The 56773-nt window shown below is 62.7% G+C and carries 54 protein-coding genes and 2 tRNA genes (2 of these 56 running past the window's edge); 37 read left to right on the forward strand and 19 right to left on the reverse strand.

The window, feature by feature from the left end:
- Together KP003_RS06555 and KP003_RS06560 are read right to left on the reverse strand one after the other, a co-directional pair.
- Positions 1-654 carry the start of a TldD/PmbA family protein gene (locus tag KP003_RS06555; RefSeq protein ID WP_217300494.1) on the reverse strand. It extends 729 nt beyond the left edge of the window, so the window shows 654 of its 1383 coding nt (coding positions 1-654); it begins with the start codon at positions 652-654; the stop codon falls past the left edge of the window.
- Complete coding sequence (locus tag KP003_RS06560; protein WP_216498716.1) at positions 639-878, reverse strand: DUF4911 domain-containing protein; 240 nt, start codon at positions 876-878, stop codon at positions 639-641. Before KP003_RS06560 ends, KP003_RS06555 begins: the two co-directional genes overlap by 16 nt.
- Before the next feature lie 250 nt (positions 879-1128).
- Here KP003_RS06560 and KP003_RS06565 point away from each other — a divergent pair, with 250 nt between their 5' ends.
- The 5 genes from KP003_RS06565 (at position 1129) to KP003_RS06585 (ending at position 12096) form a co-directional block, all read left to right on the forward strand.
- The gene (locus KP003_RS06565; protein WP_239027626.1) at positions 1129-2301 is read left to right on the forward strand and encodes a COG1470 family protein; all 1173 of its coding nucleotides are present in this window, start codon (positions 1129-1131) and stop codon (positions 2299-2301) included.
- Between the two features lie 217 nt (positions 2302-2518).
- Positions 2519-8098, forward strand: coding sequence for an OmpA family protein (locus KP003_RS06570; RefSeq protein WP_217300496.1), 5580 nt, complete (start codon positions 2519-2521; stop codon positions 8096-8098).
- The gene (locus tag KP003_RS06575) at positions 8095-9315 is read left to right on the forward strand and encodes a hypothetical protein (RefSeq protein ID WP_217300497.1); all 1221 of its coding nucleotides are present in this window, start codon (positions 8095-8097) and stop codon (positions 9313-9315) included. The genes KP003_RS06570 and KP003_RS06575 overlap by 4 nt, the downstream gene beginning before the upstream one ends.
- A gap of 12 nt (positions 9316-9327) precedes the next feature.
- Complete coding sequence (locus KP003_RS06580; RefSeq protein WP_217300498.1) at positions 9328-11115, forward strand: sensor histidine kinase; 1788 nt, start codon at positions 9328-9330, stop codon at positions 11113-11115.
- 12 nt (positions 11116-11127) lie between these two features.
- Positions 11128-12096 carry a GGDEF domain-containing response regulator gene (locus KP003_RS06585; protein ID WP_216791184.1) on the forward strand — a complete coding sequence of 323 codons (969 nt, stop codon included), beginning with the start codon at positions 11128-11130 and terminating at the stop codon, positions 12094-12096.
- Here the strand turns inward: KP003_RS06585 and KP003_RS06590 are convergent.
- Positions 12074-13321 carry a peptidase U32 family protein gene (locus tag KP003_RS06590; RefSeq protein ID WP_216791186.1) on the reverse strand — a complete coding sequence of 416 codons (1248 nt, stop codon included), beginning with the start codon at positions 13319-13321 and terminating at the stop codon, positions 12074-12076. The genes KP003_RS06585 and KP003_RS06590 overlap by 23 nt on opposite strands.
- 429 nt (positions 13322-13750) lie before the next feature.
- On the opposite strand from KP003_RS06590, the gene KP003_RS06595 reads away from it, so the two are divergent.
- The 8 genes from KP003_RS06595 to KP003_RS06630 all read left to right on the forward strand — a co-directional run bounded on the left by KP003_RS06595 (position 13751) and on the right by KP003_RS06630 (position 21953).
- A complete protein-coding gene (locus tag KP003_RS06595; protein WP_217300499.1) occupies positions 13751-14752 on the forward strand; it encodes a LysM peptidoglycan-binding domain-containing protein in 1002 nt (333 codons plus the stop codon).
- A gap of 19 nt (positions 14753-14771) precedes the next feature.
- Positions 14772-15851: a DNA-processing protein DprA gene (dprA, locus tag KP003_RS06600; RefSeq protein WP_217300500.1), complete on the forward strand. Its 1080-nt coding sequence runs from the start codon at positions 14772-14774 to the stop codon at positions 15849-15851.
- 25 nt (positions 15852-15876) lie between these two features.
- Positions 15877-18219, forward strand: a complete 2343-nt coding sequence (gene topA, locus KP003_RS06605) for a type I DNA topoisomerase (protein ID WP_216498723.1) — start codon at positions 15877-15879, stop codon at positions 18217-18219.
- Between the two features lie 371 nt (positions 18220-18590).
- Positions 18591-19901, forward strand: a complete 1311-nt coding sequence (gene trmFO / locus KP003_RS06610; protein WP_217300501.1) for a methylenetetrahydrofolate--tRNA-(uracil(54)-C(5))-methyltransferase (FADH(2)-oxidizing) TrmFO — start codon at positions 18591-18593, stop codon at positions 19899-19901.
- Positions 19902-19940: 39 nt separating this feature from the next.
- On the forward strand, positions 19941-20141 hold the full coding sequence (locus KP003_RS06615) for a hypothetical protein (protein WP_216498725.1): 201 nt from the start codon (positions 19941-19943) through the stop codon (positions 20139-20141).
- A gap of 279 nt (positions 20142-20420) precedes the next feature.
- Entirely contained in the window at positions 20421-20996 is a 576-nt protein-coding gene (locus tag KP003_RS06620) for a Maf family nucleotide pyrophosphatase (RefSeq protein WP_216498726.1), read from the forward strand.
- Positions 20997-21012: 16 nt separating this feature from the next.
- A complete protein-coding gene (locus tag KP003_RS06625) occupies positions 21013-21708 on the forward strand; it encodes a YggS family pyridoxal phosphate-dependent enzyme (protein ID WP_216498727.1) in 696 nt (231 codons plus the stop codon).
- A gap of 14 nt (positions 21709-21722) precedes the next feature.
- Positions 21723-21953 carry a hypothetical protein gene (locus KP003_RS06630; protein ID WP_236026860.1) on the forward strand — a complete coding sequence of 77 codons (231 nt, stop codon included), beginning with the start codon at positions 21723-21725 and terminating at the stop codon, positions 21951-21953.
- On the opposite strand, the gene KP003_RS06635 is transcribed toward KP003_RS06630, so the two are convergent.
- Positions 21950-22327, reverse strand: a complete 378-nt coding sequence (locus KP003_RS06635) for a hypothetical protein (RefSeq protein ID WP_217300502.1) — start codon at positions 22325-22327, stop codon at positions 21950-21952. The two genes, KP003_RS06630 and KP003_RS06635, sit on opposite strands and share 4 nt — an antisense overlap.
- A 349-nt stretch (positions 22328-22676) precedes the next feature.
- On the opposite strand from KP003_RS06635, the gene KP003_RS06640 reads away from it, so the two are divergent.
- From KP003_RS06640 to KP003_RS06650, 3 genes are all read left to right on the forward strand, one after another.
- The gene (locus KP003_RS06640) at positions 22677-24299 is read left to right on the forward strand and encodes an ABC-F family ATP-binding cassette domain-containing protein (RefSeq protein ID WP_216791196.1); all 1623 of its coding nucleotides are present in this window, start codon (positions 22677-22679) and stop codon (positions 24297-24299) included.
- A gap of 114 nt (positions 24300-24413) precedes the next feature.
- The gene (locus KP003_RS06645; protein WP_216498731.1) at positions 24414-24791 is read left to right on the forward strand and encodes a hypothetical protein; all 378 of its coding nucleotides are present in this window, start codon (positions 24414-24416) and stop codon (positions 24789-24791) included.
- Positions 24792-25018: 227 nt separating this feature from the next.
- Complete coding sequence (locus tag KP003_RS06650) at positions 25019-26218, forward strand: class I SAM-dependent rRNA methyltransferase (protein ID WP_216498732.1); 1200 nt, start codon at positions 25019-25021, stop codon at positions 26216-26218.
- A gap of 10 nt (positions 26219-26228) precedes the next feature.
- On the opposite strand, the gene KP003_RS06655 is transcribed toward KP003_RS06650, so the two are convergent.
- Positions 26229-26636, reverse strand: a complete 408-nt coding sequence (locus KP003_RS06655) for a bacteriohemerythrin (RefSeq protein WP_216498733.1) — start codon at positions 26634-26636, stop codon at positions 26229-26231.
- Positions 26637-26755: 119 nt separating this feature from the next.
- Between KP003_RS06655 and KP003_RS06660 the strand changes: the two genes are divergently transcribed.
- Positions 26756-27352, forward strand: a complete 597-nt coding sequence (locus KP003_RS06660) for a hypothetical protein (RefSeq protein ID WP_216791198.1) — start codon at positions 26756-26758, stop codon at positions 27350-27352.
- A 73-nt stretch (positions 27353-27425) separates the two neighbouring features.
- On the opposite strand, the gene KP003_RS06665 is transcribed toward KP003_RS06660, so the two are convergent.
- Both KP003_RS06665 and KP003_RS06670 read right to left on the reverse strand, forming a co-directional pair.
- Complete coding sequence (locus KP003_RS06665; protein ID WP_216498735.1) at positions 27426-27608, reverse strand: hypothetical protein; 183 nt, start codon at positions 27606-27608, stop codon at positions 27426-27428.
- 76 nt (positions 27609-27684) lie between these two features.
- Positions 27685-28506 (reverse strand): polysaccharide deacetylase family protein, encoded by an 822-nt coding sequence (locus KP003_RS06670; RefSeq protein WP_217300503.1) that lies wholly within the window; start codon positions 28504-28506, stop codon positions 27685-27687.
- 158 nt (positions 28507-28664) lie between these two features.
- On the opposite strand from KP003_RS06670, the gene KP003_RS06675 reads away from it, so the two are divergent.
- From KP003_RS06675 to KP003_RS06710, 8 genes are all read left to right on the forward strand, one after another.
- Positions 28665-29111, forward strand: a complete 447-nt coding sequence (locus KP003_RS06675; RefSeq protein WP_216498737.1) for a thioredoxin family protein — start codon at positions 28665-28667, stop codon at positions 29109-29111.
- A 99-nt stretch (positions 29112-29210) separates the two neighbouring features.
- A complete protein-coding gene (locus tag KP003_RS06680; RefSeq protein WP_216498738.1) occupies positions 29211-29357 on the forward strand; it encodes a hypothetical protein in 147 nt (48 codons plus the stop codon).
- Between the two features lie 50 nt (positions 29358-29407).
- The gene (locus KP003_RS06685; RefSeq protein WP_239027659.1) at positions 29408-31255 is read left to right on the forward strand and encodes a sensor histidine kinase; all 1848 of its coding nucleotides are present in this window, start codon (positions 29408-29410) and stop codon (positions 31253-31255) included.
- A 1-nt stretch (position 31256) separates the two neighbouring features.
- A complete protein-coding gene (locus KP003_RS06690; protein ID WP_216791201.1) occupies positions 31257-31667 on the forward strand; it encodes a response regulator in 411 nt (136 codons plus the stop codon).
- 145 nt (positions 31668-31812) lie between these two features.
- On the forward strand, positions 31813-32460 hold the full coding sequence (locus KP003_RS06695; RefSeq protein WP_216498741.1) for an outer membrane protein: 648 nt from the start codon (positions 31813-31815) through the stop codon (positions 32458-32460).
- A gap of 23 nt (positions 32461-32483) precedes the next feature.
- Entirely contained in the window at positions 32484-33296 is an 813-nt protein-coding gene (locus KP003_RS06700) for a PAS domain-containing protein (RefSeq protein ID WP_217300505.1), read from the forward strand.
- A 310-nt stretch (positions 33297-33606) separates the two neighbouring features.
- Entirely contained in the window at positions 33607-36810 is a 3204-nt protein-coding gene (locus KP003_RS06705) for a PAS domain-containing sensor histidine kinase (protein ID WP_217300506.1), read from the forward strand.
- A gap of 117 nt (positions 36811-36927) precedes the next feature.
- The gene (locus tag KP003_RS06710) at positions 36928-37419 is read left to right on the forward strand and encodes a WbuC family cupin fold metalloprotein (RefSeq protein WP_216791207.1); all 492 of its coding nucleotides are present in this window, start codon (positions 36928-36930) and stop codon (positions 37417-37419) included.
- Here the strand turns inward: KP003_RS06710 and KP003_RS06715 are convergent.
- From KP003_RS06715 to KP003_RS06740, 6 genes are read right to left on the reverse strand one after another with little or no spacing between them, the layout of a single operon-like run.
- Positions 37416-38324: a polysaccharide deacetylase family protein gene (locus KP003_RS06715; protein ID WP_216791209.1), complete on the reverse strand. Its 909-nt coding sequence runs from the start codon at positions 38322-38324 to the stop codon at positions 37416-37418. The genes KP003_RS06710 and KP003_RS06715 overlap by 4 nt on opposite strands.
- Before the next feature lie 19 nt (positions 38325-38343).
- Entirely contained in the window at positions 38344-39255 is a 912-nt protein-coding gene (locus KP003_RS06720; RefSeq protein WP_217300507.1) for a formyltransferase, read from the reverse strand.
- The gene (locus KP003_RS06725) at positions 39245-40183 is read right to left on the reverse strand and encodes a glycosyltransferase (RefSeq protein ID WP_216791211.1); all 939 of its coding nucleotides are present in this window, start codon (positions 40181-40183) and stop codon (positions 39245-39247) included. Before KP003_RS06725 ends, KP003_RS06720 begins: the two co-directional genes overlap by 11 nt.
- Positions 40180-41343 (reverse strand): DegT/DnrJ/EryC1/StrS family aminotransferase, encoded by a 1164-nt coding sequence (locus tag KP003_RS06730; RefSeq protein ID WP_216791213.1) that lies wholly within the window; start codon positions 41341-41343, stop codon positions 40180-40182. The genes KP003_RS06725 and KP003_RS06730 overlap by 4 nt, the downstream gene beginning before the upstream one ends.
- A gap of 14 nt (positions 41344-41357) precedes the next feature.
- Positions 41358-42398, reverse strand: coding sequence for a bifunctional UDP-4-keto-pentose/UDP-xylose synthase (locus tag KP003_RS06735; RefSeq protein ID WP_217300508.1), 1041 nt, complete (start codon positions 42396-42398; stop codon positions 41358-41360).
- Between the two features lie 60 nt (positions 42399-42458).
- Positions 42459-44120, reverse strand: a complete 1662-nt coding sequence (locus KP003_RS06740) for a glycosyltransferase family 39 protein (protein ID WP_217300509.1) — start codon at positions 44118-44120, stop codon at positions 42459-42461.
- A 341-nt stretch (positions 44121-44461) separates the two neighbouring features.
- Between KP003_RS06740 and KP003_RS06745 the strand changes: the two genes are divergently transcribed.
- The 12 genes from KP003_RS06745 to KP003_RS06800 all read left to right on the forward strand — a co-directional run bounded on the left by KP003_RS06745 (position 44462) and on the right by KP003_RS06800 (position 52660).
- Positions 44462-44536 (forward strand) — tRNA-Val (locus KP003_RS06745).
- Between the two features lie 260 nt (positions 44537-44796).
- Positions 44797-45327, forward strand: a complete 531-nt coding sequence (gene cobO, locus KP003_RS06750; RefSeq protein ID WP_216498751.1) for a cob(I)yrinic acid a,c-diamide adenosyltransferase — start codon at positions 44797-44799, stop codon at positions 45325-45327.
- A 34-nt stretch (positions 45328-45361) separates the two neighbouring features.
- Positions 45362-45766 (forward strand): cobalamin B12-binding domain-containing protein, encoded by a 405-nt coding sequence (locus tag KP003_RS06755; protein WP_216498752.1) that lies wholly within the window; start codon positions 45362-45364, stop codon positions 45764-45766.
- A 172-nt stretch (positions 45767-45938) separates the two neighbouring features.
- Complete coding sequence (gene meaB / locus KP003_RS06760) at positions 45939-46883, forward strand: methylmalonyl Co-A mutase-associated GTPase MeaB (RefSeq protein WP_216498753.1); 945 nt, start codon at positions 45939-45941, stop codon at positions 46881-46883.
- An 81-nt stretch (positions 46884-46964) separates the two neighbouring features.
- Entirely contained in the window at positions 46965-47801 is an 837-nt protein-coding gene (locus KP003_RS06765) for a L,D-transpeptidase (RefSeq protein ID WP_216498754.1), read from the forward strand.
- Between the two features lie 72 nt (positions 47802-47873).
- Positions 47874-48512 (forward strand): DedA family protein, encoded by a 639-nt coding sequence (locus tag KP003_RS06770; RefSeq protein ID WP_217300510.1) that lies wholly within the window; start codon positions 47874-47876, stop codon positions 48510-48512.
- Between the two features lie 139 nt (positions 48513-48651).
- Complete coding sequence (locus tag KP003_RS06775) at positions 48652-49389, forward strand: RNA methyltransferase (RefSeq protein WP_217300511.1); 738 nt, start codon at positions 48652-48654, stop codon at positions 49387-49389.
- A gap of 116 nt (positions 49390-49505) precedes the next feature.
- Complete coding sequence (gene surE / locus KP003_RS06780) at positions 49506-50252, forward strand: 5'/3'-nucleotidase SurE (protein ID WP_216791215.1); 747 nt, start codon at positions 49506-49508, stop codon at positions 50250-50252.
- A gap of 59 nt (positions 50253-50311) precedes the next feature.
- Positions 50312-50959 carry a protein-L-isoaspartate(D-aspartate) O-methyltransferase gene (locus KP003_RS06785; protein ID WP_216498758.1) on the forward strand — a complete coding sequence of 216 codons (648 nt, stop codon included), beginning with the start codon at positions 50312-50314 and terminating at the stop codon, positions 50957-50959.
- A gap of 42 nt (positions 50960-51001) precedes the next feature.
- Positions 51002-52000 (forward strand): sigma-70 family RNA polymerase sigma factor, encoded by a 999-nt coding sequence (locus tag KP003_RS06790; RefSeq protein ID WP_216498759.1) that lies wholly within the window; start codon positions 51002-51004, stop codon positions 51998-52000.
- Between the two features lie 16 nt (positions 52001-52016).
- A complete protein-coding gene (locus tag KP003_RS06795) occupies positions 52017-52532 on the forward strand; it encodes an adenine phosphoribosyltransferase (protein ID WP_216498760.1) in 516 nt (171 codons plus the stop codon).
- A gap of 51 nt (positions 52533-52583) precedes the next feature.
- Positions 52584-52660 (forward strand) — tRNA-Arg (locus tag KP003_RS06800).
- 181 nt (positions 52661-52841) lie between these two features.
- On the opposite strand, the gene KP003_RS06805 is transcribed toward KP003_RS06800, so the two are convergent.
- The 6 genes from KP003_RS06805 to KP003_RS06830 all read right to left on the reverse strand — a co-directional run.
- Positions 52842-53147, reverse strand: a complete 306-nt coding sequence (locus tag KP003_RS06805; protein ID WP_217300512.1) for a hypothetical protein — start codon at positions 53145-53147, stop codon at positions 52842-52844.
- Complete coding sequence (locus KP003_RS06810) at positions 53140-53529, reverse strand: hypothetical protein (protein ID WP_216800303.1); 390 nt, start codon at positions 53527-53529, stop codon at positions 53140-53142. The genes KP003_RS06805 and KP003_RS06810 overlap by 8 nt, the downstream gene beginning before the upstream one ends.
- 143 nt (positions 53530-53672) lie before the next feature.
- Positions 53673-54797 carry a carbon-nitrogen hydrolase family protein gene (locus KP003_RS06815; protein ID WP_216791219.1) on the reverse strand — a complete coding sequence of 375 codons (1125 nt, stop codon included), beginning with the start codon at positions 54795-54797 and terminating at the stop codon, positions 53673-53675.
- Between the two features lie 107 nt (positions 54798-54904).
- Positions 54905-55816: a restriction endonuclease gene (locus KP003_RS06820; RefSeq protein ID WP_216791221.1), complete on the reverse strand. Its 912-nt coding sequence runs from the start codon at positions 55814-55816 to the stop codon at positions 54905-54907.
- Between the two features lie 106 nt (positions 55817-55922).
- Positions 55923-56375 carry a hypothetical protein gene (locus tag KP003_RS06825; RefSeq protein ID WP_216791222.1) on the reverse strand — a complete coding sequence of 151 codons (453 nt, stop codon included), beginning with the start codon at positions 56373-56375 and terminating at the stop codon, positions 55923-55925.
- A gap of 198 nt (positions 56376-56573) precedes the next feature.
- Positions 56574-56773, reverse strand: partial view of an HNH endonuclease gene (locus tag KP003_RS06830; protein ID WP_216791224.1) — the 3' portion only. Its footprint extends 283 nt past the window's final position; only the last 200 of its 483 coding nucleotides appear in the window; its start codon lies beyond the right edge, outside the window; it ends in the stop codon at positions 56574-56576.

Below are 56773 nucleotides of genomic sequence, written 5' to 3' on the forward strand. Positions count from 1 at the left end.
CATCATCACCCCCCGCGCCGCGGCCTTGAGCGCCAACTCCTCAGGCGATGAGGTGTCGAAGAGCTCGAAGCCGCGGGCCGCCCCCACCGGCTCGTACCCGGTCTGGGTCACCTTGCCGTCCTGGGCCACCACCTGGACCAGGAACACGGTGGAGCAGGAACTCTCCTCGTGGAACTCCCCCAGCGAGTTGACGCTCTGGGTCTTCACCCGGGCGTCGCGGTAGACCGCCATCACCTGCCGGACCCGCGCGTCGAAGCCGCGTGCGGCTCGGTCGGCCCGGTTTACCAGCGCGACCTTCTGCGCCAGCTCCACCTGGTCGGGAGGTACCGCTACCGCGTACCCCAGCGCCGACTTAGGGACGCAGAGGTTGAAATCGGGGTGGGGGACGCCGCCGCGCACGCCGCGGCTCACCGTGTCGGCCAGTTGCAGCAGGGACTCCTGGTTCAGCTGGTTGGTGTAGGCGTAGGCGGTCGAGAACCCGGAAACGACCCTGATCCCGATGCCGCGGTCCGCAGCCGACAGCACCCGCTCCACCTTGCCGTCCTCGCACAGCACGGAGGTGTAGGCGCCGTCCTCGTAGTAGATGTCGGCGAACTCCCCCCCCGCGGCGAGGGCACGCTTGAGGATTGCCCTGGCGTCTACGCTTTCGAGCACGGCTCACCTGCCTCGGTCACCTCGGTGACCACTATCTCCTGTCCCACTGCCCGCATCATGGAGTCCACCTCAGCCGCGAAACATACCGGGTAGTTGACCCGCACGATGCCCCGCTTGCCGTCGACGGTGCTCATGGTGGTGAGCCCCTCGTGGGCCTCCAGGATGTATTTCATGTAGACGATGTCGCGATTGGCCAGCTGGTAGTAGCGGTTGGCGGTTTCCATCATTCCTCCCTCGGGACCCTTCGGCCCGGTTTTCGTTCATACCATTTGAAGGGGGAAAAGACAAATTTTCTTTCCCCCGGTTGCCTATGCGCCGACGTCTGATATTTTCTAAGACATGATATTAGATGGTTCTAATAAGTCAACCGCATCCTCTAAGGTCCCGTTCCGACGGCACGCGCAGCTTTGCTGCGTTTTGTTTTTCCTGTTCTTCATGGGAAATGGGGCCCTGGCCGCGTGCCAGCCAGACCTCATGGTTCGCCTTGCCAGCGAAACCGATGCCGCTTATCTCGGGGGGGGAGTCTACGAGAGCACGGCGGTCCTCCAATCCCGCTCGCAGCCAGCCTATCCCGGGCTCCCGGCCCAGTTCCGGGTCCTGTTGAAGAACGCGGGAGACCAGCCGGACCGCTCCCTGCTCACCGGTCCCGGGAGCGGGGGTGCTGTTGCGGTCAGCTACCTCGACGCCGCCGGCGTCGACCGGGAAGCGGCCTTGTCCGGTGCAGGGTATCTAAGCGCCCTGCTCGCGCCGGGGGAGTCGCAGGTCTTGCTGGTCCGGGTGAGCCCGACGGCCTTCACCCCGGGGGCAAGCTACCGCGTGGCGGTGACCGCGGTCTCTGTCGGGGATCCGCTGGCGGTGGACCAGGCGAAGACGGAGACCGTCGCCTGCCTCGGGACCGCCGCCGTCGTCGTTTCAGCCCCCCCCGACGGTTCGGGGGCTCCCGGCACCGTGGTCAACTACCCCTACACGGTAACCAACGTGGGGAACGGCGACAACGCCTTCGCCCTCTCGGTGACTCTGCCGGGGGGGTGGAGGGGAGAGCTCTTCGCCGACGACGGCGCCGGGGGGGGGACGGCCGGCGACGGGATACGCCAGGGGGGGGAGAGCCGCGGCTCCACGGGAACAGGCAACCTGGCGCCGGGAGCGTCCTACCGGTTTTTCCTCGCGGTGACCGTCCCGGAATCGGGCAGCGACGGGGCGCGCGGTGAATCGCTCCTTTCCGTATCGGGGGATGGGGCGAGCGGGACCGACCGGGTCAACACCACGGCTGTCGCCCCCGTCGTGCTGGTGAGCGAGGGGGTGCGCAACCTGACCAGGGGGGGGATCTTCGCTGCCAACGCCGATGCGGTGCCTGGGGACCTGCTGCAGTACCGGATGGCCGTCACCAACGGCGGATCGGCCCCGGCCACCTCCGTTGCCATCGACAGCCCCATCCCCCCCGGGCTCTCCGTCGCGCCCGACTCGCTCTTGCTATCCCTGGCCCCTACCGGGGAAGGGGCCCCCTGTCCGGCGACGGAATGCGGCCTGGCGCGGATAGCGGACGGGACCCTGACCGCGCAGCTCGGAGAGGGGGCCACCGTTGGCACCGGCGGCAGCCTGTCACCCGGCAAGACCATCTATCTGTTCTTCAAGGCACAAATTCAATAATGCATCGTCATGCATGTCTTCCGCCACATGCGCCGCGCCCCTCTCCCCCGGGAGAGGGGGAAGGTGGGGGCGTTGCCGAGGGGAATGACCGCGGCGGCAGAGCCCCTCACCCCCTTCGGGCACCCTCTCCCGGTGGGAGAGGGGTAGCGGAAGGATCGTCGCCAATAAGGTAATGCATTGATCGGGGAAACTGATGATGGTCCCGGGATGGCGTAAGATGGGAGGGAGACTTATCCGGGCAGGCCTCCTCGGGGTGGCACTTGCGCTCGCCCTCCCCGGCGCTGCGCCCTGCCTCACCCCGTCGGGAACCGTGATCAGCCACGATTTCGCCGCGCGGTTCGCGACGCCGGCCCCGCGGCAGGCCCGCTCCAACCAGACCCAGATCACCGTGAGGGACCTGGCGGACCCGGAACTGGTCCCGCCGCGAACCGCGACCGCCAAGGCGGGGGTCCCGGTTGATTTCCAGCACGTTCTCACCAACAGGGGGAACTTCCCCGACAGTTTCCAGTTGAAGGCGGTGCTGCAGTCCGGGGTAACGGAATCCGGTCCGGCACCCGCCCTGCGCTTCTACTTGGCCGACGGCGTCACGCCGGTACCTGCGAACTCCGAGGGGGTCCAGGTCGTGGGGCCCGTGCCGGCGGGGGGGACGGTGAACCTGGTGCTGCGGGCCATTCCCGCCGCGGGAAGCGAGGGGAGGGTGGCGACCATCGTCCTTTCGGCGACCTCGCAGCTTATTCCGGCTCGAAGCAGCAGCGTCAATGACCAGCTGCAGGTTCCCGTCCCGGGCAGCGTCGCCGTGTTGAAGACGGTGAGCCCAGCGGGGGCGGTGCTGCCCGGTACCGTCCTCTCGTACCGTCTCACGCTGAATAACGGGGAGGCCTCGCCGGTGACCGGCGTGTTGGTGGTGGACCCCCTGGACGAGCTCCTCGAGTACCAGCAGGGGAGCGCAGCCCTCCCCGAAGGAGTGGCTGGAACCGTGAACTACGACGCCGGCAGCAGGTCGCTGCGTTTCGACTTCCCCCTGCTCCCCGCCGGTTTCAGCGGCTCGGTCGCATTTCGCGCCGCGGTGCGCAGCGACGCCCCCGGCAACGCCCCCATCGTCAACACCGCCGGCGTCACCAGCAGCCTGAGCGGGACGCCGACCCTCAGCAACAGCACCTTCAACACGGTGCTGGCGCGCGCCCTTTTGGTCAGCAAGGAGGCCGGCAGTGCGGTTGCCGAGGCGGGGGACATCGTGCCCTATACCGTGCGGGTGGAGAACGTAGGTGCGGCGCTTTTGGAGCACGTAACCGTGGAGGATCGCATACCCAGGGGATTCCGGTACCTGAAGGGGTCGAGCCACCTGGACGGCTTCGCCGTCGCAGACCCGGTGGGGGGGGCGCAGCGGTTGAGCTGGGACGTGGGGACCCTGCCACCCGGGGGGCGCAAGGTGCTTTCCTACCGGCTGGTCCTTTCCGCCGAAGTCCCGGTCGGCACCAGCGTCAACTGGGCCCGGGCCTCCGGGGTAACGGAAGCGGGGACTACCAGCATCGCCCCCCCCGCCAGTGCGGCCGTCAAGGTGCGGCCGTCGATTCTCGGGGATAAGGCGGTGATCATGGGGAGGGTCTTCAGGGACCGCAACGGCAACGGCGTTCCCGACCCCGGCGAGCCGGGGGAGCCCGGGGTCAGGATCTACCTGGAGGACGGTTCGTTCGTGTTCAGCGACGCCGAGGGGAAGTACAGTTTCACCGGGATCGCCTCCGGCGACCACGTGCTGAAGATAGACCGAAGCACGCTGGACCCGACCCTGCGCTCGTTGCCGTACAACACCGCCTTCGCCGGGGTGGGGTGGTCGCAGTTCGTGACCGTTCCCTTCGGTGGCCCGGCGCGGGGCGACTTCGCCCTGGTGCCCGCTCAAGCGACCCCCACGCCCCCGGACGCTGCCGCCGCCGGGGCGGCTCCGCCTACCCCGGTGACACCCGCGTCTCCACTGGTCCCCACGGTTCACCAGGCTCCCTCGCTCCCGGCCGACTGGCTCCTGGTCGGATTGGGCAGCGCCACCGTGGGGGGCAAGGCCGGCGGCGACGCGGGCCTGTTCCACGAGGAGCGCCTCGCCTTCTACACACGCGGCACCCTCTTGGGCGACTACCGGCTCACCGCCGCCTACGACTCGGACAAGGAGCGCCGCGACGGGGTGTTCCAGACCATCGACCCCGAGAGATACTACCCCGTCTACGGTGACGCCGGTGACATAGGCTACGACGCGGAGTCCAGGGGGAAGCTGTACCTGAAGGTCCAATCCGGCCGCTCCTATCTCATGGAGGGGGACTACCGCACCGACCTCTCGGAAAACGAGTTCTCCCGCTACGACCGGGCACTCAATGGGGCGAAGTTCGAAGTGAACCGGGAACATCTCGCCTTGAAAGGGTTCGAAAGCCGAACCGAGGAGACCATCGTCCGCGACCAGATCGCGGGAAACGGCACCTCCGGGCACTACCTTCTCTCCCGAAGGCCGGTCTTCGAGAACAGCGAGCGGGTCCGCATCGAGGTGCGCGATCGCTACCACTCCGAGCGCGTCATATCCGTCACCGAAAAGGTCCGCTACGCCGACTACTCCATCGATTACCTCGCGGGGACCATCCTGTTCAAGGAGCCGGTCCCTTCGCTGGACCAGTTCCTGAACCCGGTCACCATCGTGATCACCTACCAGGCCCAGGGGGGGGGCGAGAAGCGCTACGTCTACGGCGGGCGCGCCGAGTTACGCACCGACCAGGGCGCCCACCTCGGGGGGACCGCGGTCGTCGAGGAGCACGCCTTCAAGAACAGCTCCCTCTACGGCCTCGATGCCGGATGGCGCCTGGGCAGTTGGCTCGCGGTGAAAGGCGAAGGAGCGGTCAGCGAGAGCTGGGAAAAGGGAAGGGGGAGCGCCTGGAAGACGGACCTCATTTTGCGACCGGCCGAGCCCGTCTCCCTGGGGCTCTACTACCGCAAGGTGGATGCCGATTTCTTCAACCCTTCCATGAGCGGCAGCGAGACAGGTACCGAGAAGTACGGCGGTCGGCTCGATTACCGGGCGCCGGGCAACACCCTCGTCTTCGCGGAGAGTTTCGTGCAGCGCGACGAGACCGCACGGCGCAGGCTGGTCGGTAAAGAGCTCGGGGTGACGAGGAAGTTCTCCCTGCTGGACGCGGATGCGGGTGTAAAGCTGCTGCGCGAGGAGAAGGAGGGGAGGAGCGGGGAGTCGGATCTCGTCTACGGCGGGGTCAAGGGAAGCCTCACCCCAAGGCTCGACGCCACGCTGCGGCGCGAACAGCTCCTTTCCCCCTCCAGCATCGCGCAATACCAGTCCAAGACCTTCGCAAAGCTCGACTACCGCCTGAGCGAGCGGACCAAGGCCTTCATCACCGAGGAGTACCAGGAGGGCTCTCCGCTTCTGCGGCACGCGACCCTCTTCGGCCTTGAGAGCAGGCTTTCCGAGCGGATGCGCCTCACCACCGGTTATTCCCTTTCCAGCGGCGTCCTCGGGAGCACCGAGCAAAGCAACATCGACCTGCACAGCAAGCTGGTTGAGCAGGACGGGTTCAGCCTCTCCTCGCGCACCGGTTACCAGCTGGAAGACTCTCTCTCCGGGGAGCGCGGGCAGGCGGTCCTGGGGCTGAACAGCCGCTACCGCCTGGCGCAGGGGCTCTTCGTGAACTCCGGTTTCGAGCGGGTGCAGACGGTGCAGGGGGACGGCGGCACCCGCACCGCGTTCACCCTGGCGGGGGAATACCTGCGTCCCCGGGACCTGAAGCTCACCGGGCGCTACGAGATCAGGACCGGTCCGGGTGAGACCGCCTCGCTCTACGACGCCCATGCGGCCTACCGGTTGAACCCCTCCTTCACCCTTTTGGCCAAGGCCTCCCTCTGGGACCGCGACGCCGATGCCGGCAACGACGTCACCGCGGACAGCTACCTCGGGGGCGCCTTCCGGCCGCTGGCGGAGAACCCGCTCCAGCTCCTCTCCCTGGTGCGCTACAAGGTGGAGAAGCGGGGGACGCTGGCCGGAAGCCCCGACCTGCGCAGCGTGATCGTCTCGGCGGAGCCGACCTACCGCCTGGTGAGCCGGTGGACGGCACAGGGAAAATACGCCGGGAAAGTGAGCTGGTCCGAAGGGACCGGGGGGCGCTGGAACAGCTACACCGACCTGGTCCTCGCCGGGCTCTCCTACGACCTCGCCGAGCGCTGGGAGCTCTCCGCCTACCTGAAGCTCCTGAACCAGTACGACGCCGGGATGCACTCCCTCGGAGCGGTGGGTAGCGCAGGTTACCGGGTCTACCGCAACGTGGTGCTTGCCGCTGGTTACAACTACGCCCGGTTCGACGACCGCGACCTGACCGGGGAGACCTTCCGGGGGGAGGGCCCCTTCTTCGGGGTCAAGGTGAAGTTCGACGAGGATATGTTCGAATCGGCCGATGCAAGGCTCCTCCCCCTGCCTCCTCCCCCCCCGGCGCCGGTGGCGGCTCCAACGCCCGCTCCGGAACCGGAGCCGGAGCCGCTCCCCGCCGTGCTGGTGACCCTGGAGCGCCTGGACGAGCCGCTGCTTCTTTCGGGGAGCGCCGAACTCTTCACCCTGCTGGTGAACGGGGAGGCGGCCCGGCTTCCCTCCACCGCGGTCACCCTCTCCCGGGAGCGGCTCGCCTCGCTGGACCTCAAAGGGGGGAGGTTCGCCGCCCCCCTGCGCCTTCTCACCAGCGTCGAGGAGCCGGACCAGGTCCGTTGCTGGAGCCTCGTTTACTTGAACCGCGCCGGAGCGGAAATCAGGAAGACGGGGGGCAACGGCCCCCCCCCGAAACGGATCGCCTGGGAAGGGGAGACCGACCGGAGCAAGGTGGAACAGGGGGAAATCTACCAATGCCAGCTCCAGGTCACCTACCTGGACGGTTCCGTCTTCCGGACCGGCCGCGAGCTCTTCGGCGTCAACCGCCGCGAGGCGGTGCTATTGACCCTATCCGGGGGCGCCTTCGTCTTCGACAAGTCCGCCCTCACCACCGAGGCCAAGCGCCTCCTGAGCGGTGCGGCCCGGGTGCTGCGCGAGCACCCCGGCGAGAAGGTGATCGTCGAGGGGCACACCGACGGCATCGGCAGCGCGGAGTACAACATGGCCCTTTCCAAAAGACGCTGCGACGCGGCCGCGGATTACCTGGTGCGGGCGGAGGGGATCGCCCCGGCGCGCCTGTTGCGGCGCTGGTACGGAAAGTCGAGGCCGGTCGCGGACAACGTCACCACCCCCGGGCGCCGGCTGAACCGCCGCGTGGAGCTTAAGGGGGATTACGAGCAGCTGCGGCCGACCGAGCCGGACGACAGGTACCGCACCCGCCCCTTCGTGACGATCAACGGGCGGGAGATCCCGGTGGACCGGCTGGGGCGCTACGAAACCTCCCTTCCCGGGGAGACCGCGCGCCTCAAGGTGGAGATGGGGGATTCGCGGGGGAGGTTCCTCGCCACCGAACTCCCGCTTCCGGAGCTGACCGTGGCGCAGCCCCCCCCCTCCGTCCTGGTCGGGTACGGCGCCTCCGCTTCCGGCGTCAGCGTGTCCGCGGACGGCGCCATCCTCTGCCGGCTTTCGGGCTCGGCAGGGGAAGGAGAGCGGCTTGAGCTTGACGGCCGCGAGCTCCCCCTGACCTCCCTCGGGGCCTTCGCCGTCGAGTTTCCGCTGGGGAGCGGAGACCGGGTGCTGGGGATGGTGGTGAGAAACGGCGTCGGCTGCTCCAGACTGCTCAACCTGCGGCTTCGCTCCGAGAAGCAGCTGGTCGCGCCGGTCGGGGTGCAGCCATGACCCCCAAAGGCCGCTTGAGGAAATGCGCCGGCGTGGCCGCCGAGACCGGAGTCGCCCTGCTGCTGGTCCTGGCGCTCTTCTGGCTCTTCATCGTGCTCCTGTTCGCCGTCTTCCCCTCGGGCACCCCGTTGAAGGAGCTGGTGTCGGACCGGGGCGAACCCTCGCCCCTTGCGCGCGGCGTAAAACGCCCCGAGGCGGCCCTGCAATCGCTGGTGCGGGACGTTCGCTGCCGGCGCGGCGATTCCGTCGCCTGGGGGGACGCCAGCGAGGGGATGCTCCTGTACAACCGCGACGCCATACAGACCTTCGACCGCTCGGGCGCCACCATCTCCTTCGCCCCCGGCGATTTCCTCGCCATGGGGAGCAACTCCATGGTGGTGGTGACCCGCCTGAACGAGACGGTGGAGGGGGAACCGAGATCGTACCGTGTGCACGTGGAGGGGGAACTGCGGGGGAGCTTCTCCGCTGCGAAGAGGGTGCGCCTGGAGGTCGCCGCCGTCGGGCACCTGGCCAGGGTAACGCCCGGCGCTTCCCGCTTCAGCTTCACCCCCCTCGGGGAAAACGCCACCAGCCTTACCGTCCATGCCGGCGAGGTGCGGGTCCGGGGGGAGGACAGGGTGGTCAGGGTCCCGGCTCGTTTCGGAATCACGCTCAGGCGCGGGGTGCCGCTCGGGCCGCCGCTTCCCCTGCCTGCCTCCCCCAGGCTGAAAAACGACAACCTGCTCTACCGCTTCCGCGAGCTCCCCCCAAGGGTCCGCTTCAACTGGACCGGCGGCGAAGGTGTTTACCACTTCCAGCTCTCGCGGGAGCCGAACTTCGGGAGGGTGCTGTTGGACAGCAGGGTGAACGGCAGCGAGTTCAGCGCGGGGACGCTCGAGGCCGGGAGCTACTACTGGCGGGTGAGCCGCGTCGAGGAGGGGAGGGAAGGCCCCTTCAGCAGGACCGGGCGCTGCCGGCTCCTGCAGCTCCTGGCGCCCCCTGAGCTCCGGGTCGACTTCCCCCCCTCCACCGTCGGCGTCGGGGGATTCCGTCTCGCCGGAAGGTGCCAGCCCGGCTCCTCGGTCTACGTGAACGGGTCTGCGGCGACCATGGCCGACGACGGCAGCTTCAGTCACGAGCTCGAGCTCAGGTCCGGTGTCAACCTGATCAGGGTCGAGGCGGTCGACCAGGCCGGGAATGCCAGCTACGCCTCCCGGGTGGTGTACGGCAAAGAATAGGGGAGGCCTTACATGCAAAGCAGACTGAAATTCCCGCTCAGGTTCAAGATGCTCCTCTCCCAACTCCTGGTGGTCTCGGTGGTGCTGAGCCTCATCACCTTTACCATGGCCAACCTGTTCCAGAAGGACAAGACCGCCTACATCCACGACCTCACCTCGACCATGGTGCTGCACACGGCCGAGGAGACCAACATGCTGGTGGCGGGGTACGCCGAGAAGCTGAGGCTCTTCTCCCGGCTGATGGGGGACCGGGAAATGGGGGGGCGCGAGCAGGCGCTGCAGGGGCTTTTCGAGGAGTTCGGCGAGTTCGTCATGGTGACGAGAAGCGGCCCGGACGGCGAGCAGAACGTCTACGACCGGGATGCGCTGGCAGGCGCCGGCATCACCCCGGGTCAGCTGCTGTCCTACCGGGAACGGCACCCGCTTCCCCCCATGCAGCCCCAGTCGGGACCGCGCCTGGAATTCTCCACGGTCGCCCCCGGGCTCCCCACCCTGACCCTCACCATAGCCGAGTCTGCCGCGAAAGGGGAGGAGCCGGTGGTCGCCTCCGGCGTGATCCGCCTGGATCGGCTGCAGCGGGTCGCCAGCCGCTCCCGGGTCTTCGACACCTTCCTGGTCGACGCCTCGGGGCGGTACCTGGCCCACGCCGACCGCGGCAAAATCGGCACCTCCCCGCAGACGGGGTGGTGGGGCAAGGTGCGGGGCACCCCGCGGCTGAGCGGCCTGACCCTCGAGTACCTAAACGGCGAGCGCGCCATGGTGGGAGGCTTCTCCCGCACCGAGCTCGCTGGGGTCACCGTCGGGGTGCAGATCCCAAAGAGCGCCGCCTTCCTCACCTCCCGGGCCCTGTTGGTGGATCTTTTGGTCCTCTCCCTGGTCCTCCTGGGGGGGGCGGCACTCTTGAGCCAGTTCTGGTCGCGACGGCTCACCCGCCCCATCGAGAAGCTCTCCGAGGCGACCGAGATGGTAGGGCAGGGGCGCTTCGAGATCGCGGTCCCCGCCCTCTCCCGGGACGAGATCGGCGCACTGGCGGGATCGTTCAACCGGATGGCGCAGGAGCTAAAGCAGCGGGAACAGGCGCTGAAGGAGCTTTACGGCCAGCTCGTGCAGTCGGAGAAGATGGCCGCCTTCGGTGCGCTCGGGGCGGGCATCGCCCACGAGGTAAAGAACCCGTTGGCGGGGATCCTCGGCATCACCCAGCTCTCGCTGCGCGGCGTGGAGAGCGGCCACCCGCTGGAGAAGAACCTGCACATCATCGAGAAGGAGACCAAGCGCTGCAAGACCATCATCGAAAACCTCCTGAAGTTCGCCCGGCAGGAACAGGTGGAGTTCGGTGAGGTGGACCTGGCCCAGGTGGTCGCGGACGCGCTGGCCATAGTGGACCACCAGCTGGGGATCAACAGCGTGAAGGTGGAAATGGAGGTGGAGCAGGGGCTGCCGGCCTGCCGCGGCAACGCGAACCAGCTGCAGCAGGTGCTCATGAACCTGATGATAAATGCACAGCAGGCCATGGGGGGGACGGCGGGGCTCGTGCGGCTTTCGGCGCGCCGGCTGGAGGAGGGGGCGCTGGAGCTGCGCGTCTCCGACAACGGCCCCGGGATCCCCAGGGAGATCCAGGCCAAGATCTTCGACCCCTTCTTCACCACCAAGCCGGCGGGGCAGGGGACGGGGCTGGGGCTTTCGGTGAGCTACGGCATCGTGAAGGACCACGGCGGCGAGATCCGCCTGGAGAGCGAGGAAGGGGGGGGGACCACCTTCATCATCACCCTCCCCACGCCTGCCGCCGCGAACGCGGCATAGAGGAGGACGGACATGCAGCTACTAGTCGTCGACGACGAGGAGACCTTGAGAAGCGTGGTGTCGCAGGTGCTTTCCGCGGACGGGTTCACCGTTTCCGAGGCGGCAAGCGGGGAGGAGGCGCTGGAGGCGTTCCGGGCCGTGTCGCACCCGCTGGTGATCACCGACATCAGGATGAGCGGCATGAGCGGCATCGAGCTTTTAAGCGAGATAAAGAGCCACAACCCGGACACCCAGGTGGTGATCATGACCAGCCACGCCTCGCTGGACAGCGCCCTGACGGCCCTCAGGGCCGGCGCCTACGACTACCTGGTGAAGCCGTTCGAGAGCCTGGACCTGATCTCGGCGGTGGCGGGGAGGGCGGCGGAGAAGGCGCGCCTCGTGGCGCAGAACCGGGAGCTCCTGGAACAGCTGACCAGGGCCAACCTCGAGCTGCAGGAGGCGAACCGGGCGCTCAAGGAGATGGCGGTGCGCGACGGTCTCACCTCGCTATACAATCACCGCTATTTCCAGGAGGCGCTGGCGCAGGAGGTGGCCCGCTCCAAGCGCTTCGACAAGCGCTGCAGCCTGATCTTTTTCGACGTGGACAACTTCAAGCAGTACAACGACACCCACGGGCACCCCGACGGGGACCGGCTCCTGAAGGGGCTGGCCCGGATCGTCATGTCCCACTCCCGGGCCTGCGACGTGGCGGCGCGCTACGGCGGGGAGGAGTTCGTGCTGCTGCTGCCGGAGACCGGCAAGGAGGGGGCGGTGAAGGCCGCCGAGGAGATGCGGGCGCGGGTGGCGGAGCACCCGTTTGCGGGGAGGGAGACCCAGCCCCTCGGGCGGGTCACGGTGAGCGTCGGGGTCGCCTCCTACCCGGAGGACGGGGGCGAGGCCCAGGCGCTCTTGGAGTGCGCGGACCAGCTTTTGTACCGCGCCAAGAACAGCGGCAGGAACAGGGTGGTGGCGGCCGGGGCTACCCCGTCTTCTCCCGCCTGATCAGGTCGAACTCGCCTCCCCCTTCCACGCCGGCGAGTATCACCTGCTGGTTGGGATGAGCAACGGCGAGAGGGATCCCCTCCAGGTCGGTCATCTCCGTCAGGGTGAAGCGGGTGAAGTGGGCACCTTGGCCGATCAGTTCCAGCACGTCCCCGGACTGGAGCCGGTTGCGCACCATGACCTGGACCCCCCCCGGCACCTCCTTTTCCACCAGCGCCACGAACTCGAAGTTGCGCACGTAGGTGGAGAGGTACTCGTGGTCGACATCGCGCGGCTTCCCGAGCAGGAAACCGGTGGTGTAGCCGCGGTGGCTGACCTTGGCCAGCTCCTCGAGCCACTCCGGCTTGAGCCGGTACCCCTGCGGGTCCTCCCAGTAGCGGTCCAGCGCCTCGCGGTAGATCCTTATCACGCTCGCCGCGTAGTAGATCCCCTTCATGCGCCCCTCGATCTTGAGTGAATCGACGCCGCACTCGACCAGCGCGGGGAGCTGCTCGATGAGGCAGAGGTCCTTGGAGTTGAAGATGAAGGTGCCGCTTTCGTCCTCGTGGATCGGGAAGTACTCGCCGGGGCGGGTCTCCTCGACGATGGAGTAGTTCCAGCGGCAGGGCTGGGTGCACTCCCCCTTGTTGGCGTCCCGCCCGGTCATGGCCGAGGAGAGGAGGCAGCGCCCGGAGTAGGAGATGCACATGGCGCCGTGGATGAAGACCTCGAGCTCCAGGTCGCAGCGCTGCGCCGTTTCCCTGATCCCGTCCAGGGACATCTCCCGCGCCAGGTTCACCCTCTTCACCCCCTGGGCCTGCCAGAAGCGGGCGGAGCGCCAGTTGGTGGTGTTGGCCTGGGTGGAGAGGTGGATGTCGCGCCCCGGGAAGCGCTCGGCGAGGAGTGCCACCACACCCGGGTCGGCGGCGATGAAGGCGTCGAAGGGGATGTCGGCCACCTCGGACAGGTAGCGCTCCAGGGTGGGGAGGTCGTCGTTGTCGGCGAAGGCGTTCACGGTGAGATAGACCTTCACCCCGTGCCGGTGCGCGTAGGCCACCGCCTCGTCGAGTTCGAGCCTGGTGAAGTTTCCCGCCAGGTTGCGCAGGCCGAAGGCCTTCCCCCCGAGGTAGACCGCGTCCGCACCGTAGCGGATCGCCACCTTCAGTTTCTCCATGTTGCCGGCAGGCGCCAGCAGCTCCGGTTTCACCCTCGGGCGTACCCGCCGCTCCCCCTGTGCCTCAGCCATTTGCAACGTCTCCAGCTCCCTATCGCTACCAGTCAAGCCATACTCCTTGTGGGCGTTTCGCCGCCGAACGGCATTCGCGCCGCGACGGCGTCCCCTGCACCGGGACAACCTAGCACATACCGGGCAGCCAAGGGAACCCCCCAAAGGCGCTTTCCCCTTGACATTGATAGGCAAAAGGCTTTAATTATGTTAAATTTTTTCCGGTACCAAGGGTTGTCGGCCCGAAAGAGCGATCGTCTAAGTCTTCGGTTTTACGAATTTATTCGGCACCCTTTTTCCGCTCTACCCCTCGAAACGGGTCCCGAAAACTAATGAATGGTTGGTCGTCGTTCCGGTTACTGATGTCATGAGCGCTGTATCATTTTGCACGCCTCGCCGCCGGGTTAGGGCGAGGAGGAGGGTGGGGCGAGCGTGCCCCTAAAGGAGCCTATGAAAAAACACCTCTGTCTGGCACTGCTCTTACTGGGCCTGGCCGCTACCGTACCGTTTGCGGCGGCGCAGGAGCAACCCACCATCTACACCATCGTTCCCGGCGACACCCTCTGGGGATTGTCGCAGCGCTTCCTGAAGGACCCCTACTACTGGCCCAACGTCTGGGCCAACAACCAGGCCGTCGGCAACCCCCATTTCATCTACCCGGGCCAGAAGGTCCGCATCTATTCGGATCGCATCGAGATCGAACAGCTGCCGGTTTCTGCCTTGCCCAAGCAGGCGCCCCCTCCCCAGGAACTGCGCGAGGAACCGCAGCCGGCGACCTTCGCCGTGAACGGCAGCGAAGGGTTCCTGATGGAGAACGGCATGCAGCCCTCCGGGACCGTGATCTCCCTGCACCAGAACAGAGAGATGGCCGGGACCGACGACATCGTCTACACCGACATCGGGCGCGTCCACGGCGCGAACCCCGGCGACCGTTACCAGGTCTTCAAGAAGATCGGCCCGGTGAGCCATCCGGTCACCAACGTCATCCTCGGGCAGCAGGTGATACCGCTTGGGGAGCTGCAGCTCTCCGAGCTCGAGGATAAGGCCTCCAGGGCCATCGTCACCAAGTCCTTCCAGGAAATCAGCGCCGGCTCCTTCCTGCTCCCCTACCAGGAGCGCAAGCTGACCATCACGCTTAAGTCCGCGGACCGCGACCTGACCGGCTACATCGTGCAGACCCAGACCGGCAACACCGCCCTCGCGGTGAACGACGTGGTCTTCCTCGACCTGGGCAAGGCCCAGGGGGTGCAGCCGGGCAACATGCTCTACATCGTGCGCGACGTGGTGCCCGACCAGCGCTACGCCAACGCCAAGATCGAGAAGCTCCCGGTTGAGGTGGTCGGCGCCCTGGTGGTGGTCTCCACCGGCATGAACAGCTCCACCGCCGTCATCGTGAAGAGCGTGGACACCGTGTACCGCGGCGACCGCGTGGAGATGAAAAAGAGCAGGTGACGCCAAAGGGGGTAACCCCATGGATCACTACTACTGGTTCGCGCTGAAATCGGTGCCGCAGGTGGGCAACGTCACCTTCCTGCGGCTTCTGGCGCACTTCGGTTCCCCCGAGAAGGCCCTCAAGGCCTCCCTCGATGAGCTCTGCTCCGTGAAGGGGGTGAGCGCTGCGGCCGCCCGATCGATTGCGGAGCACGACTGCCGCGACGAGGCCGCGGCCGAGTGCGAGAAGGTGCAGGCGGCAGGCGTCCAGGTGGTGGACGTCCTCTCCGAGCGCTACCCGCGCCTGTTGATGCAGATAGCGGACCCTCCCCCCTTCTTCTGCCTCATGGGGTCGCTCCAGGGGAGCGAGACCGCCGTCGCCATGGTCGGCTCCCGGCACGCCTCCCAGTATGGGTTGTGCACCGCGACCCGCCTCGCCAGGGAGCTTGCGGAACAGGGGGTGACGGTTGTGTCCGGGATGGCTCGCGGCATCGACACGGCCAGCCACTGGGGGTGCCTGAAGGCTGGAGGGCGCAGCATCGCGGTCCTTGGCTGCGGCGTCGACGTGATCTACCCGCCGGAGAACGACGCCCTGTACCGCGCCCTGTGCGACGGGGGGGCGCTGGTCAGCGAGTTCCCCATGGGGACCTCCCCACTCCCCGAGAACTTCCCCCGGCGCAACCGCATCATAAGCGCCCTTGCCAGGGGCGTGCTGGTCGTCGAGGCGGGGGAGGGGAGCGGTTCGCTGATCACGGCGCAATACGCGCTGGAGCAGGGACGAGAGGTCTTCGCCGTCCCGGGCAACGTGACCACGTCCGGCAGCCGCGGCGTCAACGGCCTCATCAAGCAGGGGGCCAAACTAGTGGAGCGGGTGGAGGACATCCTCGAGGAGCTTGCCATAGAGCCGCAGGCGACGCACCCCCTGCAAAAGCCCCCCTCCTTCCCGCTCACCCCGCAAGAGGCAGAGCTTTACGCCCTGCTCTGCCAGGGCGTGCTGCAGATCGACGAAATCATCGTACAGAGCGCGTTGACAGCCGGCGAGGTTTCCGCTACCTTACTTCGCTTGGAAATGAAAGGGATCATCACCCAGCTTCCCGGCAAGCGCTTTGCGGTCGTCTGAACCAATACCGTACCCAGGTGGACACATGTCTCAGAATCTCGTCATAGTCGAGTCTCCCGCCAAGGCGAAGACCATTGAAAAATTTCTCGGCCCCGATTACAAGGTGCTTGCGTCGTTCGGCCACGTGCGCGCTCTTCCCAGCAAGCAGGGGTCCGTGGACGTGGAGCACGATTTCGAGCCCAAGTACGCGGTGCTCCCCGAGAGCAAGAAACACATAGACGCCATCAAGAAGGAGATGAAGGGGATCTCCTCGCTGCTCTTGGCGACGGACCCCGACCGCGAGGGGGAGGCCATCTCCTGGCACCTGCTGGCGGCGCTCGGTCTCGACGGCAAGAAGAAGGTTCCCTTCGACATCCAGCGGGTGGTGTTCCACGAGATCACCAAGGACGCCATCGTGCACGCGGTGCAGCACCCGCGCGGGATCTCCGAGCCCCTGGTCGACGCGCAGCAGGCGCGCTCGATTTTGGACTACCTGGTCGGCTTCACCCTCTCGCCGTTTCTGTGGAAGAAGATCCGCTACGGCCTCTCCGCCGGGCGCGTGCAGTCGGTCGCGCTGAGGCTCATCTGCGAGCGCGAGAAGGAGATCCAGGCGTTCAAGGAGCAGGAGTACTGGACCATCGGGGCGAAGCTCGAGACCGCGAAGAAGCAGGGGCTCACCGCGACGCTGGTAGAGGCCCACGGCAAGAAGCTCGGCAAGTTCGACATCCCCGACCGCGAGGTCGCCTTCGGGCTCTACGAGAAACTGGGCGGCAAGGGCGAATTCCCCAAGCAGGAAGGGGACGATGGCGCGACGCCGCTCGTGGTGCGGACGCCGGCGAACCCCGAGTACCGGGTCGACAAGGTCACCAAGAGCGAGAGAAAGCGCTCCCCGTCCCCGCCGTTCACCACCTCCACCCTGCAGCAGGAAGCGGCCAGGAAGCTCGGCTTCTCCGCCAAGAAGACCATGTCCACCGCCCAGAAGCTGTACGAGGGCATCGACGTCGGCGAGGGCGCGGTCGGTCTCATCACCTACATGCGTACCGACTCCGTGGCGCTCTCCAACGTGGCCCTCGAGGACGCCCGCCAGCTGATCACCTCGCTCTACGGCAAGGAATACGCACTGGAGAAGCCCCGCTTCTTCAAGAACAAGTCCAAGAACGCCCAGGAGGCCCACGAGGCGGTCCGCCCGACCTACATCTCCAAGACCCCCATCGAGGTGAAGAAGTTCCTCACCTCGGACCAGTTCAAGCTCTACGATCTGATCTGGAAGAGGACCGTCGCCTGCCAGATGGCCGAGGCGCTTTTGGACCAGACCTCCGTCGAGATCACCGCCGGGGCAGGTTTCCGCTTCCGCGTCGCCGGCACCGTGATCCGCTTCGCCGGGTTCATGAAGCTCTACATCGAGGGGGTCGACGACGAGGCGGAGGACAAGGAGAAGGAAGGGACGCTCCCGCCGATGGCCGAGGGGGACATCCTCAAGCTGCAGCAGTTGCTGCCCGAGCGCCACTTCACCCAGCCGCCGCCGCGCTACACCGAGGCGACCCTGGTGAAGACTCTGGAGGAGTACGGCATCGGGCGCCCGTCCACCTACGCCTCGATCATGAACACCATCATCGAGCGCAAGTACGCGCGCCTGGACAAGAAGCGCTTCTTCCCCGAGGACGTCGGCATGGTGGTCTCGGACCTCCTGACCAACCATTTCAACCAGTACGTCGACTACAACTTCACCGCCAACCTCGAGGAGCAGCTCGACATGGTGTCGCGCGGCGAGAAGCAGTGGCGTCCGCTGCTGCACGAGTTCTGGGGACCCTTCATCAACCTTTTGAAGTTGAAGGAAGGGGAGGTGAGCAAGTCCGACCTGACCACCGAGGCGACCGACGAGGTCTGCCCCGAATGCGGCAAGCCGCTGGTGGTGAAACTCGGCAAGTTCGGCAAGTTCTACGCCTGCACCGGCTATCCCGAGTGCCGCTACATCCGTCCGCTGGACAAGGAGACCGGCGAGGTGGTCGAGCCGGTGGTGTCCGAGGAGGTGTGCGACAAGTGCGGCAGCCACATGCTGATCAAGGACGGGCGTTTCGGCAAGTACCTGGCCTGTTCCGCGTATCCCAACTGCAAGAACATCCAGCCCTTGGTGAAGCCGAAGGGAACCGGCATCACCTGCACCTCCTGCGGCAAGGGGGAGCTGATCGAGAAGAAGTCCCGTTTCGGCAAGCTCTTCTACTCTTGCAACCGCTATCCCGAGTGCAAGTTCGCCCTGTGGGACCTCCCGGTGCAGAAGCCCTGTCCCAAGTGCGGTTTCCCGCTTCTGGTGAAGAAGGTCTACAAGCGCGAAGGCGAGTTCCTGAAGTGTCCCAAGGAAGGGTGCGACTACCAGAGCAACAAGGAGTAGGTGCGAGGGGACTGGCTCCGCAGGTGCCTGTCCCCTTTAGCGCAGCTATGAATAGCGTACGCGGGGTCTTCGGACCCCGCTTTGATTTTGGCGGCACAAAGAACAAAAGCTTCAACGCAAAGGCGCCAAGCCGCAAAGGCGCAAAGGGAAATACGGGTTTGGTTTCCCATTTAAGAGTTTTGCTGGTTTCTTCGCGTCTCTGTGCCTTTGCGTCTTTGCGTTAAATTAATCGCTTTTGGTTTATCGGCTTGTTTTAGCGTCTTTACGGCTTCACGTTAAATAGAAGATTTTGGTTTGCGGCTTGTATCTATGCGCCTTCGCGACTTTGCGCCTTTGCGTTAAAGTTTTTGTTTAAAGATTTAGGAGACTGAATGACCCAGCAGATCACGGTAATAGGCGGCGGACTGGCCGGATGCGAGGCGGCCTGGCAGGCGGCGCAGCGTGGCGTGAAGGTCCGCCTGTACGAGATGAAACCCAACCAGTACTCCGAGGCGCATAACCTCCCCGGGCTCTCCGAACTGGTCTGCTCCAACTCCCTGCGCGGCGATTCCCTGGAGAACGCGGTTGGGCTCTTGAAGGAGGAACTGCGCCGCCTGGACTCGCTGTTCATGGAGGGGGCGCAGGCCACCAAGGTCCCCGCCGGCGGTGCGCTGGCCGTGGACCGCGAACTTTTCTCCGCCTACATCACCCGCAAGATCGAGGAGCACCCGAATATCGAGGTGGTGCACGAGGAGGTGACCCACATCCCGCAGGAGGGGATCGTGGTGGTCGCCTCGGGACCGCTCACCAGCGGCGCCTTGGCTGAGGAGATCGGCCGCCTGGCCGGCAGCTACCTCTACTTCTACGACGCCATCGCCCCCATCGTCGCCGCGGACTCCATCGACTACGACAAGGCCTTCCGCGCCTCCCGCTACGGCAAGGGGGACGGCGACGACTACCTGAACTGCCCGATGGACCAGGAGCAGTACCACGAATTCGTCAAGGAACTCCTGGCCGCCGAGAAGGTGGAGCCCAAGAGCTTCGAAAAGGTGGTGCACTTCGAGGGGTGCATGCCGATCGAGGAGATGGCGAGCCGTGGCGTGGAGACGCTGCGCTTTGGCCCGATGAAGCCGGTGGGGCTCGCCGATCCCCGCGTCGGGGAGGAGCCTTACGCGGTGATCCAACTGCGCCAGGAAAACCGGGAGGCGACCATGTTCAACCTGGTCGGTTTCCAGACCAAGCTCACCTGGCCCGAGCAGAAGCGGATCTTCCGGATGGTCCCGGGGCTTGAACAGGCGCAGTTCCTGCGGCTTGGCTCCATGCACCGCAACACCTTCATCAACGCGCCGCAGCTTCTCCTGGCAACCTGCCAGCTGAAGAGCGATCCCCGGATCCTGTTCGCCGGGCAGATCACCGGTGTCGAGGGGTACGTCGAATCCGCCTCCAGCGGCTTCGTGGCAGGCGTCAACGCAGCGCGGCTTGCCAAAGGGGAGGCGTTGGTCGTCCCCCCCGCCGAAACCGCCATCGGCGCCCTGGCGCGCCACATCACCAACACCGAGGCGGCGCACTTCCAGCCGATGAACGTGAACTACGGGCTCTTTCCGCCGCTTGTCGGGCGGATCAAGAAGAAGGAAAAACGCGGGCTTTTGGCGCAAAGAGGCCTGGAGGCGCTGGAGAAGTGGCTCCCCGAGGTGAACGGGTAGCCGCCGCAGCGCTCCCCGAGGCGCGCCGAGGAGGGTGTCATGACGGGGAACAAGGAACAGCAGGAAATAAGCGTCATCGGGCGACTCCTTTCGCTGGAGGCCCTGGTCTTCGTGATGGGGGTGGCCTTGGTCATCTACGGTCTAGCCACCGGCACCCACTGGAAGACCATCATGGGTGTCGCCGTGGTGCTGGCGGTCGTCCTCATCTTCCGCTTCTGCCGCCGTCGTAGGGGCGAATAACAAACAGCCATTTGCCCGGCCGAGTCAGTAGCGGGGTAGAACTGGCGCAGCCAACGACGGTTTCGTAGGGGCGAATAAACATTCGCCCAGCCGCCGCTGCCCCGTCACCGTCAGTAGCGTGGTAGAACAGAGCCCGGCCAACGACGGTTTCGTAGGGGCGAATAAACATTCGCCCAGCCGCCGCTGCCCCGACCACCGCTGATGCACGAGAGCCACTGGCGCGACCAAGGGGGGCGAATGATTATTCGCCCCTACAGTTTCCGCGATGAAGGAGAAAACATGTCTGCAACACCCATCGTACTAGCCTCCGCATCCCCCAGGCGCAGCGAGCTCCTGGAGTCGGCGGGGATCAGCTTCCGCGTCCTCCCCGCCGACATCTGCGAGGACCAGCTCCCCGGCGAGGAACCGGTCGACCACGTGCTGCGCCTGGCCGAGGGAAAGGCGCGGGCCGCTGCCGAAAAGACCGAGGGACGCTTCTTCCTCGGCGCCGACACCATCGTCCTTTGCGACGGTGAGATCATGGGCAAGCCCAAGGACCACGCCGACGCCACGCGCATGCTGAAGAAACTCTCCGGGGTGCCCCACGAGGTGGTGACCGGCTTCGCCATCTACGACCGCGAGCGCGACGGCGCCTTGGTGGAGGCGGTGCGCACCAAGGTCTTTTTCAAAAAGCTGCGCGACGAGGAGATCGAGGCCTACATCGCCACCGGCTGTCCCTTCGACAAGGCGGGGGGGTACGCCATCCAGGGGGGCGCCGCGCACATGGTGCAAAAGATCGACGGTTCCTACACCAACGTGGTGGGGCTGCCGCTGTGCGAGGTGGTCGAAAAGCTCAGGGTGCTGGGAGCGCTGTAAAGCGAAGGGGGATGCGATGGGAGAGATTGCCGAACATCTCAAGGAGATCCGGGAGCGCATCGCGCAGGCGGCTGCCAGGGGCGGCCGCGATCCGGAGGAGGTGCGCCTGGTCGCCGTCTCCAAGACCAAGCCTGCCGCGGCCGTAGCCGAGGCCTTCGCCTGCGGCCAGACCATCTTCGGCGAGAATTACGTCCAGGAACTGGTGGCGAAACAGCCAGAGCTTCCCGGGGGGCTTTGCTGGCATTTCATAGGGAGCCTGCAGAGCAACAAGGTGCGCCAGATCGCCGGCAAGGTCGACCTGATCCACTCGGTGGACCGCCTGAGCCTCGCCCGCGAGATCGACCGGCAGTGGGGCGCCCTGGGCAAGGCGTGCGACATCCTGGTCCAGGTGAACATCTCCCGCGAGGAGACCAAGGGGGGGACCAGCAGCGAAGAGCTCATCGGCCTGGTGCGCGAGCTGGCGCAACTGCCGCACCTCAGGGTGAAGGGGCTCATGACCATGCCCCCCTTCTTCGATGACCCCGAGGGGGCACGTCCTTATTTCCGGAAACTGCGCGAGCTGGCCGACGAGGTGAGACGGGCGGGCATCCCGGCAGTGGAGATGCGGGAACTCAGCATGGGGATGTCCGGCGATTTCGAGGCCGCCATAGAGGAAGGCGCCACCCTGGTGCGGGTCGGCTCCGCCCTGTTCGGCGAGCGTCACTACCACTGAAGGGGGAGAGCATGGTGCCACAGCAGATAAGGGAGGTGTCAAAGCTACGGCGCCCCTTCGTAGTCGCGGGCGCCGTGGTGGGGGCGTTGCTGAGCGGTTGGTATCTCTACGACAGTTTCGGCAGGAGCGGCATCTCTGCCGATCCCATCTGGACCCGGTTCGTCAACGTCGCCCTGATCATGTTCGTGGCCATCTACCTGGCCAACCTGCTGCGACGCGGCGTCGAGGCCTTGAAGAGGCGCTAGTCCTCCTCGGCTATCTTGGCACGTATCGGGACCAGCGCCAGGAAGCCGGAAGCCCTCTGAGCGATGAGCGATTCCAGTACGGCGAACAGCAGGGAGATGGTGGCGTAAAAGGCGAGCGCCGCCTCCATGGAGGCCGGGATGGAGAGGTCGTGCGGGGAGTTGCGCACCATCCAGATCATGGCGACCGCCGCCGCGCCGCAGCCGAACTGGCGCCACACCCAGCTGTTCTGCTCGACGAGAAGCTGCATCAGCTGCTCGATCTCCCCCTCGAGGAAGTACCGTTCCGCGACGATCCAGGACATGTAGATGCGAGGCAGCATGACTGCGGTCATGGTCATGGTGACGGTCATCATCAGTGCGCCGAACATGTTCATAAATCCCCCTCCTGCTGTTGGATCAGTTTCGTTTCCCTGCCTGTAGCACAAACAACGCCCAAAAACCTCCCCTGCGACATTATCTCTCATTAAGAACAAAGCCGTGTCATTTCGGGTCGTTGTACGACTGCGAGCACCCTCCGGCGCGGAGCCGGAAGGGAGCGGGCTCTGCTCCCTGTACGGTATTTGAACAGTCGCTGTTCGGTTATTACGCGAAATGACCCAGGGCGCGCTCTGCTCCCCTGCGCGCAGTACCAAAGAACGGGTGATCCTTGACAAAATTTAAGTTGTCACTGCTGCGGCTTCGTGCTAACGCTGAAAAGTTGCGAATTCAGCATAGGGAGAAAGCATGATCCATCTGTCCAACATAACCAAACAGCACGGCTCGCAGGTCCTGTTCCGCGATGCCAGCTTCCAGATCCTTCCCGGCAGCCGCTCCGGCCTGGTCGGTCCCAACGGCGCGGGGAAGACCTCGCTCTTCAGGATCATCACCGGCGAGGAAGAGGTCGACGCCGGCGAAATCACCCTGGCCAAGAAGACCACCATCGGCTACTTCTCGCAGAATATCGGGGAAATGGCGGGGCGTTCGGCGCTGGAAGAGGTGATGGCGGTTTCGGCCGAGACGGTGCGCCTTGCCGCAGAGCTGAAGCAGATGGAGGAGCAGATGGGGCTTCCCATGTCCGACGACGATATGGCCTCCCTCCTGGAGCGCTACGGCTCCGCGATGGAGGAGTTCGAGCACAGGGGGGGCTACGACCTCGATTCGCGTGCCAAGGAGGTGTTGACCGGTCTCGGCATCGGACCGGAGCGCTTTCACAACCCGGTGGAGTCCTTCAGCGGCGGCTGGCGCATGCGCGTGGCCCTGGCGGGGATACTCACCCTGCAGCCCGACGTGCTGTTACTGGACGAGCCGACCAACCACCTCGACGTCGAGTCGATCATCTGGCTGGAGGAGTGGATCGCCAGCGAGTACAAGGGCGCGCTCCTCATGACCAGCCACGACCGCGACTTCATGAACCGCGTGGTGAACCGGATCGTCGAGGTGGCCAACAAGACCGTCACCACCTACGGCGGCAACTACGACTTCTACGAGAGGGAGCGCGAGATCCGCCGCGAGCAGCTCCTGGCGAGCTACAAGCGCCAGCAGGAGATGCTGGCCAAGGAAGAGGAGTTCATCGCCCGTTTCGCCGCCCGTGCCTCGCACGCGGCTCAGGTGCAGTCGAGGGTGAAGAAGATCGAGAAGATCGAGCGCATCGAGATCCCGCCCGAGGAGCGGGTGGTCAAGTTCGAGTTCGCCACCCCGCCCCGAAGCGGCGACGACGTGGTGGTGATGGACAACCTTGGTAAGAGCTGGGCGAACCCCGACGGCAGCGTGCATCCGATCTTCTCGGGGGTCACCGGCGTCATCAAGCGCATGAGCAAGATCGCCGTGGTCGGGGTGAACGGCGCCGGCAAATCGACCTTCCTTAAGACCGTCGCCGGCCAGACCGAAGCCACCGAGGGGAGCGTGAACCTCGGGGCCAACGTCGAGCTCGGCTATTTCAGCCAGCACGCCATGGAGGTCCTCGACCCCAAGAAGACCATCTTCGAGACGGTGCAGGACGTCATCCCGATGGCCACCATCGGCGTGATCCGCAACCTGCTGGGAGCCTTCCTGTTCCAGGGGGACGACGTCGACAAGCGGATCGAGAACCTCTCCGGCGGCGAGAAGAGCCGCGTGGTGCTCGCCACCTTGCTGGCGCGCCCGGTCAACTTCCTGGTGCTGGACGAGCCGACCAACCACCTGGACATCCGCTCCCGCGAGATTCTCCTGGATGCCCTGGAGAGCTTCCAGGGGACCGTTATCCTGGTGAGCCACGACCGCCACTTCCTGCGCAAGCTGGTGGACCGGGTCATCGAGGTCGATCACGGCGAGATGCGGCTCTACGAGGGGAACTACGACTACTACCTCTCCAAGACGGCCCATGCCTGAGCCGGGCGGTTCAAAGATTAGCGCCCCTTACATTCAGTGTTTGCCTTGAGCGGCCGCTCCGTGCTATAAGAGCGGTGCTCAAAATTCAATGACACCCGGACAAAGGAGATTGTAATGTCGAAAAAACAGAACGAAATGACCTTCAAATACATCTTTACCTACGATTACAACCCCGTTTACGTCAACGGTGCGCACGGCGGGATCTCCCCGCGCGGTGAACTGGTCATCAACTTCTACCTCGAGCGCCAGCCGCTGCCGAACGCCATCAGCCACGAGATCACCCAGGCGGGGCAGATCGGTCCGGAGACCGAGGTCGAGCCGTCGGATCTGGGGCGCAGCCTCGTGCGCCAGGTGATCAACGGCATCGTGGTGAACCACCAGACCGCACGCGAGCTGCACTACTGGCTGGGCGAGAAGCTCAAGGAGCTCGACGCGTTGGAGCAGGCGCGCCAGGCGATGGCGGCCGAGCAGGCCGGCCAGGTCACCCACTAGCAGAGCGCCACAATCTGAGTAAAAGGGGCGGCATCCCGCGGGGGATCGCCGCCCCTGTTTTTTGTCGATCCGGCATGGCAACCGTCCCGTGCCCTCGGGGCGCAGGGGCGCGCACCACGATCTGTCGGGGCGAACAATCATTCGCCCCCCAACCGCGGACGGCGAGGGCGCTACCCCCGTCTGGAGCGGTGGGCGAGGCGTAGCGCATAGTTTTTAGAAGGAGTCACATGTCCAGACAGTGCGTGGTAGGAAACGAGTCGGTGCGGATGATCGAGCTGGGGCACCCGTGGATCATCGCCGATGCCTATACCAGGAAGTGGCCCGCGGGTGAGGCGGGGGACCTGGTGGAGCTTGTGGACGGCGCCGGGCGCTTCCTGGCCGCGGCACTTCTGGACCCCAAGGACCGCATCGTGGCCCGGGTCCTGTCGCGGGAGCGGATGCGCCTGGACCGGGGCTGGGTGCAGGCGCGTCTGGAGCGGGCGGTGGCGCTGCGGAAAAACCACGCCGACCTGGACGACTCGGACGCGTACCGGCTGGTGAACGGCGAGGGTGACGGCCTACCCGGGCTGACGGTGGACCGTTACGGTGACTACCTCATGGTGCAGGTCTACTGCTCGGGGTGGCGCAGGCATCTGAAACTGGTGACGCAGTCGCTCGAGGAGCTCCTGGCGCCGGCGGGGATCTACGAGAAGGGACGCCCCCAGAACACCCGGGAGCTGGAATCGGAGAGCGACGACAAGAAGTACGGCCGCCTGCTTGCGGGAACGGCCGCGGCGGAGCCTCTGCTGGTCCGCGAGAACGGACTCACCTACCGGGTCAGCCTGGAGCGCGGGCTCAACACCGGGCTCTTCCTCGACATGCGCAAGAACCGCCGCGACCTCATGGCGCGGGTCAAGGGAAAGCGCTTTCTGAACCTCTTCTCCTATACCGGCGCCTTCTCGGTTGCCGCCGCCGCGGCCGGGGCGAGCCTGGTGACCAGCGTCGACGCCTCCGCCGGCTACATGGCGCAGGCCCGGGAGAACTTCGAGCTGAACCGGCTGAACCCGAAGCGGCACGAGTTCCTGGTGGGGGACTGTTTCACCGTGCTGGACGAGCTGGCCCGGCAGAAGAAGGTCTACGACGTGATCCTCATGGATCCCCCCTCCTTCTCCACCACCGCCAAGAGCCGCTTCACCACGCGCGGCGGCACCTCGGACCTGGTGGCCGCGGCGCTCAAGCTGCTCAAAGGCGGAGGGTTACTGATCTCCTCCTCAAACCATCAGAAGGTGGACCTGGCGGACTACCTAAAGGAGCTGCGCCGCGGCGCGCTGCAGGGGGGGGACCAGCTGCAGGTGGTTTCCTTCAGCGGCCAGCCCGAGGATTTTCCCTACCCCGTGACCTTCCCCGAAGGACGCTACCTGAAGTACGTCATCGCCGTGAAGTGGTGAAAGGGGAGGGTCAGCTCACCCCGCAGTCGCGCAGGTACTTCGCGTAGCGCTTGTCGGTGAGCTCGATGTGGTTCAGCACCCAGCTGGACAGGAAGTTCAAAAGTTCCAGGGCGAGCCCCGGGCGCTTCGAACTGAGCCGCTCCTTGAAGGCGAAGGCCTTGGCGATGAAACGCTGGTGTTCCAGTTCGTGCAGCGCCATCTCCGGGTACTTGTGGGTGCGGAACAGCTCTTCCTCCACCGCGAAGTGCGCCTGTGCGTAGTTGAAGAGGTTGGTTAGGACATCTTCCACCACGTCGGCAGACTCGTTGTTCCTGATTGCCCGGTCCAGTTCCTCCATCAACTGGATCAGCTTCCTGTGCTGCTCGTCCACCTTGCCGATCCCCACCGACAGACTTTCCGACCACTCTATTATTTCCATGAACCTCTCCCTTAAGGGGCGTGCTGAAACCTCTATCCGTCTTGCTCCGTAGCCAACCGGGCCCACTCTGTGCTATGTTGTCCTTCGCCGCCAACTTCGCTGCATCACCCGGAGCCTTCATGGCCGAGCCCCTACAGCATGAACTGGAAATCTGCTGCCAGCAGATACTGCTACCCGACTCCTCCGTCTATTCGGTGCAGTGGATCGATATCCCCGCCGAGGCGGCGCTGCGGGCCACCCCGACCTTCCTGCTCGAGCACTACTTCAAGGTGGTGCGGCGCTGCACCCTGGGGCTGATCACCCCCGTCCAGGACCCGAGCGGCGTCGAGTTCCGGATCACCGGGACCCGTTGCGCCCTGCTCGCCTTCAGCGCGGCCCGCTTCGAGGAGGACCGGGGGACCCAGGCGGCCCATCTCTGCATCAGCGGAGGACTCCTGGTTCAGCCCGGGGAATGCGACAGCGGCATGTTCTCCCTGCTGAGCGCGGCCGGCACGGAGGGGGGGCGGGTCACGGTGCAGCTCTCCGACTACTGCCCGCTCCTTTTGGGTAGCAGGAACCCCTCCAGGCTGCGCAAGCTCTGCTACGGCATGACGCAGTCCTTCTTCCACAAGGTGGTGACCTTCAGGTACCTGGCCTCCCTTTTCCGCGCACTGTGCGGCGTGAAAGCGCGGGTGGCAGTCAGAAACGTGGCGGTGCGGCAGGGGACGGACATCTGACCCAAGCTACTATTCGGATCGAGGAAAGAGTACTTGAGGGATTTGAAAGGGGGGGGCTGAAACGGGGGTGGCTCTAGGCTGGCTTCTTCTGGTTCAGCGCTTCGTAAAGCGCGATCTGTTCGGCACTGGAGAGTTTCTTTCCTGCGCAATGCTTGCCCCGGCACATCCTGCACCTGTCGTCGGAACACCACTGGCAGAAGGTGCAGTCAGGGCAGGGGTGTTTCTTGCAGCTCTGGGACCCTTTGTTGTCTTCCATGTAACCGTTCACCGAGGGTGTGACTTTGAAAGCGGCGCCGGCGCCATTTGCCGTGCGCCGCTTCTGTTTTGCCGGGTCAGTAGACCAGGTTTCTCTTGGGAGCGGTCCCCTCGACGATGCGGGCGAAGGATTTTCCCTGGTCCGCATTGATCAGGAGGTAGCGCGGCAGCTTCATCGCCACGTCGCCGGGACCGGCGTGGTGCGCCTCGATGGTGAAGGTCGCGACGTAGCCCGCCTCGGCCGCCCTCTTAAGCAGGTAGTCGTCGTAGATGCCGAAGGGCCAGGCCAGGAGGTCCACCTTGGTCCCCAGCTTCTCTTCCAGCCGCGCCTTGGACTTCTTGAGCTGGGTCTGCACCGACTTCTCGAACTCGGCGGGGGGCATCGTCTTCCTGTCGTGCTTGAAGTTTGGGTGCCAGAAGGTGTGGGACTGGATGTCGAAGCCGTTCTTCTGCAGGATCTTCAGTTGTTCCCAGGTCATGGCGTACTTGGCGTTGGAGATCGCGGAGGGGTAGACGAAGACGGTGACCGGGACGTTGTACTTCTTCGCCAGCGGCAGCATGTCGCTGAAGACGGTCTTGTGCGCGTCATCTTCGACGATCACCACCGATTTGGGGGCGGGCGCGGGACCCTTTTTCAGGTAGTAGTCCACCAGTTTCCTGAGCGGGATCACCGTGTAGCCGTTGTCCCTGAGGTACTTGAGGTGTTCCTCGAAGACCGAGGTCTTGATGGTCATCCCGTCGGCCACGGTGGGCCCGAAGCGGTGGTACAGGAGTATGGGGACGTTGACCCCCTGGCTGACGGCGGGCTGGGCCGGCTTGGCGGCAGGGGTGACGGCCCGGGCGCCCGGTGCGGCCAATAGGGCGATGGCAAGGAGCAGGAAAAGGATACGGTACTTCATACGGTGCAAAACCTCCGGTTGATTTTGGAACGTCCCAACATACCAGAAAGCTGGCAAATGTGAAACGCAGAATGCGGCTGGTATCGAAAGGAACGGGATGGACGGCCGGCGTGATGGTAGAATTCACCAGGTCAGACTCTTCGCAAAGGAGGTAACATATGTCATCCTTCCAGCTCAGATGTCCCGGCTGCGGCGCCTTGAACCGCATCCCCCAGGAAAAGGAGGGGGTGGCCGGGGTGTGCGGCAACTGCCGCGGCAAACTCCCGCCTCTCTACAGCCGTCCCCGCGAGCTCAACGACACCGATTTCGATGCCTTCATCGCCGCGTACCCAGGGCCGGTAATCGCCGAGTTCTGGGCCCCCTGGTGACCGCACTGCGTATCATTCGCACCGGCGGTGCGGAAGGTGGCGGCACTCCTTGCCGGGGAGGCCGTGGTGGTCCAGGTAAATACGGAGCAAAGCCCTGCGCTCTCGGGACGTTTCGGGGTGCGAGGCATCCCCGTGCTGCATCTGCTGCGCAACGGGAAATCTTTGGAGCAGTTGGCCGGGGCCCAGTCGGCGGAGGCGGTGCTCGCCTGGTTCAGGCGTTTGCAGGCGAGGGGATGACATGGTATTGGCACAGATGGGGTCGATCCTCATTGACAGTGACTCGGTGTTTGGCAGAATTACTCTCTGCAACTTCATAATGAGAATGGGGAGGTGTCAATGACGCGGGACCAATTGCAGATCCTGGAGAATCAGCTGGTGGCCAACTGCCAGTACAAGGGCATCCAGACCACCCTGCACAAGTTACTGGAGAGCCTTTATGAGGGTAAGACCCTCGATGCCATACTCACCGAGATGCTGGAATGAAACGCGCCACGCCGCGGGAGTGAGACCTGGGGGGTGGAGTAAGGAACTTGATGTTTCGACAGGGAAAACCCACAATACGCAGCCAGCTGTCCACCCTGGTTGCCGCCTGCGTCCTCCCGGTGTGGCTGATAGCCGCCCTGATGGCGCGTCATGCCTACGTCACCAAGCTGGACCAGGTGAGCCGCGACCTGCTCGAGAACGCGAGGGGGATGAGCATGGCGGTCGATCGGGAACTCGCCAACGTGCAGGCCTCCCTCACCGCACTCGGCAGTTCGCCGTCCTTCAGGAAGGGGGACTTCGTCGCCCTCCACCAGCAGAGCAAGGAAATCCTCAAGAACTACCCCGGCGCCGACATCATCGTTGCGGACGGCACCGGGCAGCAACTGGTCAATACCTACCGTCCCCTCGGGAGCAGGCTCCCAAAGCGCAACAACCCCGACACGGTGCGCCGCATCTTCGAGGGGGGGAAGCCCATCGTCAGCGACCTCTTTCGCGGCGCGGTCACCAAGCGCGCCGTCATCGCCATAGACGTGCCGGTCGTCATCGACGGCGTCGTCGCCTACGACCTCTCGATGTCCTTCCCCTCGCAGGTCCTTTCCTCCGTGCTGCAAAGCCAGAACGTGTTCAAGGATTGGTACGGGACCGTGGTGGACCGCAACGGGGTGATCACCGCCCGTACCCGTAACCTGGCCGAATTCGTGGGGAGGCAGATCACCGGGGATCTCCGCACGGCCATGTCGCGGGCCAACGAGGGGACCATCAGCCTGAAAAACTCCCAGGGGGTGCCCACCTTTTCCGCCTTTTCCAAATCCCCCTTCACGGGATGGACGGTCGCCGTCGCGGTCCCCACCGAAACCGCGCTCGGAGAGATCTACAGCTGGATGCGCTGGGCGGTGGGCGTCGGCGTCGCCATATCCCTGCTGGGGATACTGCTCGCTTCCTGGATCGCGAGCCGGATCGCAAAGGACATCCAGTCGCTGGTGGAGCCGGCGCTGGCCATCGGCCGCGGCGAGGTGGCGACGGCGATCGGCACGGACTCCAAGGAGGCCTCCGAGCTGGCGGAGGCACTGGTGCAGGCTTCCCAGCTGCTGCATCGCCGGGCCGAGGAAAGGGACCAGGCGGAGCGGCAGCTCTCCCTCACCATCGAGGAGCTCCGGCTCGAGACCGTCGAGCGGAGCCGGGCCATGGAGGAGGTGCGCCGGCAGGAACAGCTCCTTACCCAGCAAAGCCGTCAGGCGGCCCTCGGGGAGATGGTGGGCAACATCGCCCACCAGTGGCGCCAGCCGCTGAACGCGTTGGGGCTTTTGGTGCAGCAGCCCCTGCTGTTTCACGAGCTGGGAGAGCTCGACCGGGAGTTCCTGAAGGAACACGCGGCCAAGTCCATGGAGATCGTGAAGCACATGTCGCAGACCATCGACGACTTCAGGAATTTCTTCAGGCCGGACAAGGAGAAGATCCGCTTCAAGGTTTCCGACGAAGTCGCCAAGGTGCTGTCGCTGGTCGACGGCAGCCTTCAGTCCCTGGGGGTCTCCTTGCAGGTGCAGCAGGAGGGTGACCCCACCATCGAGGGATACCCCAACGAGTTCGCCCAGGTCCTGCTCAACGTCCTGCTGAACGCGCGCGACGTCATCGCCGAGCGCGCGGTGGTCGCCCCGACCGTGCGGGTCCGTATCGCGGAACAAGCGGGGAGGACGGTGCTGACTGTGACCGACAACGCCGGCGGGATACCCGAAGAGATCATGGACCGGATCTTCGACCCCTACTTCACCACCAAGGGGCCCCAGGCCGGCACCGGTGTCGGGCTTTTCATGTCCAAGACCATCATCGAGAAGAATATGGGAGGCGTCCTCACCGCGTGCAACGTGGACGGGGGCGCCCAATTCAGGATAGAGGTTTGACATGCCAACCACGCTGATGCTTGTAGAAGACGATCGGGACACCCTGGAGATCCTCTCCGTCGTGCTGCGGCGCAAGTATGGCGACCTGCAGCTTTGCACCGCGGAGAACGGCAGGAAGGGGGTGGAGCTCTTCAAGGAACGGGACGTGGACATCGTGATCACCGACGTCAACATGCCCGAGATGGGAGGGGTCGCCATGGTTCAGGCCATCAGGGGGATCAAGCCGCAGGTGCAGTTCATCTTCATCACCGCTGATGCAGGAAGAGCTACCCTGGAACACTCGGTAGGGGCGGGTTTCAAGCTCGACCACTACATAGAAAAGCCGGTCGACTACCACGATCTGTTCTCGGCTATCGATGAGTCGCTGGCAACGGTGAGGGCCATGTCGTTTAACGGCACCGGTAAGAACTGAACCGGTGCCGGCGTAGCGATGCGTCATAAAGCGAGGTGAACAACGAGAGTGTGTACAAGCAGGCCGGTACGCTGTATACTTTCGTCGTTTGCTGTGAAGATGTCGATGCGATCAAAGAGACCTGCCGCACACAAGGAGGAAGCCCATGAAAAAGAACCTGCTCGCCATTCTCGTTCTGACTTTGCTTGCCCTTCCCGCCGCCGCTATGGCGACTCCCCCCCGCCCGGGACCGTACGTCGCCGGGTTTGTCGGGGTGACCGTCCCCGAGACCGTCGACGCCACCAGCTTCGGTGGGGGCACCGTCTTCAACGACCGGATCAAGTTCGATCCCGGCCTGAACGTAGGGGGTGCCCTGGGCTTCGACTTCGGCATGATGCGTCTCGAAGGGGAGATCTCCTACAAGGACCTGCAGCTCAACGCGGTCACCGACCGGGACACCGGTGAGCGGTTCAGGGTCGCGGACGGCAGCGTCGATACCACGGCCTTCATGGCCAACGCGTTCATCGACCTGCACAACGACAGCCCCATCACCCCCTACCTTGGAGGGGGCATAGGCTTCGCCGCGCTGCACCTGAACGACGTGTTCAGCCGTGCTGGAGATTTCCTTTATGAGGCCGACGACCAGGTGGTGTTCGCCTACCAGGCGGGCGGCGGCCTGGAGGTCGCCCTGAACCGGCAGCTTTCCCTCGACCTCGCCTACCGCTACTTCGGCACCTCGAAGGCGTCCTTCATCAATACCGAGTTCGAGGTCCAGTCGCACAACGCCACGATGGGGCTCAGATTCAAGTTCTGACGGGGAGTTGACACGGGGCGACCATGGACGATCTGAGTGCTCAGAACCAGGAACTGGAACGGCAAAACCAGCAGCTGCTCGACGCCTACGCCCAGCTGGACAGGGCACTGGCCCAGTACGCCGAACTCTACGACTTCGCCCCGGTAGGCTACCTGACCATCGGGGAGGGGCGGCGCATTGAAAAGGTCAACCTTACCTGTTGCGCCCTTTTGCAGCGGGACCGCGTGGTGCTGCTGGGGAAGGACTTTTTGGAGTTGGTGGTCAAGGAGGACCGCCCGGCCCTGCTCGATTACCTGGAGCGCCTTTGCTGTCGCAGGGACGGCGTCAATTGCGAGGTAAGGCTGCACAACGGAACGCCGGTGCTGCTTGAGTCGGCCGTATCCAAGGAACACCGCGAGTGCCGCATCGTCATGCTGGACGTGAGCCGGCAGAAGCAGGTCGAGGGGGCACTGCGTGAAAGCGAGAAACGTTTCAAGGCGCTGGTTGAGGTGACCTCGGACCTGGTGTGGGAGGTGGACGCCAATGGCGTCTATACCTATGTCAGTCCAAAGGTGTTCGACCTGCTCGGCTACACCCCCGAGGAGGTGGTTGGGAAGACCCCCTTCGACCTCATGCCGGCACACGAGGCAGACCGGCTGCTCATGATCTTCGGCGAACTCGCTGCCCGGCAGGAGCCGTTTGACAACCTCGAGAACGTCAACCTCCGCAAAGACGGCAAGGAGGTGCTCCTCGAGACCAGCGCCGTTCCCATCTTCGACGGGAACGGTGCCTTCGTCGGTTTCCGGGGGATAGACCGGGACATCACCCACCGGCCGGCTCCCAAACGGGAAGGTTAGGCTTTCATTTCGCCGCCGAACACAGGAAAAGGCCAAGTCCGCAAGACTTGGCCTTTTCTTTTGCGACGTCATGGCAGCGGGGGATGCTGCAATAGGGACGGGGCTCCCGCGAGATTATTTCGTTGTAATAAGCTTGTTGTATTGATATTTTGTGCTGACCGCCAGGGGCGGTTTCCTCTCAGTAGAGGCGGCGAAACGGCTACAAAGAAGCAAAACGATATCAAGATGCACAGTCAACGAGTCGATTAGTCAGTAATTGTTACGTCACGTTCAGGTTCGCCCTGCAGGACGCTGTTAACGGTGGTTAGTTATGCTCAGATTCGGTAACATCGCGGCGCCGCTGCTCACCTGCTTCGCCACACTGATAGCCACGCTTTATTGGGCGGAGCCGCAGGCTGTTTTGGAGCCGACGGCACTGCTGCCGGTTCTCAACACGGTCTTCCTCGCCTTCATCCCTTTCTTCATCGTATTCATCTCGACCAGGCTGTTCCTGGCCGTCGGACGCGTCCCCCTGCTCATGCTCGGTTGCGGCATGCTGGCCCTGGGGGCCGGGGGGGCTGTCTCGGGATGGTTCATAGGTCAGCCCAACGGACCCAACATAACGGTCACCATCTACAACAGCGCAGCCCTGCTGAGCGGTCTGCTCCTCTTTGCGGGCGCGCTGGCTCCGCTATTCGGTGCCAAGGACACTCCCGCCGGGCTCCGACTCCCCCTGCTCCTTATGAGCTACCTCGGCGTCGTCCTGGTCTCAGGCGGCATCGTGGCAGCCGCGGTTGCCGGGTTTGCCGCCCCCTTCATCGTCCAGGGAGCCGGCCCGACCCTGACCGGGAAGGCGGTGCTGGCCGCCACCATCCTGTTTTACGCGGCGACTGCCGCTTTGTCCCTGAAACGGTACCTGAAGCTGCAGTTGGAACTGTTGCGCTGGTACGCGACCGGCCTGGCGCTCTTCGCCACGGGGCTCACGGGTGTCCTGCTGCAGAAGTCGGTGGGGAGCCCCATGGGGTGGGCGGGGAGAACGGCGCAGTACACCGGCGGGATCTGCATACTGATCGGCGTCCTGAGCTTCTGGAAATCCATCGTCGACACCGGCCACTCCATAGCCGAGGCCTTCGGCGAGGTGTCACGCAGGCGCATCAGCGAGCTCGAGCAGATGAACGCCCAGCTGCAGCGGGTCATTGCCGAGCAGCAGTCGACCCAAAAGGCACTGCAGGAAAGCCGCATGCTGTTGGCGAACATCATAAGCGGCACCTCCGATGCCATCTTCGCCAAGGACCTGCTCGGGCGCTATACGCTGTTCAACGCCGCTGCCGAACGGGTCGTGGGAAAGAGCGCCGCGCAGGTGCTCGGCCAGGACGACAGCTTTCTCTTCTCGCCGGAGGAGTCTGCAACGGTGATGGCCTACGATCGGAAGGTGATCGAGTCCGGTGTGGTCAACACCTACCAGGAGGTCGTTTGCGACGCGTCCGGCAGGACCGTCACCTTCCTTTCCACCAAGGGGCCCCTGTTCGACGTCACCGGGGAACCCTCGGGCCTTTTCGGCATCTCGCGCGACATCACCGAGCTTAAAAGGGCGCATGATGAGCTGGACCGCGTGATGCAGGAGCAGAGCATCATCCTTGAGAACGCACCCATCGCCATTTTCAAGATCGTGGACAGAAGGCAGGTCTGGATCAACCGCAAGGCGGAAGAGCTCTTCCAGTACTCGAAAAAGGAAATGGAACTGCAGACCACCCGGAAGCTTTATCCATCCGACGAGGCCTACGAAAAACTCGGCAGGGAAGCGTATTCCGTTCTGGCGCAAGGGCTGCCGTACGAAACCGAGCAGGAGCTGATAAGAAAGGACGGCGCCCGCCTGCGGGTCAGGTACGTCGGCAAGGCCATCTACCCCCCGGACCTGTCCAAAGGGACCCTTTGGCTGCTCGAGGACGTGACCGAGCGGAGGCTTATGGAGGAGGCGCTGCGCGAGGGAGAACGGCTCTACCGCAACCTCCTTGAGAACGTGCCGGCTATCATTTACAACTACTCGACCAAGCGGGGGGGGCTCTTCTACTCGCCTCAGGTCGAGAAGGTCTTTGGTTACCCGCTGCAGGCGTTTTACGACAACCCGATGCTCTGGAAAGAGTCCATTCATCCGGATGACATCGGCGTGGTGATGGGGGTAATCGCCGAGGTGCGGGCCAGGGGGCAGGGTGAGCAGCACGTCGAGTACCGCGTGCGTGACCGCAGCGGCGAATGGATCTGGCTGCACGACACCTTGATCAGACCCGAGGTCGCACACGATGATACCGTCATCTTCGGCATAGCCCAGGACATCACCGAGCGCAAGAATCTTGAACTGAAGCTCGCCGAGAGCGAGCTCAAGTTCCGCAACCTGGTGATGAACGCCCCGTTCCTGGTCACCAACGTCGACCGCGCCGGGACCATCGAGTTCATCAACAGGTGCTCGGAGGGGTTCGATCACGAAACGGTCATCGGAACCAGTTCGTATGACTATATCGAAGGGGAGAGCAAAGAGGTCTACCGCGCGGCGCTGGAGCGCACCTTCGCGCAGCGGCTCCCGCAGCGGATCATCGTCTCCGGCCTTGGGGACGCCGGCACCTCGCGCTGGTTCGAGACGGTGCTCGGACCGCTGGTAAACGGCGGGAGGATGGAATCCGCCATCCAGGTCACCATCGACATCACCGAGCGCAAGCTGGCCGAAATGGCCCTCGAGGACGCCCGTGACGAGCTGGAGCGGCAGGTCGCGGCGAGGACGGAATCTCTCACCGCGACCAACGCCCGTTTGCGGGCCGAGGTCGAGGAGCGCATGCGGGCCGAAGGCCAGATCCTCGAACACCAGAAGAAGATGGAGGCCTTGACCCAGGAGCTCTCCCTCACCGAGGAGCGCGAACGGGAACGCATAGCGGGCGAACTGCACGACCAGGTCGGCCAGCACCTCATCCTGGTGAAGCTGAAGCTGCAGTGGCTCGCCAACGAGCTCTCTTCCGACAAGGAGATCGGCCTGGCCGAGGAGATCGACAATCTCCTTTCCCAGTCGATCCAGGACATCCGGTCCCTGACCTTCCAGTTGAGGCCCCCCATCCTGGCCAACGCCGGGCTCGGTGCGGCCATAAAGTGGCTGGCGGAGGAGCTCAGGGAGAACTACGGGCTGAACTTCGAGCTTGTCGACGACCATACCCCGCTCCCCTTCAGGTACGAGGTCCGCTCCTCCATCTTCCAGGCGGTGCGGGAGATCCTTTTGAACGTGGTCAAGCATTCGCACTGCAGCCTGGCCCGGATCAGGCTCGGCAACGACGGCTCCCGCATGGTGATCGAGATAACCGATAACGGTACCGGCTTCGACCCGGAGGAGGTGGCCAGGAAGAAGAGCCGCTCCGGAGGGTTCGGCCTCTTCAACCTGCGCAGGAAGATCGAATACCTTGGGGGAGAGCTCAGGATCGAAACCGAAATGGGAGCGGGGACGCGGGTTACCATTGCCGTCCCCCCTGACCTGGCCGGCTCGGCCGAGGGGTAGCTCCCGACGAAACAGCGCGGCTAACCAGGACATCCGGCGAAGCCCTGCGAACCAGGCCGGTGCGAAGCCGGCGGATTCGCCCTGCGCCATACCCATCCACCCTTACCGGAGCACCTCATGAAAAAACTCGATTTCGACGATCTCACAAGCCTCAGCAGCGAAGCGCAACAATCCCCGCGCAAACGGATGAATCGCAACCTTCATTCCGATCTGTCCGACCCGGTTCAGCGCCTGGCGATCGCCATGGAGCCCGACACCTACATCCGCCCCCACCACCATCGGCAGACATGGGAGATCCTGATCCCTCTGCGGGGGCGTTTCGTGGTATTGACCTTCGACGATGGCGGCGTGGTGATCGAACGTGCCGTGCTGGGGGAGGGGGGCTTCGCCGTCGAAATCCCGGCGGGGGGGTGGCATGCCGTGCTTTCTCTTGACGGCGGCGGTGTCATCTTCGAAGTGAAGTGCGGCCCGTACGCCCCTTTCAAGGAGGAAGACTTCTCCCCCTGGTCCCCTGCCGCCGATGACGATGCGTACAAGGAGCTCATGCGCTGGTTCCGTGATGCCGAAGTGGGGCAGCGCTGGCCGGGTTGTGGTGAAGGCGGCGCCTAGAGAGCCGGTCTCTGCAAGGCAACAGGCATCGCCCTGCCGGGGAGATAAGCCATTTCCACCGAGCAGTCGGGCGCCTCGGCCCCGTACTCGGTGGCCGCTTCCCTGAGCGTAAGAAAGCGCACGCCGCGCCCGGTGAGGCGGGTGAGCAGGTCTTTGAAGGCGTGGGTGAGGGCTTTCCCCTCGAGTTCCGCGTGGATCGTGTGCACGTTCAACCCGGAACGCAGCCGCCTCAGGTAGATGTCGTTGACCGTGGCGGCGGTTATCCCGTTCTCGCCGATCAATTCGTCCATGGTGGGCCAGGTGGAAGGAACCTGCAGGGTCTGGAAACGTTTGCCGTTGAAGACGGGGTAGAAGGGGAACTCCCCCCTGGTGTCGCTGCAGTAGGCAAGGCCGAGGGAGTCCTGGACCTCGAACGACGCGGCACTTACGGTCCAGCCGGGGGCGGCGCAGGTGGCGGCGGGAGAGCCGAAGATCTCCTCGAAGCCGGCAAAGGCCCGCCCCAAGTCCGCTTCGACCTCCTGCCGGGAGAGCCGGTGCAGGTGGTCGTGCCACTCCACGTGGTCCCAGCAATGTATCCCGGTTTCGTGGCCGGCATCCCGCACGCTCCTTATCACCTCCCCCAGTTCCTTGCCGATCATCGGCGCGGGAAGCAGGGTCCCGTAGAGCATGGTCTTCAGACCGTACATGGCCGGCGCCTTGGTGCGCAGCATCTTGGCCAGGAAACCCTTGTGGAGGAGGCGGCGCACGGCCTTCCCCGAGTTGTCGGGGCCCAAGGAAAAGTAGAAGGTCGCTCGGACCCCGAAGGCTTCGAGAAGCTGCAGCAGGTTCGGGATCCCGTCACGGGTGCCGCAGTAGGTATCGACGTCGACCTTGAGGGCTACGGTCTGTGGCTCGTATTGGTGCATGCGGTCTAGGCTCCCTGGCTCAGGTGAAAAGCGCGCCGTGGCAAGGCGTGGCTGCGACGAAGTCGGCGGCGCAGAGTTCCGTCTTCCCTTCGAACTGAAGGCGCCGTATTTCCAAGAGGCCGCTGCCGGTGCCCACCAAAAGCGGTTGCGTCGACACGACGCGCCCCGGCCCCCCGGTTCCCTCGACAGGGAAGGCCTGCCAGACGAGGAGCTTTTGGCCGGCAAGGGTGGTGAAGGCTCCGGGGTAGGGGTGGGTGACGCCGCGCACCAGGTTGTAGATCTCTACCGCGCTCAGGTTCCAGTCGATGCGGCCATCCTCGGGCCTGCGGCCGCCGCAGTAGTTGCCCGCCTTCAGGTCCATCGGGATGCGCGGCGCGCTCCCCTCGATCAACTGCGGCCATGAACGGCGCAGCACCTCTACCGCCGCCTCGGTCACCTTGTTGAAGACGTCGAAGGCCGTGTCCTCGAAGGCGATCTCCACCCGCTCCTGGTCGACGATCTCGCCGGCGTCCGGCTTCTCCACCATGTAGTGCAGGGTGACCCCTGTGGAAGTCTCCCCCTTGATCACCGCCCAGTTGACCGGCACGCGCCCGCGGTACTTCGGGAGGTAGGAGCCGTGCATGTTGAGGGCGCCGCGCCCGGCCAGTGACAGCACCTCGGGGGTGATCATGTTGCGGTAGTAGAAGGAGAGCAGGAAATCCGGGGAGAGTTCCGCCAGGATCTCGCGGTTCTCCGGGGCGTTGATGCTGCTGGTCAGGCAGGGGATGCCGTGGCGTGCCGCGAGCCCGCAGACCGACTGGAACCAGATCTCCTCGCCCGGGGAGTCCTCGTGGCTGAAGACGAGACGGACGTCGGCCCCTTGGCGCAGCAACTCCTCGAGGCAACGATAGCCGACGTTGTGGTAGGCGCAGACGACGACCTTATCCTTCATCGCTCCCCCCGTAGATCCTGCGTACCACGAAACGCGGCCTGCGCCGCACCTCCTGATAGATCCTTCCCACGTATTCCCCCACGATCCCGATCCCGAAGATGGTGATGCCGATGAAGAAGAACAGGATGGCGAACAGGGTGAAGACCCCCTCGACCTCGGCGCCGACCACGAAGCGCCTGATGAGCAGGAACAGGGCGAAGGCGACGGCGCCCAGCGCGGTGACGATGCCGGTCAGGGCGAAGAGCTGCAACGGCACCACGGAAAAGCCGGTCATGAGGTCGAAGTTCAGGCGGATCAGCTTGTAGAAGGAGTACTTGCTTTCCCCCTCGCTTCGCTCCGCGTGCGCCACCTCGATCTCGCTGGGGCTCGCGGCGAAGGTCTGTGCGAGGGCGGGGATGAAGGTGCTCGCCTCGCTGCAGCGGTTGATGTTGTCCACCACGTTTCTGTGATAGGCCCTCAGCATGCAGCCGTAGTCGGTCATCTTCATGCCGGTCATCTTGCGGGTGGTGATGTTGACCAGACGCGAGGCGCTCTTGCGGAAGATCGAGTCCTGGCGGTTGTGCCGTATGGTACCCACCACGTCGTGCCCGTTCTCCATTTCCGCGACCAGCTTGGGGATCTCCTCGGGGGGGTTCTGCAGGTCCGCGTCCAGAGTGACAATGATCTCGCCCCGGCTGATCTCGAAGGCCGCCATGATGGCCATGTGCTGACCGAAGTTGCCGTTGAACTCGATCACCCGCACCTCGGGGTAGTCGTTCGCCAGCCGCTTCAGGATTTCCAGCGACCGGTCGCGGCTGCCGTCGTCGGTGAAGATGATCTCGAAGGGACGTCCCATCCCGGCCAGAGCCGGGTAGAGCCGCTTCATCAGGTTGTCCAGGTTCCCTTCTTCGTTGTAGACGGGAACGACGATGGAGAGGTAGGGGGTCATTTGCGGTTCCTTGCTATCACTTCCTTCACGGCATCGACCACGTCCCGTGCGTCGTCCCGGGTCATCTTCGGGAAGAGCGGCAGGGAGAGGATCCGGTCGGAGGCATAGTCGGCGTTTGGAAGCGAGTTTTCGGGCTGCGGCAGGTTGGCCTGGTACCATGTGTGCCGGTGCACCGCCTTGTAGTGCAGGCCGCTACCGATGTTGAGCTCCTTCAGCTTCGCCATGAAGCCGTCGCGGTCGATGCAGAGGCGCTCGATCTTCACAAGCGGCGTGTAGAGATGCCAGGCGTGCCGCTGCGGGTAGGGGGCGTACGCGGGGAGGCTCAGTTCTGAGACGTCGGCCAGTTCCTCGTTGTAGAAATGGGCGATCTCGGTGCGCCGGTCGATGAAGCCGTCCAGCTTGGGAAGCTGGTGGATCCCGATGGCGGCCTGGATGTCCATCATGTTGTACTTGAAGCCGGGGAGCACGATGTCGTAGTTGGGAGTGCCGCTGGCGGCGAAGCGCTTCCATGCCTCGCGGCTCATGCCGTGGAACTTCAAGAGCGACACCTCCTCGGCAAGCGCCTCGTCGGGGGTGCAGACCATGCCGCCTTCGCCCGTGGTGATGTTCTTGTTGGGGTGAAAGGAGAAGATGGAGACGCTGTCGAGGGAGCCGATCCTGCGCCCCTTGTACTCGGTTCCGGCGGCGTGGGCCGCGTCCTCGATCACCGCTAGGCCGAACTCGCGGGCCAGTTCGAAGATCGGGTCCATGTCGCAGGGCTGCCCGGCAAAGTGCACCGGTATGATGGCCCGGGTGCGGGGGGTGATCTTCTCGCGCACCAGGGAGACGTCCAGGTTGAGGGTCCCCGGCTCGATGTCGACGAGGACCGGTTTCAGCCCGCACAGGACGCAGATGCTCACCGTGGATGCGAAGGTCATCGGGGTGGTGATCACCTCGTCCCCCTCCTGGAATTTCAGGGCCAGAAGGGTCAGGTGCAGCCCGGCGGTCGCGGAGGAGAGGGGCACCGCGAACGGTGCGCCCACATAGGCACGGAACTCCTCCTCGAAGCGCTTCACCTTGGGTCCGGTGGTGATCCAGCCCGACTTGAGGGAGTCGACCACCTCGTTGATTTCGGCATCCTCGATGGTCGGTGTGGAAAAGGGTAGAAACTCGCTGCGCACGTGGCCTCCGGAGATTACAAAAGGTGCTGGATGGTTTCCCGCTGCTCGATCAGGTAGAAGTCGAGGGTCTGCTTCAGGGCGTCGTCCACGGAGGTGGTAGGTTCCCACCCCAGGTGCTTCTTCGCGTTTTGTACCGAGGGGACGCGGTTCAGCATGTCCTGATATCCCTTGCCGTAGTACTCGCCCGAGGTGACCTCGATGATGCGGCAGTTTTCTGCCTTGTCCCGGTAATCGGGATACTGTTTGACCAGTTCGAGCAGCTTGTGCGCCAGCTCTTTCACGGAGAGGTCGTTGCCGGGGTTGCCGATGTTGAAGATCCGGGCGTCGGCGCAGCCGTCGCGGTTCTCGATGATGCGCATCAGGCAGTCGATGCCGTCCTCGAGGAAGGTGAAAGAGCGGCGCTGCTCGCCGCCGTCCACGAGCTGGATCGGTTCTCCGGCCAGGATGTTGTAGAGGAACTGGGTCAGCACCCGGGAGCTTCCCTCCTTGGCGGTGCTGATCGAGTCCAGCTTGGGACCGATCCAGTTGAAGGGGCGGAACAGGGTGTAGCGCAGACCCTCGTGGGCGCCGTAGGCGTAGATGACCCGGTCCAGCATCTGCTTGGCGCAGGAGTAGATCCAGCGTTCCTTGTTGATCGGGCCGAGCATGAGCGGCGAGTTCTCTTCGTCGAACTCGCGGTCGGGGCTCATGCCGTAGACCTCGGAGGTGGAGGGGAAGATGACGCGCTTGTTGTATTTCGCGCAGAGGCGGATCACCTTGAGGTTTTCCTCGAAGTCGAGTTCGAAGACGCGCAGCGGGTCCTTGACGTAGGTGATGGGGGTGGCGATGGCCACCAGCGGCAGCACCACGTCGCACTTCTTGATGTTGTATTCGATCCACTCCTTGTTGATGGTGATGTCACCTTCAAGGAAATGAAAGCGCTGGTGTCCCATGGACCGCTCCAGCTTGTCGCAGGCCATGTCGAGGCCGTAGACCTCCCAGTCGGTGGTGGTGAGGATGCGGTGGGTAAGGGCGTTGCCGATGAAGCCGTTCACACCCAGGATCAGTACTTTCATATGTCTCTCCTTTGCTGCTGATTGTCTCCGGCGGGCAGAGGCCGGCCGGAACAGAATTCTTTATCTGTTGGTTACGAGGTAGTGCTTCGAGCTCTGCCACAGTATGCGCGGCTTGATGGCGGAGCCGCCCGAGAGCTCGTCCAGATAGTCGCGCAGTAGCATGGCGTACACGGGTTTGGGGCCGTTCCAGAGGGTACGGAACCCGTCGCGGTTCAAAAACCAGGCGGACTGGTCGCCGATTTTGCTGCCGAACTCGATCTCTCCGGGGCCGTCGAAGATGACGCAGCGGCGCTCCGCGTAGTAGCTCAGTCCCTGGCGCAACCCCTGGCTCACCAGCACCGCGTCCGGTTCGGCGAGCTTTTTGACGATCTGTCCCGGTTCGCGGTACGATTTGCGCTCCACGAAGAGCGGGAAGACGATGTGGGGCGCGGTCAGAAAGAGGAGGATGGAACCGGCGAGAAGGCCCACGAAGAGCTGCCGCGGGTCCCCGCGCTTCACCGCTGCCAGCGCGACGGCCCCCTGCAGGATGAAGATGGAGCCGATGACGAGCCCCCCGATGGGGCCGACCAGCGGTCTGTGCGCCACCAGCGGGTAGAGCAGCGCCGCGCACCCCAGAAGGACCAGGAGCCAGCCGAAGGCAAGGGCCGGGCGGCGCAGGGGACGGAAGTCGCCGTTGAAGGCGCGGTCGAACACCCCGGCGATCAGGATCGCCAGCGCCGGGTACACCGGCAGGATGTACGCCGGCAGCTTCGAGTTGGACTTCGAGAAAAACGCGAAGATGATGATGGCCCAAAGGGCGAGGTAAAGGCGCGCTTCTCCCCCCGGAAGGGCCCGGTTGCGCCAGAAGTTGCGCAGCGCCGTGGGGATGAAGAAGGACCAGGGGATCATGAAGCCGAACAGGATGGGGATGAAGTACCAAAACGGCTGGTAGCGGCGGTGCACCTTGGTCAGGAAGCGCTCGAAGTGTTCATGGATGAAGAAGAACTGGAAGAACTCCGGATTGCGCTGGCACACCAGTACGAACCAGGGTGCCGCAACCGCCAGGAACAGCAAGAGCCCCGTGCCCAGGCGCATTTCCTTCAGGATGCGCCAGCGGCGGGTCAGCACGATGTGCCAGAATATGACCGCGCCGGGAAGCACCATGCCGATCAGCCCCTTGGCCAGTACCGCCAGCGCGGCGAAGAGGTAGAAGAGATAGTAATAGCCCGGTCTGGGGTGGTCGGCGTCGCGGGCGGCCAGGATGTAGCTCCCCAGCGCCACGGTCATGGTGAAGGTAAGCGGTATGTCGGTGATGTTGATCCGCGCCTGAATCAGGAAACCGGTGCATCCGCCAAGTACCAGGGCTCCGAGGAGTCCGGTCCGGCGGCCGAAGAGTTCCCGCCCCAGGTGGTAGCTGAAAAGTACGGTGCCGAGGCCGCTCAGAGCGCAGACCAACCGGGCCGAGAATTCACTGATGCCGAACAGGTAAAAGGAGATGGCGTTCAGCCAGTACAACAGCACCGGCTTCTCGAAGTACTTTACGTAATTAAGCAGCGGGGTGATCAGGTCGCCGCGTTCCAGCATCTCCCTGGGGATCTCGGCGTAGCGCGCCTCGTCCGGGTCGACGAGGGGGAAGTGGCCGAGAAGTTGGAGAAAGAGCAACCCGAACAGTAAGGTGAGCAGCAAAAGGTCCCGGCGCCGCGATTCATGCGACCGGGTCAGATAGTCCAGCTGAAGTGGCATTGTGGATTGCTCCCCAGGTGACCGGTTCGTCACGCGACGGTGGGTATACTCACTCAAAGCGCCGATACTAGGTTATGCCGCATTACCCGGATATGACATCTAAATGACAATATTGTCATAAATGGAGCGCACGGTGTGGTTGCCCTGTAAAAGTGATTGCCATTCGCCGGAAGGGGAAGTGTCATCAACGGTGGGAAGGGAAATTTTTTGGACCGGCGTGCTGGTCAATAAGTGCGGACGGCATCGAAATAGTTGCGCTGCACGTTGCTGGGGACAGGTTGACTGCAGAGAAACAACCCTTGACATCGAAAAAGCCATCTGCTACATACACAGAACACTTCGGGCGATTAGCTCAGCGGGAGAGCACTGCCTTCACACGGCAGGGGTCACTGGTTCGAACCCAGTATCGCCCACCAAAGACACAACAAAGGCCAAGTCCCATGACTTGGCCTTTTTCGTTGCACCCTTCACCCTGATTCCTCCTTTCTGTTCACCATTTCTAGAACCACCTGCAGGTCGTTCACTCCCCCCTTGTTCGGCTAACGTCGTTCTAGCTGCGGCTCTTTCGCCTTGACACTTTACGTGAGCTGTTGCTATATTGCGGTCGCTCTTGAGGCTCCCCGTGCGGGGTCTCGGAGCGCGGTGTCAATTTCCCTGCTGCGGGCAGAGGTGATTCGTGAAACTGGAACGCGGTCTTATTCAGGTGTATACCGGCAACGGCAAGGGGAAGACCACGGCTTCGCTGGGGCTCGCCCTGCGCGCCGTCGGCCGCGAGCTCAAGGTCTGCATGATCCAGTTCATGAAGGGGGGAGGGCCCTACGGCGAGCAGATGGCCGCCGAGAAGCTGGCTCCCTTTCTCACCATCATCCAGACCGGAAGGCCGGGGTGGGTCAACAAGGACAACCCGCACCAGACCGACAAGGACCTTGCCGCAGAGGCGCTCGCGCTGGCGTCCGAGAAGGTCTGCGGAGGCGAATACGACCTGGTGATACTGGACGAGATCAACGGCTCGGTCTCCATGGGGCTGGTCCCGGTGGAGCGGGTGCTCGAGCTTTTGGCCAGCAAGCCGCCGCAGGTGGAGCTGGTGCTTACCGGCCGCAACGCCCACGAGAAGGTCATCGAGGCGGCGGACCTGGTCACGGAGATGTGCGAGATCAAGCACTATTACAAAGCCGGCGTCAACGCGCGCGTCGGCATCGAGAAATAGATTCCATTGAATTTACTGATATCGGAGGTTTGCCATGGCTGAAAGAAGAATTCGCGTGCTGGTGGGAAAGCCTGGTCTTGACGGCCATGACAGGGGTGCCAAGATCATCGCCCGCGCGTTTCGCGATGCCGGTTTCGAGGTGATCTACACCGGTCTGCACCAGACCCCGGAGCAGATCGTCTCCGCCGCCATCCAGGAAGACGTCGACCTGGTCGCGCTTTCCATCCTCTCCGGGGCCCACAACACCCTGCTTCCCGCGGTGAGGGAGATCATGAAGGAGAAGGATGCCTCGGACATCGTCCTGATGGCAGGTGGCGTGATCCCCGAGGACGACATCCCCGGGCTCAAGGCGGCCGGCATCGCCGAGGTCTTCACCCCCGGCACCTCCACCGAGACCATCGTCGGCTGGGTTCGCGACAACATAACGCCCCACGCCTAACAGCTAACGGACGTTCTACGTTCTAGGTTCTACGTTGAGCCCGGTAATGAAACAAGTGCGCCGCGCAGTTGCCAAAGAGGCAGCCCGCGGCGTATCACTTGGTGCACTGCGATTTTTAACGTAGAACGTTGAACATAGAACGTAGAACGTAGAACAGATTTCGGAGCCTCCCATGACCCTTGCCGAACGCGTGCTGGACGGCGACATACGCGCCGCCGCCCGCCTTATGCGCGATATCGATGACCGCTTCAAGAGCGCCATCGAGGAACTGAAAACCCTCTACCCCCACACCGGCAACGCCTACATCATCGGCATCACCGGCCCCCCGGGGGCGGGCAAGTCGACCCTGGTCGACCAGATCGTCTCCGCTTACCGCAAGAAGGACCTCCTGGTCGGGGTGGTGGCCATCGATCCCACCAGCCCCTTCTCCGGTGGCGCCATCCTCGGCGACCGCATCAGGATGAACCGCCACGCCGACGACGCCGGGGTCTTCATCCGCAGCCTCGCCACGCGTGGGGCCCTTGGGGGGCTCTCCCGCTCGACCACCGACGTGGTCAACGTGATGGATGCCATGGGGATGGACGTCGTCGTCATCGAGACGGTTGGGGTAGGACAGGATGAGGTCGACATCGTCAGCACCGCGCACACCACGGTGGTGGTCATGGTGCCGGGCCTTGGGGACGACATCCAGGCCATCAAGGCCGGCATCCTCGAGATCGGCGACGTCTTCGTGGTCAACAAGGCCGACCGCGAAGGTGCCGACCGCACCGCCCGCGAACTCACCACCATGCTGGAGATGAAGCACCCGGACCCGGCAGGATGGGCGCCGCGCGTGCTGCAGACCGAGGGGGCGCGAGGGGTGGGGATCGACGCGCTGGTGGAGGAGTTCGACGCGCACCACGTCTACCTGAAGGAGTCGGGGGCGTTGCAGCGCCTGATCGAGGAGCGTAACGTCAAGCTCTTCACCGACACCCTGAGGGAGGAGCTCTTCGAGACCGTCTTCGGGGCGATCAAGAGCAACGGCCAGTACCAGGAGATCCTGGCCGGCATGCGCGACAAGAGCACCGACCCCTACAGCGCGGTGCAGAAAGTCATGGCGGGACGCGCTTTTTCTTGACCGAGCGGGGGCAAAGGTGTTAATTAGAACGAAATGGGGCGCAAGGCCCCATTAGTCGTTTCTCGGTTGGGAGCTGGCAAGATGTTACGTAAGGTTTTGGCTTTTCTGGTCCTGGTGATCCTTTTTTCCATCGTCGTTTACAACCCCTCCGCAACTTCCGAGCCCGGACCCAACCCGCAGGACCCGGCCAAGGAAGACCTCTCCCGGGTAGAATATCCGAGCCTCGCCAAGGTCCCCTGGCGCGCCCATTTCATCGAGCCGCAGGAAACCCTGGAATCCCTCTACGGCGCCGACTGGGTCACCGTCGCCCGCTTCAACCGCATCGACCGCCGCCACGTCTATCCCGGGATGACCATCAAGGTCCCGGTCGACATGGTCGCCGCCCGCAGCTACACCCCCATGCCGCAGGAGTATCCCGAGGCCAAGCGCTACGACAAGTACATACTGATCGACATGACCGAGCAGTGGATGGGCGCCTACGAAAACGGCAGGCTCAAGTTCTCCGCGCCCGCCGCGACAGGTGCACCCGGCCACGAGACCCCGGTCGGCGTCTTCCGCATCGATGCCCGTCATCGCAACCACACCTCTTCCCTGTACAAGACCGAGGACGAGAGCGGCCAGTACCCGATGGACAACGCCATGCGCTTCCATATCGGCCCCGACAACGTCTCCTACTGGATCCACGCCCGCGACCTTCCCGGCAAGCCCGCCTCGCACGGCTGCGTGGGGCTCTACGACGAAGGGATGCAGAACAGGGTGTACGGGATCCCGGACAAGCCACAACTGGTCGACTCGCAGAAGTTCTACGCCTGGGCCGTAGGCGAGAACGAGTATGAAGGGGACACCGGGGACCTGGAGGAGCTGGAAGACGCTCCCGCTGTCGAAGTAAGAGGCACCAACCCCGTTTACCGCAAGTAATAACGCGCTATACTCTCCAGTTGTGTCCGCCACTGAATCTGCGGTCATCCCACTGTCACAACTGGAGCTTTTGTGCAGGAGCTATTCAGGGAATACCTGCAGGCGCACGGCTACTGGGTGCTCTTTCTCGGGACCTTCCTCGAAGGGGAGGCCATCCTCATCTTCGCGGGCTTTCTCGCCTTCCAGGGGTACCTCGACGTCTACCTGGTCATGCTTTCCGCGCTGGTCGGTTCCTTCCTCGGGGACCAGTTCTATTTTCACCTGGGCCGGACCAAGGGGGCGCAGCTGCTGCGGCTGTTCACCGCCTTCTCCAGGAAATTCGCGAAGGCCTTGCGGCTCATCGAGCGCTACGGTACCTTCGTCGCCTTCGTCTCCCGGTATACCTACGGGTTCCGGATCGTGCTTCCGGTCATCCTCGGGATGACCACCTTTCCCTCGCGCCGCTTCCTCTTCCTGAACTTCCTCTCCGCCCTTACCTGGTCCGTCCTGTTTTCCCTGGCCGGATACCTCTTCGGCAAGACCGCGTCGCTGTTCATCGAGGACCTGCATAGCTACGAGCCGTACCTGATGCTTGCCCTGGCCGGAATCATCGCCTGCCTGTGGTCCAGCCACTTCGTGGCGCACAGGTGGCGCAAGAGGCACGCGCGGGCCAGGCTCAAGCGGATCAAGTCCCGTCCCCGCCGTCCCAAAATGAATCACAACCACCGTTAGAGGCCGAAACCTTTTCTCTCCCGGTTCTCCGTCGTCGACCCTCAATTGTCAATTGTCAATTCCCGTTGGTTGTGGTCTAATGCCGCCCGCGGTCCGGCTTCCGGTCGCACATTCCGCAGTAGAGACGAAGGGCATTTGCATGGATTTGAAGGAAAGAGTTTCCGTCGTTTTGGTCGGGACCCAGAGTCCCGGAAACATAGGCATGGTGTGCAGGGCCATGAAGAACATGGGGCTGCGCGACCTGCGCCTTGTCAACCCCTGCCAGGTGGATCACCTGGACGCCATCAAGTTCGCCGTCTCCGCGCGCGACCTTCTGGAGAGCGCGCGCGTCTTCACCTCGCTTGAAGACGCCATCGCCGACAGCGAATACTCGGTGGCCACGACGAGGCGCCACGGCAAGTACCGCTCCGAGATCAGCACCCCTCCCGAGATCGTGGAGCGCTTCGCCGGTTGCGCGCCGAACAGCCGGCTGGCGCTGGTGTTCGGGCGCGAGGACAGCGGGCTCACCACCGACGAGGTGGCGCTTTGCCGCTGGCAGTCCACCATCGAGACGGCGGACGAGTTCGGCTCGCTCAACCTCTCCCAGGCAGTGCTGATCTTTTGCTACGAATTCCTGAAAGGGGCCGCCCCTGCGCCGGTCAAGGCCGCACGCGAACTGGCAGGCTCTGCTTCTTTGGAACCGATGTACGCCCACATGGAAAAGACCTTCCTGCGGATCGGCTACTTGAACCCGCAGAATCCCGACCACATGATGCGCACCATGCGGCGCGTCTTCTCGCGCGCGGAGCTGGACGAGCGCGAGGTGGCTTCGCTGCGCGGCCTTCTCTCACAGATCGACTGGGCCTGCGCCGAGTTCAAGGGGAAGAAGGGCGCCTGATTGACGCGCGTTGTTAAAATGTGTTAAAGTTGGCCACCGCGACGCCGAATCGGGATGGGTAGGGGGGGCGTCGCATCCGGAGTTGTACCGCTTTACCTGACCACGAGGGACCCACAGTGAAAGTTCTCCTTACCAACGACGACGGTGTGCACTCTCCCGGCCTGGCCGCTTTGCTCGCAAGGGTTTCGGAAGTGGCGGAGGTGGTCGTGGTGGCGCCGGACCGCGAGCAGAGCGCCGTCTCCCACGCACTCACGCTGCACCATCCTTTGCGGGCCGCCCGCATCGCCGACAACGTCTACTCCGTCGAGGGCACCCCTACCGACTGCGTGAACCTCGGCATCCACAGCCTCCTTTCTTTCCGGCCGGACCTGGTCATCTCCGGGGTGAACCGCGGCGCGAACCTGGGCGACGACGTCACCTATTCCGGAACGGTCGCCGCGGCCCTGGAGGCGACCCTGATGGGTATCCCAGCCATTGCCGTCTCGCTGGTCACCCGCAGCGGCGGCGAAAACTTCGACTCGGCCGCCGCCTTCGCGGCCTCCCTGGCGCAAAGCGTCCAGCGCCGCGGGCTCCCCCGCGATACCTATCTGAACGTCAACGTGCCCGACCTCCCCGCCGGAAAACTCCTCCCGGCGCAGATCACCCGCCAGGGAAGGCGCAGCTACGAAGGGACCATCGTGGACAAGGTCGATCCGCGCGGCAGGAACTACTACTGGATCGGCACCGTCGACCTCAGTTTCCAGGACGCACCCGGCACCGATTTTTACGCCGTTTCGCGCGGTCACGTCTCCATTTCTCCGCTGCACATCGACCTCACCAACCACGCCGCGATCGGCGAGCTGCAGGGTTGGGAACTGCCGTGATGCTGGACTTTTAGCCCGTCATTTGGTATATTTCCCCGCTGCCAAAGATCGGGGGGGGAATGAATTCAGCTGTAGCACGCAAAAGGATGGTCGCCGAACTGGTGAAACGCGGCATCACGGACCAGCGGGTGATCAACGCCATGCTCGAGTTGCCCAGACACATTTTCGTCGAGGAGGCGATGGCCTCCCAGGCCTACAGCGACGGATCGCTGCCGATCGGAGAGAAGCAGACCATTTCTCAACCCTACATCGTGGCGCGCATGACCGAATTGCTTGCCCTGACCGGGCGGGAGAAGGTGCTGGAGCTCGGCACCGGCTCCGGTTACCAGGCCGCCGTTTTGGCCACCCTGGCCGACCGGGTCTGCACCGTGGAGAGGATCCGTCCGCTGGCCATGAAGGCCCGCAAGGCGCTGGACAGCCTGAGACTCTTGAACGTGAACCTGAAGATAGGCGACGGCACCGAGGGGTGGCCCGAGGAGGCGCCTTTTGACGCCATCCTGGTCACCGCCGGGGCACCCGCGCTCCCCGAGTGCCTGGTAGAGCAGCTGGCGCCGGGCGGGCGCCTGGTCATTCCGGTCGGGGACCGCCTGGACCAGAAACTCGTAGTGATAAAGAAGGCTTCCGACGGGAGCGTGACCCGCGAGGAAGCGGACGACTGCCGCTTCGTAAAGCTGATCGGCAAAAACGGCTGGAGCGACGAGCAGTAGCATAGGCGGCGGCAACACCAAGCCTCGCCAAAGGAGTCTGGCATGGAAAACGACGAGCTTTTAGAAGAGAAGGACCCTCTCTTTCTTGATGGCGAGCAGGACCCTGACCCGGACTCACTCGAACTCGAAGAGGTAGAGGAGGTCGAAGAGGACGGGCCGGCCGAGGTCGAGGAAGAAGAGATCAAGGCCGCCGTCGTCGAGCACTTTGACGACGCCATCAAGCTGTACCTGCGCGAGATCCAGAAGACCAAACTTCTGACCGCCGACGAGGAGAAGGAGCTCGCGGCGCGCATCGACCAGGGCGACAAGGCAGCGCGCGACCGTATGATCGTCTCCAACCTGCGCCTCGTGGTCAAGATCGCCAAGCGCTACATAAACCGCGGCCTTCCCTTCCTGGATCTCATCGAAGAAGGGAACATGGGGCTCATCAAGGCGGTCGAGCGCTTCAAGCTCTCCAAGGAGTGCCGCTTCTCCACCTATGCCACCTGGTGGATCAGGCAATCGATCGAGCGCGCCCTGGTGAACCAGTCGCGCACCATCCGGCTGCCGGTGCACGTCTCCGACGACATCAACAAGATGCTCAGGGTGACCCGGGAGCTGGTGCAGAAGATGAACCGGGAGCCGAGCGTCAAGGAGGTTGCCGACGCGCTGGAAGTGAACGTCACCTACGTGCGCCGGCTCATGGTGCTCTTGAAGAAGACCTACTCCATCGAGCGCCCCATGGGGGAGAACAACGACTACTTCCTGATCGACACCATCGAGGACACCTCGACCATATCGCCGGCTGTGCTGCTCGAGGACCTGAACAAGTATGAACTGGTCTCCCAGTGGTTCGAGACCCTGTCCGACGCCGAGAAGAAGATCCTCACCCTTCGTTTCGGCCTGGACGACAAGGATCCGCAGACGCTGGACACCATCGGGCGCAGCTTCGGGGTGACCCGCGAGCGCATCCGCCAGATCGAGGCCAAGTCACTTGAAAAACTGAGAAAGATCGTCGAAGCCACCGACATAATGGGGCGCGGCGCAACTACTGCGAAATAAGGAGCGGGTTTTGGATATGGAAGATCTTAAAAGCATCATCAGGAACATCCCGGATTTCCCGAAGAAGGGGATCCTCTTCAAAGATATCACCACGCTTTTAGGGGATGCCAAGTCGTTTCAGCGCATGGTCGACCTCTTGTCCCACCGTTACGTGGGGCAGAAGATCGACAAGGTTGTGGGCGTCGAGGCCCGCGGTTTCATCATCGGCGCCGCCCTTGCCTACAAGCTGGGAGCCGGCATCGTGCTGGTGAGAAAGCCGGGCAAGCTTCCCTCCAAGACCTTCAAGAAAACCTACGACCTCGAATATGGGACCGACACCCTCGAGATCCATACCGACGCCTTCAACAAGGGGGATCGCGTGCTGATTGCCGACGACCTGTTGGCCACCGGCGGTACCATGGCCGCCGTGGTCGATATGATCAACAGCATGGACGTCGAGCTGGTTGAGTGCTGCTTCATGGCAGAGCTCGAATTCCTGGAGGGAGCCAAGAGGCTTCCCGAGGGCAAGGTGTTCTCCCTGCTGAAGTTTTAATAAAAAATCTTGCCAAACAGGCGGCTGTATTGTATAAAGTCCGTCTGACTTGTCCCCGTAGCTCAGCAGGATAGAGCACTTCCCTCCTAAGGAAGGGGTCGGACGTTCGAATCGTCTCGGGGACGCCAATAAATACAAAGGGTTACGGTTTTGGCCGTAACCCTTTTTTTGGCCGAGTGAACTTTTGAGTGAACTTTTTGCCGTGCAGACGAACGCGTTTTTTTTTGCTGCTCAACGGGTCAGCGCTTGACCTGACGGGCAGCCTTAGCGCCCGGTCGCGGTCTGAGCGCCTGGTTATGCGTCCCTCTATTATTTGTAAATTCGTTTCGCAATACCGAAATACCCGATGAGTGCGAGGACAAAAGACAGCACAAAAACTAAGACTTTGCTCGTCAAGCCGAGCGTCAAACCGATTGAGATAATGCCGACTATTCCAAAAAAAAGAGTAACACTGACCCGTTTGGCCTCCTTCTTGGAGATTGTTGCTCCTCGAAAGACTACCTTGTAGTCATCTTCATCTTTATTCATCATTCTTCTCGCATAACGGGTCGGGAGTTGACCGGGCGGGTCTCCGCCCCGGTCCAACTGCCTTGTTGGGGAAGCCTTGTCAGACATTGTTTTTCGACAAACTTTCTACTAGCTTCCGAAGATTGATTTTATTCTTACCGTAATCTACAGCCTGCGTCGGGAGTGCACATTCTGATGTCACCGTTGCACCGCTATCTTCAAACTTAACCTTCACAACCTCTCCCCACGAACGCCAGCTTGGCTTGGTCCGAGCTGTCATCTCGTCAGGTTCATCACGCTCAACTTCCCATCCTTGGGCGGAAAATGCTTCTCTAAGATTGGCTCGTGCTTCAACTCGGGAGGTAAAAGGAATGAACACTGCATTTCGCGCGGCAATTTGCCACCCGAACATCGGGCCAAGTAATACTGCAAGTAGGCCAAAGAGGATGATAATGCCTAAGGAGATTACAAAGATAGTCGCAGGGTTCATCGAAGTACCAAGTTCCTTGTGGCCAACGGTTGGGCGGTGACCCGGCGCGGTTTTATTGCGACCGGGTCCACTGACCTTGTTGGGATCTGAAGGATGAAGAACAGCGTCCCCTTCTGGTCCCCATTCCTCTGATATGCAGAGCCTTATTGCAAAGGAACATAGCGCACATTGCGGATACTCGGATAACCCTGGTCTGGAGCGTTTGTGTTTGCGGGCTCTCGCAGGAGGCGCAAATTTAGGTCATAGACGAGCAGTGCCTCCTCCAACGGCGGAATAACCGCAACCAAGGTGTCGTACGGCACACTCCTCTTTCCTCCTGATACAAAACTTGGTGGAATTTTGGGCAACAAGGTTTGGATGCAGTTCGGGCAATCTTTCGCCTCCGACCGAAGGCTGCCAAAAAGCGCCGTATTTCCTCCACATGAACCGGAATCCCCGGTCTTAAGACATGTCTCTCTTGTTGACGGCCAAGCAGCAATGTTCGTCAGGGTCACGAAGACCGGATGCCGCCTCGCAATTGAGTTGGCCTCAACAAGGAACTCCCAGCTAGCGGGGTTGTAATTCAAGTTAACCAACACATCTAGTTGCCCTCGATTTGCCAGGTTCCGCGCCTGATATTGGATGGCATCGCTGATTAGGTCCACACAGGTGATCGGCAAAATCCGGCCGTAGGGGGTATCGAGTAGCAAAAGATCGACTCCGGAACGCATCCCGAGACCGTAACTTGGTGATGCCTCGTACCGGGAAGGATGCACCTTGTACCCCTCCTCATACCAGTCCGGGCCAATCACAACCAGACGGCTGTACCTTTGGGAATCGTAGTAAGAGCCCGCCACAATGACCATGTTGCTTCTCTTGGCGGCCCCCTTTAATTCGTCTATCAAAGCATGACGGTTTCCCTCCTCGAAGGCGAGGGAGAGCTCCGGTATTATCAGGACATTGACGTGCTCCCTTTCCGCTGTGGCTAGACAGGCGCGTACCTTGCCGGCATTGTCCTCCACCATCGCAGATAATGCCGTCTCCTTCACCTCCTTGATCGGTAGGTCGACTTGACACTGCCCGTATGTGGCAAACGACTGAGGCGGGACACTCCCACGGTGATCGACTCGCCGGATCGGCACCATGTCCACTTGAAATTCAACGCTAGAAAGCGGCTCCAATTGCCTTGGATCTTGGCTGAGGGATGAAACCTTTTCCTGCCTTGTTGAGGCACATCCCCCTAAAGCGAGTGTCATGAGAAAAAGAGCTATCACAATTGGTATTCGCATTGCGGGCCTCCTTCGAATAAAATAACAGTCGTGGAAAGTATGAAGCTTATGGGACAAGTCTAAGTAGTCTGCCCTTGACACGAGACAGCTACTTCATACAGCACCTCTTACATATCTCTGAATTTAAAAAAAATATCACCAGTATCAGATGCATGACGTCGCTTTCTAAATAACATATCCTTAAGATCAATTCGATTTTCTAGAACAGCCATAAGGTCTGCACCATCCATAAGCAGCATTGTCTTCATGGTGGATGACTTACTTTCGTTGTAGTCCGCTGTAAATCCGTTAATTGAAACGGCAAGGCCAAGTGTCAATTTGAATTTACCCTCAATCTTTCCACCAAATTTGTAAAGCTCGCCAAGGTCTATGGGTTTTTCTTGCCATTTTGCCTCTAGGAGGAAATCATTTCCATCAAAGGTGAAAGCTCCATCAATTTGCTCGCCTGTAATTCGAAACGACTCTTTTGGCTCAAGATCGAACAGCATAAATAGACTGTTCAAGAACTTTTCAAATGCAAAACCACGTTTTTGAGCATTCTGCTCCATGACAAGACGCATAAAATCGTCCTTTAATACGCTAATCTTGTTGGAGAAGCTCTCTTTCTCTTTTTGCATATTTGAAAAGACATTTCTTCTGGCTTCGATTTTTTCCTTTTCTTCTTTAAGTTGAAAATAGCCACTTGCATGCTTTCTCAATGCCTCAACAGCTTCTTTAGCCTTTTTTATTTTTGTGTCGGCATCATCCCATTGTTTCAAATGGCCGAAGTCATCAAAGTGCATCGTAACATCAAACAACTTCAGTAAATCGTTTTCATATAGGTCAGGGCGGTCTACCATTCTATCAACAAGAATTCCGGCACTTTCAGCTTTCTTGTTATTGTCCCAATCAATTGTCGAAATAAAGACTTTATTTTCAACGGTATGATATACAAAACTTCTGAGGTCTTGCTTCTTCCAGTAGATGTGCGTTAAAGCTTCTTTTAGTGCAAGAATGGCGTTTGGTGAAAATTTCTTCAAAGACTCCTCCTTGTCCCTTAGTAGCAGGCCAACGGCTCTCGGCGTGACCTGCGCGGCAGCTTTCTTGCCGCGGCAGTGTCTGCGCCGTGTTTATCGCCTCAGAAACCTACATTGACAACCTGAACTGTTCAAGTTTTTGCCCGATTACTTTCGAAGGATCACCACCCGCAGATTTCGCAAGGAGCATAGCCTCGACGTCGTTATCATTTATTATTACGATCATTTTCTTATTAGCCATCCACTGTTCTCTGATCGTAAGAATTGCTCCTTTATCAGCGCCAATTCTTGTTACTATTATTGCAAACATGCCAGCGCCGTGCGCTTTTAAGTAATTTGCAATCTGTAGAATTTGTTCCTTAGAGATTGGGTTTTTGTAGTTTTTCGCATCAACAATAATGTAGTCAGCAAGATATTTCTCTCTAACAAAGCACCAGAACCCCTTGTCAGAGTAATTTGGAAGAACTAAATCTCGTCTATTTACGCCATTAAAGTCTGACAACTCCAGAATTGGCGGTTCAAGTGGCGGACAAAATAGGTGTTCTAGGATCTGTCCTATCAATTTCTGATACTCTGACCAAAACTTGATTCCTTTGTCACATCCTCTTAATTTATCTATAAATACTTCTTCAGGTGATTTACTTGGCCTAGAAGTAAACGCTGCAAACATATTTTTAAGAATGGGATGTCTGGACTTAGCTATTTAATCTTTAAAAATATTAGCAATATGATTTAAGTCCCATGCCACTATTCCTTTAGATTATAGTTGATCTATCTGCTCTTTAGACAACAATCCCGGAAAGGCAAGCACATAATTATCGAACCGAGTAACAGTACGATAATTGTCTATCTGAAAGACTGCCTGTCGTAACCTTTCTGGGGTGAATGACTGTGTATTCTTGCATTCAATAAGCCATGTCTTGTTATCCTTACTTTTGGCTGTAATGTCAGCTCTAAATG

Origin of the sequence: Geomonas diazotrophica, from assembly GCF_019063885.1 — a bacterium.
GTDB lineage: Bacteria > Desulfobacterota > Desulfuromonadia > Geobacterales > Geobacteraceae > Geomonas > Geomonas diazotrophica.

What these genes read in the sequence shown, in the direction of transcription:
- KP003_RS06560 (WP_216498716.1), bottom strand. Translation starts at nt 878, where the DNA reads ATGGAAACCGCCAACCGCTACTACCAGCTGGCCAATCGCGACATCGTC.
- KP003_RS06565 (WP_239027626.1), top strand. Translation starts at nt 1,129, where the DNA reads ATGGTTCGCCTTGCCAGCGAAACCGATGCCGCTTATCTCGGGGGGGGA.
- KP003_RS06570 (WP_217300496.1), top strand. Translation starts at nt 2,519, where the DNA reads ATGGGAGGGAGACTTATCCGGGCAGGCCTCCTCGGGGTGGCACTTGCG.
- KP003_RS06575 (WP_217300497.1), top strand. Translation starts at nt 8,095, where the DNA reads ATGACCCCCAAAGGCCGCTTGAGGAAATGCGCCGGCGTGGCCGCCGAG.
- KP003_RS06580 (WP_217300498.1), top strand. Translation starts at nt 9,328, where the DNA reads ATGCAAAGCAGACTGAAATTCCCGCTCAGGTTCAAGATGCTCCTCTCC.
- KP003_RS06585 (WP_216791184.1), top strand. Translation starts at nt 11,128, where the DNA reads ATGCAGCTACTAGTCGTCGACGACGAGGAGACCTTGAGAAGCGTGGTG.
- KP003_RS06590 (WP_216791186.1), bottom strand. Translation starts at nt 13,321, where the DNA reads ATGGCTGAGGCACAGGGGGAGCGGCGGGTACGCCCGAGGGTGAAACCG.
- KP003_RS06595 (WP_217300499.1), top strand. Translation starts at nt 13,751, where the DNA reads ATGAAAAAACACCTCTGTCTGGCACTGCTCTTACTGGGCCTGGCCGCT.
- dprA (WP_217300500.1), top strand. Translation starts at nt 14,772, where the DNA reads ATGGATCACTACTACTGGTTCGCGCTGAAATCGGTGCCGCAGGTGGGC.
- topA (WP_216498723.1), top strand. Translation starts at nt 15,877, where the DNA reads ATGTCTCAGAATCTCGTCATAGTCGAGTCTCCCGCCAAGGCGAAGACC.
- trmFO (WP_217300501.1), top strand. Translation starts at nt 18,591, where the DNA reads ATGACCCAGCAGATCACGGTAATAGGCGGCGGACTGGCCGGATGCGAG.
- KP003_RS06615 (WP_216498725.1), top strand. Translation starts at nt 19,941, where the DNA reads ATGACGGGGAACAAGGAACAGCAGGAAATAAGCGTCATCGGGCGACTC.
- KP003_RS06620 (WP_216498726.1), top strand. Translation starts at nt 20,421, where the DNA reads ATGTCTGCAACACCCATCGTACTAGCCTCCGCATCCCCCAGGCGCAGC.
- KP003_RS06625 (WP_216498727.1), top strand. Translation starts at nt 21,013, where the DNA reads ATGGGAGAGATTGCCGAACATCTCAAGGAGATCCGGGAGCGCATCGCG.
- KP003_RS06635 (WP_217300502.1), bottom strand. Translation starts at nt 22,327, where the DNA reads ATGAACATGTTCGGCGCACTGATGATGACCGTCACCATGACCATGACC.
- KP003_RS06640 (WP_216791196.1), top strand. Translation starts at nt 22,677, where the DNA reads ATGATCCATCTGTCCAACATAACCAAACAGCACGGCTCGCAGGTCCTG.
- KP003_RS06645 (WP_216498731.1), top strand. Translation starts at nt 24,414, where the DNA reads ATGTCGAAAAAACAGAACGAAATGACCTTCAAATACATCTTTACCTAC.
- KP003_RS06650 (WP_216498732.1), top strand. Translation starts at nt 25,019, where the DNA reads ATGTCCAGACAGTGCGTGGTAGGAAACGAGTCGGTGCGGATGATCGAG.
- KP003_RS06655 (WP_216498733.1), bottom strand. Translation starts at nt 26,636, where the DNA reads ATGGAAATAATAGAGTGGTCGGAAAGTCTGTCGGTGGGGATCGGCAAG.
- KP003_RS06660 (WP_216791198.1), top strand. Translation starts at nt 26,756, where the DNA reads ATGGCCGAGCCCCTACAGCATGAACTGGAAATCTGCTGCCAGCAGATA.
- KP003_RS06665 (WP_216498735.1), bottom strand. Translation starts at nt 27,608, where the DNA reads ATGGAAGACAACAAAGGGTCCCAGAGCTGCAAGAAACACCCCTGCCCT.
- KP003_RS06670 (WP_217300503.1), bottom strand. Translation starts at nt 28,506, where the DNA reads ATGAAGTACCGTATCCTTTTCCTGCTCCTTGCCATCGCCCTATTGGCC.
- KP003_RS06680 (WP_216498738.1), top strand. Translation starts at nt 29,211, where the DNA reads ATGACGCGGGACCAATTGCAGATCCTGGAGAATCAGCTGGTGGCCAAC.
- KP003_RS06685 (WP_239027659.1), top strand. Translation starts at nt 29,408, where the DNA reads ATGTTTCGACAGGGAAAACCCACAATACGCAGCCAGCTGTCCACCCTG.
- KP003_RS06690 (WP_216791201.1), top strand. Translation starts at nt 31,257, where the DNA reads ATGCCAACCACGCTGATGCTTGTAGAAGACGATCGGGACACCCTGGAG.
- KP003_RS06695 (WP_216498741.1), top strand. Translation starts at nt 31,813, where the DNA reads ATGAAAAAGAACCTGCTCGCCATTCTCGTTCTGACTTTGCTTGCCCTT.
- KP003_RS06700 (WP_217300505.1), top strand. Translation starts at nt 32,484, where the DNA reads ATGGACGATCTGAGTGCTCAGAACCAGGAACTGGAACGGCAAAACCAG.
- KP003_RS06705 (WP_217300506.1), top strand. Translation starts at nt 33,607, where the DNA reads ATGCTCAGATTCGGTAACATCGCGGCGCCGCTGCTCACCTGCTTCGCC.
- KP003_RS06710 (WP_216791207.1), top strand. Translation starts at nt 36,928, where the DNA reads ATGAAAAAACTCGATTTCGACGATCTCACAAGCCTCAGCAGCGAAGCG.
- KP003_RS06715 (WP_216791209.1), bottom strand. Translation starts at nt 38,324, where the DNA reads ATGCACCAATACGAGCCACAGACCGTAGCCCTCAAGGTCGACGTCGAT.
- KP003_RS06720 (WP_217300507.1), bottom strand. Translation starts at nt 39,255, where the DNA reads ATGAAGGATAAGGTCGTCGTCTGCGCCTACCACAACGTCGGCTATCGT.
- KP003_RS06725 (WP_216791211.1), bottom strand. Translation starts at nt 40,183, where the DNA reads ATGACCCCCTACCTCTCCATCGTCGTTCCCGTCTACAACGAAGAAGGG.
- KP003_RS06735 (WP_217300508.1), bottom strand. Translation starts at nt 42,398, where the DNA reads ATGAAAGTACTGATCCTGGGTGTGAACGGCTTCATCGGCAACGCCCTT.
- KP003_RS06740 (WP_217300509.1), bottom strand. Translation starts at nt 44,120, where the DNA reads ATGCCACTTCAGCTGGACTATCTGACCCGGTCGCATGAATCGCGGCGC.
- KP003_RS06755 (WP_216498752.1), top strand. Translation starts at nt 45,362, where the DNA reads ATGGCTGAAAGAAGAATTCGCGTGCTGGTGGGAAAGCCTGGTCTTGAC.
- meaB (WP_216498753.1), top strand. Translation starts at nt 45,939, where the DNA reads ATGACCCTTGCCGAACGCGTGCTGGACGGCGACATACGCGCCGCCGCC.
- KP003_RS06765 (WP_216498754.1), top strand. Translation starts at nt 46,965, where the DNA reads ATGTTACGTAAGGTTTTGGCTTTTCTGGTCCTGGTGATCCTTTTTTCC.
- KP003_RS06775 (WP_217300511.1), top strand. Translation starts at nt 48,652, where the DNA reads ATGGATTTGAAGGAAAGAGTTTCCGTCGTTTTGGTCGGGACCCAGAGT.
- KP003_RS06785 (WP_216498758.1), top strand. Translation starts at nt 50,312, where the DNA reads ATGAATTCAGCTGTAGCACGCAAAAGGATGGTCGCCGAACTGGTGAAA.
- KP003_RS06790 (WP_216498759.1), top strand. Translation starts at nt 51,002, where the DNA reads ATGGAAAACGACGAGCTTTTAGAAGAGAAGGACCCTCTCTTTCTTGAT.
- KP003_RS06795 (WP_216498760.1), top strand. Translation starts at nt 52,017, where the DNA reads ATGGAAGATCTTAAAAGCATCATCAGGAACATCCCGGATTTCCCGAAG.
- KP003_RS06805 (WP_217300512.1), bottom strand. Translation starts at nt 53,147, where the DNA reads ATGTCTGACAAGGCTTCCCCAACAAGGCAGTTGGACCGGGGCGGAGAC.
- KP003_RS06810 (WP_216800303.1), bottom strand. Translation starts at nt 53,529, where the DNA reads ATGAACCCTGCGACTATCTTTGTAATCTCCTTAGGCATTATCATCCTC.
- KP003_RS06815 (WP_216791219.1), bottom strand. Translation starts at nt 54,797, where the DNA reads ATGCGAATACCAATTGTGATAGCTCTTTTTCTCATGACACTCGCTTTA.